This is a genomic window from Klebsiella sp. HMSC16A12, from assembly GCF_001808265.1.
In the GTDB taxonomy this organism is placed as follows: Bacteria; Pseudomonadota; Gammaproteobacteria; order Enterobacterales; family Enterobacteriaceae; genus Klebsiella; species Klebsiella pneumoniae.
Genome location: NZ_KV792607.1, coordinates 1 through 51,134, shown reverse-complemented (window position 1 = coordinate 51,134; position 51,134 = coordinate 1). Strand labels below are relative to the sequence as shown.

General features: G+C 53.9%; 50 protein-coding genes, 1 tRNA gene and 1 rRNA gene. 34 read left to right on the top strand and 18 right to left on the bottom strand.

The genetic code is table 11. From position 1 onward, the window contains the following. Positions 1-38 precede the first annotated feature (38 nt). Together HMPREF3140_RS12155 and rrf are read left to right on the top strand one after the other, a co-directional pair. A tRNA-Thr gene (locus HMPREF3140_RS12155) sits at positions 39-114 on the top strand. Between the two features lie 38 nt (positions 115-152). Beyond that, positions 153-268 (top strand): 5S ribosomal RNA (rrf, locus tag HMPREF3140_RS12150). Between the two features lie 408 nt (positions 269-676). Here the strand turns inward: rrf and HMPREF3140_RS12145 are convergent. The 3 genes from HMPREF3140_RS12145 to HMPREF3140_RS12135 form a co-directional block, all read right to left on the bottom strand. Then, positions 677-898, bottom strand: a complete 222-nt coding sequence (locus HMPREF3140_RS12145; protein WP_002919103.1) for a putative periplasmic lipoprotein — start codon at positions 896-898, stop codon at positions 677-679. 292 nt (positions 899-1,190) lie between these two features. Then, positions 1,191-4,301, bottom strand: a complete 3,111-nt coding sequence (locus HMPREF3140_RS12140) for an efflux RND transporter permease subunit (RefSeq protein ID WP_004144975.1) — start codon at positions 4,299-4,301, stop codon at positions 1,191-1,193. 12 nt (positions 4,302-4,313) lie between these two features. Next, a complete protein-coding gene (locus HMPREF3140_RS12135; RefSeq protein WP_004144974.1) occupies positions 4,314-5,453 on the bottom strand; it encodes an efflux RND transporter periplasmic adaptor subunit in 1,140 nt (379 codons plus the stop codon). Between the two features lie 378 nt (positions 5,454-5,831). On the opposite strand from HMPREF3140_RS12135, the gene envR reads away from it, so the two are divergent. From envR to HMPREF3140_RS27365, 4 genes are all read left to right on the top strand, one after another. Further along, entirely contained in the window at positions 5,832-6,485 is a 654-nt protein-coding gene (gene envR / locus HMPREF3140_RS12130; RefSeq protein WP_004185881.1) for an acrEF/envCD operon transcriptional regulator, read from the top strand. A 273-nt stretch (positions 6,486-6,758) separates the two neighbouring features. Continuing rightward, positions 6,759-7,979 carry a tyrosine-type recombinase/integrase gene (locus HMPREF3140_RS12125; protein WP_063406990.1) on the top strand — a complete coding sequence of 407 codons (1,221 nt, stop codon included), beginning with the start codon at positions 6,759-6,761 and terminating at the stop codon, positions 7,977-7,979. Beyond that, entirely contained in the window at positions 7,976-8,713 is a 738-nt protein-coding gene (locus HMPREF3140_RS12120) for a hypothetical protein (RefSeq protein WP_058649563.1), read from the top strand. The genes HMPREF3140_RS12125 and HMPREF3140_RS12120 overlap by 4 nt, the downstream gene beginning before the upstream one ends. A 94-nt stretch (positions 8,714-8,807) precedes the next feature. Continuing rightward, positions 8,808-9,029: a helix-turn-helix transcriptional regulator gene (locus HMPREF3140_RS27365; RefSeq protein WP_071609858.1), complete on the top strand. Its 222-nt coding sequence runs from the start codon at positions 8,808-8,810 to the stop codon at positions 9,027-9,029. A 414-nt stretch (positions 9,030-9,443) separates the two neighbouring features. On the opposite strand, the gene HMPREF3140_RS29270 is transcribed toward HMPREF3140_RS27365, so the two are convergent. Beyond that, on the bottom strand, positions 9,444-9,623 hold the full coding sequence (locus HMPREF3140_RS29270) for a hypothetical protein (protein WP_058649564.1): 180 nt from the start codon (positions 9,621-9,623) through the stop codon (positions 9,444-9,446). 19 nt (positions 9,624-9,642) lie between these two features. Here HMPREF3140_RS29270 and HMPREF3140_RS12110 point away from each other — a divergent pair, with 19 nt between their 5' ends. The 9 genes from HMPREF3140_RS12110 to HMPREF3140_RS12065 all read left to right on the top strand — a co-directional run bounded on the left by HMPREF3140_RS12110 (position 9,643) and on the right by HMPREF3140_RS12065 (position 17,637). Then, positions 9,643-10,026, top strand: a complete 384-nt coding sequence (locus HMPREF3140_RS12110; RefSeq protein WP_316241758.1) for a host cell division inhibitor Icd-like protein — start codon at positions 9,643-9,645, stop codon at positions 10,024-10,026. Further along, positions 10,019-10,243 (top strand): aminotransferase, encoded by a 225-nt coding sequence (locus HMPREF3140_RS12105; RefSeq protein WP_070552996.1) that lies wholly within the window; start codon positions 10,019-10,021, stop codon positions 10,241-10,243. Before HMPREF3140_RS12110 ends, HMPREF3140_RS12105 begins: the two co-directional genes overlap by 8 nt. After that, positions 10,240-10,608 (top strand): hypothetical protein, encoded by a 369-nt coding sequence (locus HMPREF3140_RS12100; protein WP_064147042.1) that lies wholly within the window; start codon positions 10,240-10,242, stop codon positions 10,606-10,608. Before HMPREF3140_RS12105 ends, HMPREF3140_RS12100 begins: the two co-directional genes overlap by 4 nt. Beyond that, positions 10,605-12,728: a DUF927 domain-containing protein gene (locus HMPREF3140_RS12095; protein ID WP_064147041.1), complete on the top strand. Its 2,124-nt coding sequence runs from the start codon at positions 10,605-10,607 to the stop codon at positions 12,726-12,728. Before HMPREF3140_RS12100 ends, HMPREF3140_RS12095 begins: the two co-directional genes overlap by 4 nt. A gap of 478 nt (positions 12,729-13,206) precedes the next feature. Further along, on the top strand, positions 13,207-13,401 hold the full coding sequence (locus HMPREF3140_RS12090) for a hypothetical protein (RefSeq protein ID WP_044067013.1): 195 nt from the start codon (positions 13,207-13,209) through the stop codon (positions 13,399-13,401). Beyond that, positions 13,398-15,311: a ClpP-like prohead protease/major capsid protein fusion protein gene (locus HMPREF3140_RS12085; RefSeq protein ID WP_070552995.1), complete on the top strand. Its 1,914-nt coding sequence runs from the start codon at positions 13,398-13,400 to the stop codon at positions 15,309-15,311. Before HMPREF3140_RS12090 ends, HMPREF3140_RS12085 begins: the two co-directional genes overlap by 4 nt. Positions 15,312-15,702: 391 nt before the next feature. After that, a complete protein-coding gene (locus tag HMPREF3140_RS12080; protein ID WP_049139210.1) occupies positions 15,703-16,299 on the top strand; it encodes a tail assembly protein in 597 nt (198 codons plus the stop codon). After that, on the top strand, positions 16,296-16,646 hold the full coding sequence (locus tag HMPREF3140_RS12075) for a phage tail assembly chaperone (RefSeq protein ID WP_048268258.1): 351 nt from the start codon (positions 16,296-16,298) through the stop codon (positions 16,644-16,646). Before HMPREF3140_RS12080 ends, HMPREF3140_RS12075 begins: the two co-directional genes overlap by 4 nt. Positions 16,647-16,947: 301 nt before the next feature. Further along, positions 16,948-17,637: a hypothetical protein gene (locus HMPREF3140_RS12065; protein WP_049139209.1), complete on the top strand. Its 690-nt coding sequence runs from the start codon at positions 16,948-16,950 to the stop codon at positions 17,635-17,637. Between the two features lie 200 nt (positions 17,638-17,837). On the opposite strand, the gene fis is transcribed toward HMPREF3140_RS12065, so the two are convergent. The 10 genes from fis to msrP all read right to left on the bottom strand — a co-directional run bounded on the left by fis (position 17,838) and on the right by msrP (position 26,304). After that, the gene (fis, locus tag HMPREF3140_RS12060; protein WP_000462905.1) at positions 17,838-18,134 is read right to left on the bottom strand and encodes a DNA-binding transcriptional regulator Fis; all 297 of its coding nucleotides are present in this window, start codon (positions 18,132-18,134) and stop codon (positions 17,838-17,840) included. Between the two features lie 24 nt (positions 18,135-18,158). Continuing rightward, positions 18,159-19,124, bottom strand: a complete 966-nt coding sequence (dusB, locus tag HMPREF3140_RS12055; RefSeq protein ID WP_004144972.1) for a tRNA dihydrouridine synthase DusB — start codon at positions 19,122-19,124, stop codon at positions 18,159-18,161. A gap of 357 nt (positions 19,125-19,481) precedes the next feature. Beyond that, on the bottom strand, positions 19,482-20,363 hold the full coding sequence (gene prmA, locus HMPREF3140_RS12050; protein ID WP_002918745.1) for a 50S ribosomal protein L11 methyltransferase: 882 nt from the start codon (positions 20,361-20,363) through the stop codon (positions 19,482-19,484). An 11-nt stretch (positions 20,364-20,374) separates the two neighbouring features. Beyond that, entirely contained in the window at positions 20,375-21,826 is a 1,452-nt protein-coding gene (gene panF, locus HMPREF3140_RS12045; protein ID WP_004181435.1) for a sodium/pantothenate symporter, read from the bottom strand. Beyond that, positions 21,816-22,058 carry a YhdT family protein gene (locus HMPREF3140_RS12040; RefSeq protein WP_002918740.1) on the bottom strand — a complete coding sequence of 81 codons (243 nt, stop codon included), beginning with the start codon at positions 22,056-22,058 and terminating at the stop codon, positions 21,816-21,818. Before HMPREF3140_RS12040 ends, panF begins: the two co-directional genes overlap by 11 nt. A gap of 110 nt (positions 22,059-22,168) precedes the next feature. After that, the gene (gene accC / locus HMPREF3140_RS12035) at positions 22,169-23,518 is read right to left on the bottom strand and encodes an acetyl-CoA carboxylase biotin carboxylase subunit (protein ID WP_004174096.1); all 1,350 of its coding nucleotides are present in this window, start codon (positions 23,516-23,518) and stop codon (positions 22,169-22,171) included. 10 nt (positions 23,519-23,528) lie between these two features. Further along, positions 23,529-23,996, bottom strand: coding sequence for an acetyl-CoA carboxylase biotin carboxyl carrier protein (accB, locus tag HMPREF3140_RS12030; protein WP_002918736.1), 468 nt, complete (start codon positions 23,994-23,996; stop codon positions 23,529-23,531). 22 nt (positions 23,997-24,018) lie between these two features. Beyond that, on the bottom strand, positions 24,019-24,471 hold the full coding sequence (aroQ, locus tag HMPREF3140_RS12025; protein WP_004174104.1) for a type II 3-dehydroquinate dehydratase: 453 nt from the start codon (positions 24,469-24,471) through the stop codon (positions 24,019-24,021). 223 nt (positions 24,472-24,694) lie between these two features. Continuing rightward, complete coding sequence (gene msrQ / locus HMPREF3140_RS12020; protein WP_004185869.1) at positions 24,695-25,303, bottom strand: protein-methionine-sulfoxide reductase heme-binding subunit MsrQ; 609 nt, start codon at positions 25,301-25,303, stop codon at positions 24,695-24,697. Further along, the gene (gene msrP, locus HMPREF3140_RS12015; RefSeq protein WP_032412486.1) at positions 25,303-26,304 is read right to left on the bottom strand and encodes a protein-methionine-sulfoxide reductase catalytic subunit MsrP; all 1,002 of its coding nucleotides are present in this window, start codon (positions 26,302-26,304) and stop codon (positions 25,303-25,305) included. The genes msrQ and msrP overlap by 1 nt, the downstream gene beginning before the upstream one ends. A 228-nt stretch (positions 26,305-26,532) precedes the next feature. Here msrP and HMPREF3140_RS12010 point away from each other — a divergent pair, with 228 nt between their 5' ends. The 9 genes from HMPREF3140_RS12010 to tldD all read left to right on the top strand — a co-directional run bounded on the left by HMPREF3140_RS12010 (position 26,533) and on the right by tldD (position 39,074). Next, a complete protein-coding gene (locus HMPREF3140_RS12010; protein WP_002918687.1) occupies positions 26,533-26,724 on the top strand; it encodes a hypothetical protein in 192 nt (63 codons plus the stop codon). Between the two features lie 79 nt (positions 26,725-26,803). Continuing rightward, on the top strand, positions 26,804-28,744 hold the full coding sequence (gene csrD, locus HMPREF3140_RS12005) for an RNase E specificity factor CsrD (RefSeq protein ID WP_002918686.1): 1,941 nt from the start codon (positions 26,804-26,806) through the stop codon (positions 28,742-28,744). A 305-nt stretch (positions 28,745-29,049) separates the two neighbouring features. Continuing rightward, complete coding sequence (gene mreB, locus HMPREF3140_RS12000) at positions 29,050-30,093, top strand: rod shape-determining protein MreB (RefSeq protein WP_002918653.1); 1,044 nt, start codon at positions 29,050-29,052, stop codon at positions 30,091-30,093. Between the two features lie 70 nt (positions 30,094-30,163). Beyond that, on the top strand, positions 30,164-31,156 hold the full coding sequence (gene mreC, locus HMPREF3140_RS11995; protein WP_004149974.1) for a rod shape-determining protein MreC: 993 nt from the start codon (positions 30,164-30,166) through the stop codon (positions 31,154-31,156). After that, the gene (gene mreD, locus HMPREF3140_RS11990; RefSeq protein WP_002918648.1) at positions 31,156-31,644 is read left to right on the top strand and encodes a rod shape-determining protein MreD; all 489 of its coding nucleotides are present in this window, start codon (positions 31,156-31,158) and stop codon (positions 31,642-31,644) included. Before mreC ends, mreD begins: the two co-directional genes overlap by 1 nt. A 7-nt stretch (positions 31,645-31,651) precedes the next feature. Beyond that, positions 31,652-32,233, top strand: a complete 582-nt coding sequence (locus HMPREF3140_RS11985) for a Maf family protein (RefSeq protein WP_002918646.1) — start codon at positions 31,652-31,654, stop codon at positions 32,231-32,233. A gap of 2 nt (positions 32,234-32,235) precedes the next feature. Then, positions 32,236-33,705, top strand: coding sequence for a ribonuclease G (gene rng / locus HMPREF3140_RS11980; RefSeq protein ID WP_002918644.1), 1,470 nt, complete (start codon positions 32,236-32,238; stop codon positions 33,703-33,705). A 37-nt stretch (positions 33,706-33,742) separates the two neighbouring features. Further along, complete coding sequence (yhdP, locus tag HMPREF3140_RS11975) at positions 33,743-37,540, top strand: AsmA2 domain-containing protein YhdP (protein WP_004174111.1); 3,798 nt, start codon at positions 33,743-33,745, stop codon at positions 37,538-37,540. A gap of 88 nt (positions 37,541-37,628) precedes the next feature. Beyond that, a complete protein-coding gene (tldD, locus tag HMPREF3140_RS11970) occupies positions 37,629-39,074 on the top strand; it encodes a metalloprotease TldD (protein WP_023317316.1) in 1,446 nt (481 codons plus the stop codon). A 35-nt stretch (positions 39,075-39,109) separates the two neighbouring features. Here the strand turns inward: tldD and aaeR are convergent, their stop codons facing one another. After that, the gene (gene aaeR / locus HMPREF3140_RS11965; RefSeq protein WP_002918641.1) at positions 39,110-40,039 is read right to left on the bottom strand and encodes an HTH-type transcriptional activator AaeR; all 930 of its coding nucleotides are present in this window, start codon (positions 40,037-40,039) and stop codon (positions 39,110-39,112) included. A 131-nt stretch (positions 40,040-40,170) separates the two neighbouring features. On the opposite strand from aaeR, the gene aaeX reads away from it, so the two are divergent. The 4 genes from aaeX (at position 40,171) to HMPREF3140_RS11945 (ending at position 43,642) form a co-directional block, all read left to right on the top strand. Then, positions 40,171-40,374, top strand: a complete 204-nt coding sequence (gene aaeX, locus HMPREF3140_RS11960; protein ID WP_002918640.1) for a p-hydroxybenzoic acid efflux pump operon protein AaeX — start codon at positions 40,171-40,173, stop codon at positions 40,372-40,374. A gap of 7 nt (positions 40,375-40,381) precedes the next feature. Continuing rightward, entirely contained in the window at positions 40,382-41,314 is a 933-nt protein-coding gene (gene aaeA, locus HMPREF3140_RS11955; RefSeq protein ID WP_002918639.1) for a p-hydroxybenzoic acid efflux pump subunit AaeA, read from the top strand. A gap of 5 nt (positions 41,315-41,319) precedes the next feature. After that, entirely contained in the window at positions 41,320-43,287 is a 1,968-nt protein-coding gene (gene aaeB / locus HMPREF3140_RS11950) for a p-hydroxybenzoic acid efflux pump subunit AaeB (protein ID WP_032412484.1), read from the top strand. A gap of 79 nt (positions 43,288-43,366) precedes the next feature. Next, complete coding sequence (locus tag HMPREF3140_RS11945; protein WP_002918629.1) at positions 43,367-43,642, top strand: barstar family protein; 276 nt, start codon at positions 43,367-43,369, stop codon at positions 43,640-43,642. A gap of 50 nt (positions 43,643-43,692) precedes the next feature. On the opposite strand, the gene yhcN-B is transcribed toward HMPREF3140_RS11945, so the two are convergent. From yhcN-B to argR, 3 genes are all read right to left on the bottom strand, one after another. After that, complete coding sequence (yhcN-B, locus tag HMPREF3140_RS11940; protein ID WP_002918627.1) at positions 43,693-43,959, bottom strand: DUF1471 family stress response protein YhcN-B; 267 nt, start codon at positions 43,957-43,959, stop codon at positions 43,693-43,695. Positions 43,960-44,057: 98 nt separating this feature from the next. Next, on the bottom strand, positions 44,058-44,321 hold the full coding sequence (gene yhcN, locus HMPREF3140_RS11935; protein ID WP_002918626.1) for a peroxide/acid stress response protein YhcN: 264 nt from the start codon (positions 44,319-44,321) through the stop codon (positions 44,058-44,060). A gap of 375 nt (positions 44,322-44,696) precedes the next feature. After that, positions 44,697-45,167: a transcriptional regulator ArgR gene (gene argR, locus HMPREF3140_RS11930; RefSeq protein WP_002918625.1), complete on the bottom strand. Its 471-nt coding sequence runs from the start codon at positions 45,165-45,167 to the stop codon at positions 44,697-44,699. 414 nt (positions 45,168-45,581) lie between these two features. Here argR and mdh point away from each other — a divergent pair, with 414 nt between their 5' ends. From mdh to ttdB, 6 genes are all read left to right on the top strand, one after another. Then, positions 45,582-46,520, top strand: coding sequence for a malate dehydrogenase (mdh, locus tag HMPREF3140_RS11925; RefSeq protein WP_002918570.1), 939 nt, complete (start codon positions 45,582-45,584; stop codon positions 46,518-46,520). Between the two features lie 130 nt (positions 46,521-46,650). Beyond that, on the top strand, positions 46,651-47,280 hold the full coding sequence (locus HMPREF3140_RS11920) for a GntR family transcriptional regulator (protein WP_004181430.1): 630 nt from the start codon (positions 46,651-46,653) through the stop codon (positions 47,278-47,280). Next, positions 47,267-47,932, top strand: coding sequence for a GntR family transcriptional regulator (locus HMPREF3140_RS11915; protein ID WP_004181429.1), 666 nt, complete (start codon positions 47,267-47,269; stop codon positions 47,930-47,932). Before HMPREF3140_RS11920 ends, HMPREF3140_RS11915 begins: the two co-directional genes overlap by 14 nt. A gap of 211 nt (positions 47,933-48,143) precedes the next feature. Continuing rightward, entirely contained in the window at positions 48,144-49,412 is a 1,269-nt protein-coding gene (locus tag HMPREF3140_RS11910) for an SLC13 family permease (RefSeq protein WP_004181428.1), read from the top strand. Positions 49,413-49,444: 32 nt separating this feature from the next. Beyond that, positions 49,445-50,344: a L(+)-tartrate dehydratase subunit alpha gene (ttdA, locus tag HMPREF3140_RS11905; RefSeq protein ID WP_004181427.1), complete on the top strand. Its 900-nt coding sequence runs from the start codon at positions 49,445-49,447 to the stop codon at positions 50,342-50,344. After that, positions 50,344-50,961: a L(+)-tartrate dehydratase subunit beta gene (gene ttdB / locus HMPREF3140_RS11900; RefSeq protein ID WP_004188410.1), complete on the top strand. Its 618-nt coding sequence runs from the start codon at positions 50,344-50,346 to the stop codon at positions 50,959-50,961. Before ttdA ends, ttdB begins: the two co-directional genes overlap by 1 nt. Positions 50,962-51,134 lie beyond the last annotated feature (173 nt).

Here is a 51,134-nt window from a genome sequence, read left to right as displayed (position 1 = left end):
TGTGAGAGTAGGGAACTGCCAGGCATCAAATTTAGCGTGCTGATATGGCTCAGTTGGTAGAGCGCACCCTTGGTAAGGGTGAGGTCCCCAGTTCGACTCTGGGTATCAGCACCACTTTTTAGGTTAAAGTTCGGCACGTTGTAAAGAATTTGCCTGGCGACAATAGCGCGGCGGTCCCACCTGACCCCATGCCGAACTCAGAAGTGAAACGCCGTAGCGCCGATGGTAGTGTGGGGTCTCCCCATGTGAGAGTAGGGAATCGCCAGGCATCAAATAAAGCAAAAGGCCCAGTCGAAAGACTGGGCCTTTTGCTTTTGTGTTATCTGTTGTTTGCCGATGAGCTTCTTTGCTGCCCAGGGAGAATCTAACTGGCATCGATATGAACATTGCGCAGCAACGGTCCGGAGAGAGGGACAGGACGTTCGCCATCATTGCTCACCATCAGAGTAAAGGCCCGCTCTTCGACCGGGCCTTTGGTGTTTGTTGGTTCTGAACCCTGAATCTGAAAAGTTTGTCGATAGCGATGGACGACTCATTGCCAGCGGTCTCTGGCAACAACAACGGCTAAGAAAGCTGGCGAACTATCGTCAGGAAGAGCCTGAATGATCGCTTACTTTGGGGAATGGAGTGGAGCAGATACAGGGGATATACCTGTATCTGCGGTTGGGGAAGCGATCTAGCGGGTCAGAGCAACGATCCCTAACGTGAGGCCGGCTACCGCGGCCGCACCCCCGGCGATTGCGCCTGCGGTTTCCCAGTTGTCTTCTGTTGTGCCTTTCATACAGGTATTGGTATGGACTAAGCGGCCTTGCGAGTCATAAACCGGTACGCAGGGAGAGTCATGGGCACAGCCTGCCAGCAGAGAGGCCAGCAGCGCCACGATTAAATACTTTTTCATGATATTACCTCTGGATAATCCGCTGGGTTGTACTGAAAGCCAGTGCAGAACGGAATGGCTTATTTTATCACCGCGGATTGTCCGGGCCGGAGGCCGAAATCATCTCAATATATGAGCCGCGTAAATATCGTGAAGATAAGCCCGGGAATATGCAGAAAAGATGGAGAGAAAGATTGTGATTCAGCGATGCTGCGTGCGATGGCGGTTGCCAGACTGTGGCGCGTTTAGCTGGCTGCCAATATTGCATGCGAAAAAAAGCGCCCGCAAGGGGCGCCTTCAAGACATAGCCGAATTATTCAGCGTGCCGGGTAAAGCGTCGTCTAACGACCACGAAGAACACCGGAACAAAGAAGATCGCCAGCAGCGTCGCGGTCAGCATCCCGCCCATCACGCCGGTGCCAACCGCATTCTGCGCCCCGCTGCCGGCACCATGGCTAATCACCAGCGGCATGACCCCGAGAATAAAGGCCAGAGAGGTCATCAGAATAGGCCGCAGGCGCATCCGCGATGCCTCCAGCGTGGCCTCAATGATCCCTTTCCCTTCTTTCTCCATCAGATCCTTGGCGAACTCGACGATCAGGATCGCATTCTTGGCCGACAAACCGATCGTGGTCAAGAGTCCGACCTGGAAGTAAACGTCATTATTTAGCCCACGCAGCGTGGCGGCTAACAGCGCGCCAATGACCCCCAGCGGAACCACTAACATGACTGAGAAGGGGATCGACCAGCTCTCATACAGCGCCGCCAGACACAGGAATACGACGATCAGCGAGATGGCATAGAGCGCAGGCGCCTGGTTGCCGGAGAGCCGTTCCTGGTAAGACATCCCGGTCCAGTCATAACCGATGCCGCTCGGCAGTTTACTGGCCAGCGTTTCCATCAGCGCCATGGCTTCCCCGGTACTTTTGCCTGGCGAAGCTTCACCGAGGATCTCCATAGATGGCAACCCATTGTAGCGCTCCAGGCGCGGCGAGCCATATATCCAGCGTGAAGTGACAAAGGCGGAGAACGGCACCATTTCGCCGTTGGCGCTACGAACATACATGTTGTTAATGTCGCTCGGCAGCATACGGAAGTGGGCATCAGCCTGAACGTACACTTTTTTCACGCGGCCGCGGTCAATAAAGTCATTGACGTAGTATCCGCCCAGCGCGGCTGATATCGTTTCATTGATATCGGAGAGCGATACGCCCAGCGCCTGCGCTTTTTCCTGATCGACATCCAGTTTGAACTGAGGGGTATCTTCCAGCCCATTAGGGCGTACCCGAACCAGCTGATCCGGATGCTGTTTCACCATGCCCAGCAGTTGATTGCGCGCCTGGGTCAGAGCGGTATGACCGAGTCCGCCCTGGTCGATCAGTTCAAAGTCGAAGCCGGTGGCGGTACCCAGCTCAATAATGGCTGGCATGTTGAACGGGAAAACCATGGCGTCTTTGATCTGGCTAAAGGCTACGGTGGCCCGCTTGATGATGGACTCCACGCTGTTTTCATCGCCGCTGCGCGCTTCCCAGGGCTTCAGGCTGACAAACGCCATACCGGAGTTTTGTCCCTGGCCGCTGAAGCTGAAGCCGTTAACGGTAAAGACGCTTTCGACGTTGGCCTTCTCGTTATGCAGGTAGTAGTCGGTCACCGTATCCAGGACCTTCTGCGTGCGCTCTTGGGTAGCACCGGACGGCAGCTGGATCATGGTCAGGAAGACGCCCTGGTCTTCGTCGGGCAGAAAGGACGTGGGCAAGCGCATGAACAGCACGGCCATCCCCACGACGATCAGCAGGTAGATCACCAGATAACGGCCAGTTCCACGTAAAATACCGCTGACGCTGTTGGTATAGTGGTTAACGCTCTGGTCGAAGCGGGCGTTAAACCAGCCGAAAAATCCTTTTTTCTCATGGTGTTCAGCTGAGGCTGGCTTCAACAACGTGGCGCAGAGCGCCGGAGTCAGTACCAGCGCAACCAGCACGGAGAGCGCCATGGCGGAGACGATGGTGATTGAAAACTGACGATAAATCGCGCCGGTTGAGCCGCCGAAAAAGGCCATCGGGACAAATACTGCGGAGAGCACCATGGCGATACCCACCAGCGCTCCCTGGATCTGCGACATAGATTTTTCCGTCGCTTCTTTTGGCGAGAGCTTCTCCTCAACCATCACACGTTCGACGTTTTCCACTACTACGATAGCGTCATCGACCAGCAGACCTATCGCCAACACCATGCCAAACATTGTCAGCGTGTTGATGGAGTAGCCAAACATCGACAATACCGCGAAGGTTCCCAACAGCACCACGGGTACGGCAATGGTTGGAATGAGCGTTGCGCGCATGTTCTGCAGGAACAGATACATGACAAGAAAGACGAGAATAATTGCTTCAAAAAGCGTTTTGACCACTTCGTGAATGGAGATTTTGACGAAAGGGGTCGTATCATACGGATAAACCACCTTCATCCCCTGAGGGAAGTAGGGCTGCAGCTCGGCCAGCTTCGCTTTAATCGCGGTGGCGGTATCCAGGGCGTTGGCGCCGGTCGCAAGCTTAATACCCAGACCAGAGGCAGGTTTACCGTTAATTCTGGCGACAACGTTATAGTTCTCTCCCCCCAGCTCAATGCGGGCGACGTCTTTCAGATGGACGACAGAGCCATCGGCGTTGACCCGCAGCGTGACCTTGCCAAACTCCTGCGGATCTTTGAGCCGCGTCTGAGCGATGATTGACGCGTTCAACTGCTGGCCTTTCAGCGCTGGCGTACCGCCGAGCTGACCCGCGGCGATCTGATCGTTCTGGACCTGCAGCGCATTGATGACGTCCACCGGCGTCAGGTTGTATTTATTCAGCAGGTTGCCATCCAGCCAGACGCGCATAGCGTACTGCGCGCCGAACAGCTGCACATCGCCCACGCCGTTGAGGCGGCTAATAGGATCTTTGACATTGGAGGCAACATAGTCAGAAATATCGTCCTGGGTGGTGGTCGGGTTATCAGAGATAAAGCCGGCGACCAACAGGAAGCTGCTACTGGATTTCTCGACGCTAATCCCTTGCTGCTGTACTTCCTGGGGCAGCAGCGGCGTGGCCAGCTGCAGTTTGTTTTGCACCTGTACCTGGGCAATATCGGGATCGGTACCCGATTTAAAGGTGAGCGTAATGGTTACCGAACCGGCAGAGTCGCTGGTCGACGACATATACATCAGATTGTCGATGCCGTTCATGTTCTGCTCGATAACCTGGGTGACCGTATCCTGCACGGTCTGGGCATCTGCACCGGGGTAGGTGGCGGAGATCGCTACCGCAGGAGGGGCGATTGTCGGGTACTGAGCTATCGGCAGCTGCAGAATGGCCAGGCCGCCGGCAATCATCATAATGATGGCCAGCACCCAGGCGAAGACCGGTCGATGAATAAAAAACTTAGACATGGCTGGGTATCCTTATTGCACGGCCGGCGCCGTACGCTCCGCTTCCGCTTTGACAGTGACGCCTGGACGGACTTTCTGTAAGCCGCTGACAATCACTTTATCGCCCGGTTTCAGCCCACTGGTGATAAGCCACTTATCGCCAACGGCCTGAGTCGCGACCACTTCCCGGGTTTCAACCTGGTTTTTGTCATTCACCAGCATCACGGAGGCATCACCACGCGGCGTGCGGGTCACCCCTTGCTGCGGTACCAGGATAGCCTGCGGATCGACGCCTTCGTCTATGCGGGCGCGGACGAACATCCCTGGCAGCAGGACATGCTGCGGGTTAGGGAAGATAGCGCGCAGAGTAATTGAGCCCGTACTTTCATCAACAGTGACGTCAGAAAACTGCAGTGAACCTTTGAGCGGATAGGCCTGGCCGTTCTCCATGACCAGCTCAACGCTTTTAGTATCACCGCCGCGCTGCAGGCTTTCCTGCTTAAGGCGCATGAAGTCATTACTGGACTCCGTCACGTCAACATAGATGGGATCGAGCTGCTGGACGGTAGCCAGGGCATCCGACTGGCCGTTGGTGACCAGCGCCCCTTCGGTGACGCTCGATTTACCGATGCGCCCGCTAATGGGGGAGGTTACTTTGGTGTAGGCCAGGTTGATACGGGCCGTTTCTACGGCAGCTTTGGTGGCGATGACATCGGCATCGGCCTGGCGGGCGGTGGCCACTGCCTGATCGTATTCCTGCTGGCTGATATATTTAGTACCCAGCAGTGGAACGTAGCGTTTCACCGTCAAATGGGCGATAGCGGCCGCGGCTTCGGCTTTGGCCTCATCGCCTTTGGCGCTGTTCCACGCCGCCTGGTAGGTCGCCGGATCGATCTGATAGAGCGACTGGCCTGCTTCGACATCACTTCCTTCAACAAAGTTACGCTTCAGGATGATACCGCTCACCTGGGGGCGGACTTCCGCTACGCGAAAAGCAGAGGTTCGGCCCGGCAGTTCGGTGGTGACTGATAGCGGCGCGCTGTTCACGACATGGACCGTCACCTGCGGCGCCTGCGCATGGGGTTGCTGGTTGTCAGAATTATCGCAACCGGTTAGCAATAAGGCCGAGATAATTAAACCGGATAAAAGTGTCACTCTGGCGTGAGTCGTCATGGCGGTTCCTTATAGATTACGTACCCAATCAGGCGGCGAATCTGTGAAAGAAAGAGGGAATCAAAAAGCAGTTTGCCATCCTACAAATAAACGACGTTGGATGTAAGAGATACTTATTTTTAAGCAATCAGCAAGGCACGCAAAAACAAAAAAATGGTCACTGTAGTATTGCGATTTATCGCAATTGTAAAAGTTGATAAATAGACATTATTTCAGTGAATGTATTTTCCGGTGATATTCACTTGAATAATTAATTCTCTTTTCGCATCAGGATTAACTTGTCTGCATTTTTGCTAAATAATACTTCATGGCAAATGCTAGATTAATTCTAATTAAGAATATCCTATATTATCTGCTTATCGGGAAGTGGGGCCTTGTATGGCAAGAAAAACAAAAGAAGAGGCGCAGCGCACGCGGCAGCTCCTGATTGAGTCCGCAATCCAGCAGTTCGCCCTGCGCGGAGTAACCAACACCACCCTGACGGATATCGCCGATGCGGCGGGAGTGACTCGCGGCGCGGTGTACTGGCATTTTGCCAGTAAGACGGAGCTGTTTAATGAAATGTGGCAGCAGCAGCCGCCGCTTAGAGATTTGATTCAGCCCAGTCAGGCCATAGAGTACGAACAGGAGCCGTTAAATGCTTTACGCGAGCGGTTTATTGCAGGCCTGCGCTATATTGCTGCGAATCCTCGACAGCGCGCTCTGATGCAAATTCTTTATCAGCGCTGTGAGTTTTCCAGTGATATGCTTTCGGAATACGAAATTCGCCAACGTATTGGTTTTAATTATTCACTCATTGGCGGCATCCTGCAGTGCTGCGTGCGTAACAATATATTGCCAGCCGAAACAAACATTGAGATGATATTAATTGTTTTACACAGTGCTTTTTCCGGGCTGATTAAAAACTGGCTGCTCGATCCGCAACGCTTCGATCTTTATCAGCAGGCGCCTGCGCTGGTGGATAATATAATGGCGGTGGTCTGTGCTGCGCGTTTATCGGGAGGGCCTGCGCTACGGCTGGTAAATCAGTAATGAGTTCTGTTGGCGCAGATAATAAAAAGGCGCTTCCCCATGCCGAAGAGCGCCTTTTATATCAAGCAAGCAACTGACTAGTATCAGTTCATGCCGTATGTTAATAACCATTGTTTATTGCCGTTCGTGCTTGTTTGTCTAAACTATTCTAATTGCATGATTTAACAGCATTTATAGCTCTTTATTGTTTGTGCTTGTTCGTCCTCGTTTGCGGGCTTACACTCTCCCGTGTATCACTCGGTGTATCACTCGTTTTATATGAACTGAGGTTTTATGGCTGGCACAAACAAACTCAGCGACAAAAAATTAAGGGCGCTCTTAGGGGCTGCCAGAAGCAAAGAGGAAATGCTAGCGGATGGCGAGGGATTAAGCGTGCGGCTTTTACGTTCTGGTGCTATCAGCTGGATATTTGCTTATCGCTTGGGCGGACGTGGTTCGAAACTGGAGCGGTTAACGTTGGGTAGCTACCCGGATATGTCGCTGAAGATGGCCAGAGAAAAGCGCGAGGAGTGCCGATCATGGTTGGCTGAAGGGAAAAACCCTAAATTCCAGCTTGATATTAAGACGGAGGAAATACTCCGGCCTGTTACCGTTCGCGATGCAATGACGTATTGGTTTAATGAATATGCCATTCATCACCGGGTTAACTGGGAAAGGCATCAGGCGCAGGTAGAAAAACATATTTACCCGTATATAGGCGATCTGCCTCTCTCCCTGTGTGAAACCCGTCATTGGCTCGAATGCTTTGATCGTGCGAAACGTGAAACCCCCTACGCAGCTGGCTACGTTTTCCAGATGTGTAAACAGGCCCTCAAATTCTGCCGTGTGCGGCGCTATGCCATTAGCAATGCTCTCGACGACCTGACTATTCAGGACGTAGGCAAAAAGCAGGAGAAGGGCGACAGGGTGCACGATATGGGAGAGCTTACCCAAATCTGGTCATCAACGACCGGGAAAATGTATAAGCCGTATTACGCCTCGCTGCTGAGGCTGCTGGTGGTGTTTGGCTGCCGATCTCAGGAGGTCAGGCTATCCACCTGGAAAGAGTGGGATTTGAAAGACTGGATCTGGATAGTACCGAAGGAACACAGCAAAGGCGGTGAAAAAATTATTCGTCCGATCCCTGAAGGTATTAGGCCGTTTGTCGAGGATCTATACAAAGAGCATTCCCATTCTGGGCTATTGCTCGGCGAGGTAAAAAAGCCAGAAGCCGTCAGCCAGTGGGGCCGGGGAATTTATAAAAGGCTGGGCCAAACGGAACCATGGACGCTACACGATTTACGCCGAACCTTTGCCACCACGCTTAACGATATGGGAATTGCTCCGCATGTTGTCGAGCAACTTCTGGGACATGTGCTGGGCGGTGTAATGGCAATTTACAATCGGAGCCAGTATTTACCGGAAAAACTGGACGCATTAAATAAATGGATGGAGCGCCTCGAACTTATCTCTGGTGAACATTCTAATGTTACTATTTTGAAGGTTGCAAAATGATAGATAAAAATAACCTACCACAAAGATTATATTACACACTTCCTGATGCAGCTAAAGTCTTGGGGTGCGAAGTTCGGGATATAATTCATTATGCGGCAATTCATGCCTTGCAACTTTCTGTGTACATAAAACTTCATCATTGTGAGACCGATTCATGGTTTCATCTTAATATGCCTTCAAGCAAAGTAGATGACATTGATATGTTTTCCATGCTAAGGGGCGATGGCTGGGAGATTGACTTCGTAGAGTTTAAAAGCAAATCTGAAAACTTCTTTGCTGATGGCTATTATGCTAAGGCTGTAAGCGGATTTTTTTATGTTGATGGTTACAACCTAATTCCTCTTGAATTCAATGAGTCTGACGAAATCTCTCTGGTTGGCGTCTCTACTTTACCGAGCTTCATCGATGGACAGTGTATTGATGTTAATTTTATGATGAATCATTTAAAAGTGAATAGTAATTATTTATGTGTTAGGAAAAATGACATGGATTTTATAAATAAAAATGTCTCCATGCCATCTAAAGATTTAAATAGTGAATCAAGGAAAACCACAGCAAAAAAATCAGAACTTATATTCTATCTTTTAAAGATGATTCCAGAGTTATCTTGCGTGGATTTAGAGAGAGAAAAAATCACAAAGATAGCTTCGATGATAGAAGAAATTGCAGCTAAGAAAGGTATTGATTTACCGTCTACTCACTGGCAAACGTGGAGCAAATACCTTGAGAGATAATGTGATATCACTCGGTAGTTATGTGATATCACACACCCTGCGTTAATCATTATGCAATATGCCCACGAACTGTAATAAACGAGGGCATACATAAATGAACAATCCTGAACCACTGCAAGACCAATCCGATCGTATTATTCGTGAGGATGAATGCCGCCGTCTAACAGGCATTTGCCGTACAACCCGTTATCAGAAGGAAATAAAGGGAGAATTCCCTGCACGCCGTCAGCTTGGTGGGCGTTCCGTCGGGTGGCTGCTGTCAGAGGTCAATAGCTGGTTGAACAACCAACCTAAAGCCCAGCTGAAATCGGCATAAGGGGCGGGATATGGCACATAAAACAAAGGCGGCCATGCCGGGCCGCCAATGCAATAACACTAAACATATTCAGGATACCAGGCTTGCTGCTGGTGGTCAAAGCTTAGGCGCTCCTGACATTACAAGAACTGCGCCATTGGCGCGGTTAGGGGGTATGTCCAATAATGGCTACACCCCCTTTGGGCCTACGAACTTTTCCGTATACCTGCAGGGTACGGCGATGGCGTATACCCCATTTCATTATTTATTACAGCCTTTCATCAGATCACCTGGATTTTTTGAACAGTCTGGAATTAACAGAGAGTCAAAAATCCCTAGTTTGTATAACAATAACAACAACAAGATCCCGATAATAATCCGTCCAACAGTTGTGCTCAGTAATTCTCTCATGAATAGCTGTCCCTTATTATTTGTTCAGTCCTTTGACTCGATACCGCGCTGCTGTAACTCTTTGCGGATTATTCGCTTGATCCAAGCTGCCAGCGACTCATCACCATCTTGCTGCTGGGCCTGTTCCATTAGCACACGTAACTCAGGATCTAGCCTGAACTGGAATGGTGGATTACCACGTCTTTCATTTTTGTGTGTTGACACGTCAATTACACCCGATGTAATGTGTTTATGTGTAATGACACGTTACACACATGTATTACAAATAGCAACGCCCCGGAGTGCGGGAACACTGCCGAGGCGTCTGACCAAACCGTTATATGAGGTAACGATCATGGCTGAATTACAGCATACCCAAACTCACCCAAAATTTACATGGCTCTTTCTGGCAACCCCTAAGAGCCATCCAGACTGTTCGCCTGTAGTTCTGCGTTTTGATACTGATACTGAGGAGAATGCCCGCGCCGCTTTCCCCGGCTGGGAAATGGTATTCGCCGCCAAAATTAGGGCAGAAGCTCCATGCCGGGTCGCGTTCTTTGATTACAACACCCGTCGCGGTTGGGCTTTTGATAGCGCCTCAGACAGAGAGGTAGTTGGTCATGATTAATACATACCGCACTAAAAGCGATCTTCTGACATTGGCTCAAGAGATCGCCGCGCTTCTGTCATGTGCTTCTTATTTGGCAACGATCAGAGGGGATGAGGAGCGTATCCATGTAATGAGTTTAACTGGTCTTGCTTATCGGCTTGCTGATGAACTGGCAAGTGAGCTGGATATCTCGGATCTCGACCAGATTAAGTCTTGCAAGGATGGCTCCCAATGATCAGCAACGTGAAATTTAATGAGCTGGCTGGTCGCGTTGAACAGCTGGTGGGCAAGGTGGAAGAACTGGAAAACCGTATCAAGGCGCTGGCAGATAGTCAGTGTGGCGAGATACCTCCGGGCATGTCTCCGGTTTCCACGCTGGCGGCCGAGTTCGGCATAAGCACTAAGAAAGCTGAGGAACTGGCGAAAAACACCGGCGTATTGTTGGTTAAGCATAAAGGCGGCGGTTATCTGGCCCATGACGAGAAATTCAGGGAGGCGGCGCGGCTGATACTGCGCAAGGCAACCCGGCGTCGCGGTTCGGCCTACTGGTTCCATCCGTTGATCGGCAAATTCCAGATGAGCGGGGGGATCCCGAAATGAAGAACGCTCCGAACCTTAAACATCTGCCAAAGGAAAAATTTACTGAGGCAATCATTTTTGCCGGGACTGATGCCTATGCTCATGCAAAGGGATGGGAAGAAGGTATGGGTAAACAAATTGCCGAAGATACAACGCCCCCTATCTATCTTGGGCCAAAGCAACTGGCAGAGCTGGATAACCTGCAAATTGTTGATAAAGGGCGCCGTAGCGCCCGTGTGTATCTGGCCGGAAACATCGAGCCGATACTGATTAACGTCATTGGTGAGAAGCTGGCGCGGGCCGGAGTACAGGACGCCAGACTGTATAAGGGCATTCCTGACAGGAACCCGGAGGACTGGCGAGACTATCTGAACCGGTTACGGGAGGAAGCCAAAGCTGAGGAAAGCAATATTTGCCAGTTGCCAGTAACTAAGCGAGCACCAAAAAAAGAAACGGGCGATGAACTTAAGCCGCGTGTCGAAAGCCGTGATGATGGCGTTTTCTGGATCACTCCGAAGGTCGATAAAGAAACCGGAGAGATTATTAACCCTGAAACGTGGCTGTGTTCCCGGATCGAGGTGGTGGGTTCAGGTAGCGATGGCGCAGAGCGCTATCTGGTGTTGAGGTGGCGCTCTCCACGTGGCCACGAAGATATTACGCGGGCGATCCCTTGTGCTGACATTGGAGAGCGTGACGGGTGGCGGTCGTTAAAGGCTGGCGGGGTAAACGTCACGACCAAAAACACATTCCGGGCGATTCTGGCTGACTGGCTGCAACAAAGTGGCACCGGGCAGGAATGGCGAATCAGCCACACGTCAGGCTGGCACTATGGCGCTTATGTTATGCCTGATGGCGAGGTCATAGGTGAGCCTGAAACGCCGATACTGTTTAACGGGCGTAGTGCCGCTGCCGGGGGATATGACGTTACAGGGACGGCGGAAAGCTGGCGTAATAGCGTTGCGCGTCTTGCGTGTGGTAATCCGTCAATGATGCTGGGCGTGTCGGCATCAATGGCAGCGCCGCTTATCGGGCTGGTGGGCGCTGACGGGTTCGGGGTTCACCTTTTTGAGCAGTCCAGTGCAGGTAAGACAACAACGGCGAATATCGCCAGTAGTGTATGGGGCGTTCCTGATGCGTTGCGCCTCACCTGGTACGGGACGGCATTAGGCATTGCAAACGAGGCAGAAGCCCACAATGACGGCTTATTACCGCTGGATGAGATAGGCCAGGGGAGCAATGCCCGCGACGTTGCTACGTCTGCATATACGCTGTTTAACGGAGCCGGAAAGCTGCAGGGGGCCAAAGAGGGTGGAAACCGGGAGTTAAAACGCTGGCGCACTGTGGCGATCAGTACCGGGGAAATGGACATAGAAACGTTTCTTTCCGCTGGTGGACTCAGGGTAAAGGCCGGGCAGCTTGTGCGGCTTTTGAATATCCCGATGGAGAAAGCAACCGTATTCAACGGGCAACCCAACGGTAAAGCCCACGCCGACGCGCTGAAAGAGGCATGGCTTGATAATCACGGAGCGGCGGGGCGTGAATGGGTTAAATGGCTGGCAACCCACCAGCAGGAGGCAAAACAGGCGGTCAGGGATGCGCAGGAACGATGGCGCGGCCTTATTCCGGCTGACTATGGGGAACAGGTTCACAGGGTCGCAGAACGCTTTGCAATACTGGAGGCCGCGCTTGTGTTGTCCTGCCATATAACCGGGTGGAGTGAACAGGCCAGCCGTGACGCTATCCAGCACAGCTTTAATGCCTGGGTGAAAGAGTTCGGCACCGGGAACAAAGAGCACCAACAAATCATCGAGCAGTGCGAAGCGTTTTTGAATACCTACGGATTTAGCCGTTACCTTCCATACCCGGAAAGCGACGCTCGCGATCTGCCGATTAAAGAGCTTGCGGGGTACAGAACGGGAAGTCAGTCCAGTGATGAAGTATTTAAGTTCTACACCTTCCCCGCGGCATTTGAGCAGGAGATAGCCAGAGGCTTTAACCATACGCAATTTGCCAGGGCTTTAGCCAGTGCCGGGATGCTTGAGACCGGGGATAAAGGGAGGCACAAGAAGAAAGCACTACGCAAGATGGGCGGCAAGCAGCATGTGTTTTATGTGCTGATGTTCTCACCTGATGATGAGTAATTTTTTATACACGTGAGGTAAAAATTAGTGGGTTACGTGGGTTATACAGTGGATAAGTGCATTAAGGTAATGATTTTAAAGGAACATCGTAACCCACTCGTAACCCACTTTACCCCGTTTATAACCCACTGACAGGGCAAAATAACCCACCAGCGAAATCGTAACCCACTTTAAAAACGGCTTAGTGGGTTATTTCATGGGGTTAGTGGGTTACGTTTTTGTGTTGATTAAATGTTAACTCGTTGAATGTATGAAATAAAAAATACTTAGCAAGCGAAGATAACCCAATAACCCACGTAACCCACCACGTTTTGTATCTATACGCATAAAAAAATTGAGTAAATCTTGCTGCCGGGTAAACCCGGTTTTTTTATGCCTCAATCTAATTAATCTGTTTTTCTGATTAAAATGATTTTACTTACCACTTTTATTGATCAATGATTGCGAATGTACCATCAATCACGATAAGGGTAAGAAGATGGCAGAACGGAACAATAAGCAGCACGATAAAGGCGGTACGGTTCATATCGATGCTGAAACTATGAAGAAGATCGAAGAGTACCAGGCATTCATCCGCAAGAATCACCCGGAAATGCCTGTCCCCACTAAAGGCCAGATTGTGCGTAGCAGCGTGAACTACTGGCATCACCATACGCTGGGGGCATGGCTATGAAAGGCTGGTACACCATTAAAGCATCCAACGACGCCACCAGCGCCAATATCAGTATTTACGAAGAGATCGGCGGCTGGGGTATCACTGCCCAGCAGTTCTCTGAGGATCTGAAAGCCCTGGGCGATATTTCCCATATCAGCCTTCACATCCACTCACCCGGCGGTGACGTGTTCGATGGCATCGCTATCTACAACCTTCTGAATAAACACCCGGCAAAAGTCACAGTGCATATCGATGGCCTGGCTGCCTCTATGGCCTCAGTCATTGCGATGGCCGGTGACCGCATCGTTATGCCGGAAAACGCACTCATGATGATCCACAAGCCGTGGGGAATCTCCGGTGGTAATGCCAACGATATGCGCGACTATGCCGAGCTGCTGGATAAAGTTGAAAACGTCCTGATCCCGGCTTACGCCCGCAAAACTGGCAAGTCTGCTGAAGTGCTGGCGGCCATGCTGGAGGATGAGACCTGGATGGATGGTCGTGAATGTGTAGCGCAGGGATTCGCCGATGAGTTGTTACCGGCGGTCAGCGCAATGGCCTGTATTGAATCGAAACGAATTGAGGATTTTGAGCATATGCCAAAAGAGATTAAAGGGATGATCACCGGCCCGAAAGGTTCCACCAGTAGTGCGGTGCCGGAACAGAACCGTATCAACGGGATTAAAGACCTGTTTGCTATGTTCGGCGGTAAGCATGATTCACTGAAAATTCAGTGCCTGGAAGATGTGGACTGCACGCCGGAAAAAGCGAAAGACATGCTGCTGACTGCCCTGGGCAAGAGTGCGACCCCATCGAACAAAAGCACTTATTCACACATTTACGCTGGTAACGGCAACATCACCGGCGACGCTATCCGCCAGGGGCTTTATTCCCGTCTGGGTCACGAACGCGCCGAACGCGGGAACCCTTATGCCATGATGAGCCTCTTTGATATGGCTCAGGCATCGCTGGTGGATCGTGGCATTAGTATCAGCGGCTTTGGCAACCGCTCGCAAATTGTGAATCTGGCCTTTACGCACAGTACCAGCGACTTTTCCCATATCCTTGCTGGTGGCGCTGAGAAATCTGTTCTTACAGGCTGGCAGAACAGCGGTGAAACTTTCCAGCAGTGGACGAAAACCGGCTCGCTATCCAACTTCCATGAAGCCAAGCGCGTTGGGCTGAACGGCTTTTCTGAGCTGGAAAAGGTGCCAGAGGGGGCTGAATACAAATATGTCACTACCAGTGACAGCGGCGTACCTATCGCGCTTGCGACGTATGGCAATATCTTCTCCATTACCCGCCAGGCCATCATCAATGACGATTTGAGCCAACTGACGACCGTTCCTCAGGCTATGGGCCGTGCTGCTGCGCGTACTGTAGGGAATCTGGTCTATCTGAACCTGACTGCGAACAGCAAGTTTACAGACGGTAAGCCGCTATTCCATGCCGACCATAAAAACCTCATCGCTAAAGGGATGGATACTGACGGACTTAATGAAGCCCGTAAGGCTATGCGCCTGCAGGAAGACGCGAACGGCGATCCGATCAATGTCATTCCTGCCTATATTCTCGTTCCTGCGGCGCTGGAAGGGGCAGCCAATCGCGCGGTGCTCTCATCTTCCTCGCTGTTCCCGGTGGATCAGGACGGCACACTGAACCAGAACCCAGGCATCATTAACGTGGTTAAAGATATGGCTCAGGTTGTGGTTGAGCCGCGACTGGATAAGTCAGACAACAAGCAGTGGTATGTTGCGGCGGCACAGGGTACAGACACTATCGAGGTGGCTTATCTCGACGGGATGGATACGCCATATCTTGAGCAGCAGGAGGGCTTCACCGTTGATGGTATCGCCTGGAAGGTGCGCATCGATGCAGGTGTGGCTGCGCTGGACTACCGCGGGCTGGTCAAATCGAGTGGGGCATAAGAGCAGAGGGGCGGCCACGGCTGCCCATTTCTCGTGGGTCCTCCGGGCGGGGCGACCTTCCACGGGGCGGCGCGCTCGCGGGAAACGGCTGGTTTTTGAATTCCATAGTCATCATCATCATTTGCTAACTGATTGATTTTAAATACATGAAAATCTTAAAAAGTGGCAATGATGATGGTTTGTATGTTTTTTGTTCATCATCATCGGGGGAGAATGATGAAAACAATACGGCTGACAATTACTGAACTGGCCGACGTCACCGGGATTCACCGGCAAACGGTATCAAAGCGCTTACAGGATATTCCACCTGAGTCGGGCAGTAGCTGTAAGAGAAAGTATTACGACCTGAAATTAGCATTGGCGGCAATTTACTCTAACGGAGAAATACAGAATGCAAAGTAAAGAAGTGATGACCCGTATTGAGCTTAGTGGTGTACTGGCTAAAACGTTCGGCCGTGCTCACCACCGAGTAATCAGAACGACTCAGGAAGCTGGCGTAGCATTAGCGGCGACAATTCCGGGATTTGAGCGCTTCATGATTAATAGCAAAGACAAGGGACTGACCTTTGCTGTTTTCAGGGGGAAGACAAATATTGGCGCCGATGATTTGGGTTATCCGGTAACGGGTGAGGTCATTCGCATTGTCCCGGTTATTGCTGGCAGCAAAAAAGCTGGTTTGTTCCAGACAATAATGGGGGCCGTGCTCGTTGCCGCAGGGGCTATTGCAACCTTTGTTTTTGATCAGCCATGGGGTGTTAACCTGATGGTTGCTGGTGGCTCTATGATGGCTGGCGGTGTTATCCAGATGCTTTCCCCTCAGCCCGGAGGCTTAGCCCGTAAAGAGTCCCCCGACAATAAAGCCAGCTACGCCTTTGGCGGTGTCACTAATACAGCCTCGCAGGGCTACCCGGTAGGGCTTCTATACGGCAAACGCCGAATTGGTGGCGCAATTATTTCTGCTGGTATTTATGTGGAGGATGAGCTTTGACAAATCAGGCGAGGCTCTGGCCGGAAGGTGAGGTATTTACCCGTGAAGTGTTGATACCGACAAAGGACGGTGCTTTACCCATTGAGGTGACTTATGTTGTCCCTCCGTTCGAGGTCGTCGTTGCTCTGTGGCAGAACAAGGAACATGAAAAAACGTATCCGCTTTTTCGTCAGTTTATTCAGGGCTGGAGCCTGGAACAAAATCTCACTGATAACGTGCTTAAAGCCTTTTTGAGAGCTTACCCGGGAACCGCAAATAAAATTATGCATGGCTGGCAGGAACATATGCAAAGCGCACTAACGGAAAATGCGCATCTTTTTGCTGTGCAGAGCCAGACCCTTAACTGAGGCAGAGGGACGAATGTTAAAACATGAAACTCTGATAGCTGCAATTGAGGCCGCTGCGGAGCTGCGTGGATTTAGTCTTAATGGGCAGGAACGGCTGGTTGTCCGCACCTGTATTGATACTGCAATGGCAGATAAAGCACGACACAATAGGCGGATGGCGGCCAGTACTTTCCACTGGCAGAAACCTATTTTGCTAAGATAGGGTATTCATATTAGATAAAAAAAGTTCAGAAACGCCTTGTGGAATTCTTTGATTTTAACCATACATATGTAGGGGATTTCACTCAGAAGGGTAATATCGATGGCCGGACAATTAGATGATGCAGCAAAACAGATTTTAGGCACATTGTTAGCTGATTTCAGTGATCGAGGATTGACCGCACAGGACTTAAAAAAGGGGTATGAAGGACCGAATATTGAAGCCCTTGCTACTGCTGTATGTAGTGTGGCTGATTTTACCTCTGTTGATTTTGAGGTTGCATTCGGTGATTTAGAAAAAGCTAAAATGATAAAAACAGGCCCAATGGCGATGTATGATAACGACAGAAGAAATAGTGCCGTTTTCATAATGGGATCCTATAGCAAGCGTGAATTCGTTTATTTAACAGAAGCGGGGTATAAGGAATCGCGTAAAATTCCAAATCGCCCACAACGTGTTCAGCGTATAGTCAATAATCTGACCATTACAGGCGGTCATTTCAGCAATACGCAACTAGGGCAAGGAGAAGCTGTTTCTCAGACCCAAGCCATCACAACTAGTTCTGATACCGAAATAGTTGCAAAGCTGATCTCCATCCTTGAAAGCCAGGGCCAAGTAGTTAACAACGATCAACGTTCAGACATTGAAGCAGCTGTCGCAGCTGCTAATGAAGGAGATGGTAAAGAAGCCAAATCTTTGCTGGCTAAGGTTTGCGGTCCAGTCTGGGAATCAGTACAACCGGTTATGTGGCCGATTGTGGGTGAGCTGGTCAAGAAAAGCCTTGGACTTTGATATTGATAATATTCTTCATGAGGCCGCGTTAGCGGCCTTTTTCATGTCTGCTGTGCAAACAGTAAAAAACGTAGTGTTTGTGCATTAATGTTCATCGTTGTTCACGCGTACGTGTATCACTAGGTATATCACAAGCAATAAAAAAGGCGCTTCCCCATGCCGAAGAGCGCCTTTTTAATCAACAAGTTAACTGATTAGTATCAGTTCATGCCGTATTTTTTCAGTTTTTTACGCAGCGTACCGCGGTTGATGCCCATCATCAGAGCAGCGCGGGTCTGGTTACCACGGGTGTATTGCATCACCATGTCCAACAGGGGCTGTTCAACTTCAGCCAGTACCAGCTCATACAGGTCATTCACATCCTGACCGTTCAGTTGAGCAAAATAGTTCTTCAGTGCCTGTTTAACCGAGTCACGCAGGGGCTTTTGAGTTACCTGATCCTGAGAGTTAACGGTAGAAACGGTCAGTACGTCAGAATTTACGCGTTGTTCGAACATAGTTCTGTCAGCTCTTTATTTCTATTACGCAAAATTTTCGAAGTATGCCTCCAACGCCTCCAGCTGTTCGCTGGCATCCTCAATGGCGTTGAATGTGCGCCGAAACTGGTCATCTGGAGCATGTTCCTGAAGATACCAGGAGACGTGTTTACGCGCGATTCGGTACCCTTTTGCCTGACCATAAAAGTCATGCAACTCCCGAACGTGCGCACAAAGCAAGCGCTTCACCTCTGCCAGCGGCAGCGGGGGCAGCAGCTCTCCAGTGTCCAGATAATGCTGGATTTCCCGAAAGATCCAGGGTCTTCCCTGAGCTGCACGGCCTATCATCAGGGCATCAGCCCCTGTATAGTCGAGCACAGCTCTGGCTTTAAGCGGGTCAGTAATGTCGCCATTCGCGATAATCGGAATGGAAACTTTCTGCTTAACTGCCCGAATACTGTCGTACTCAGCGTCTCCGTTAAACAAACAGGCGCGGGTGCGTCCGTGAATAGTCAGAGCCTGAATGCCACACTCTTCGGCCAGTTGGGCAATCTCTACGCAGTTACGGTGTTCCGGTTCCCAACCGGTGCGAATCTTGAGAGTCACAGGAACGTCCACCGCGTTAACGACCGCCGTCAGGATCGACTTCACCTGGTCGGGGTACTGCAAGAGGGCTGAACCTGCAAGCTTGCGATTCACCTTTTTCGCCGGGCATCCCATATTGATATCAATAATCTGGGCGCCGCTTTCCACGTTAATCCGCGCGGCGGCAGCCATCTCTTCCGGCACGCTACCGGCGATTTGCACGGTACGAATACCGGGCTCATCGATATGCACCATCCGTAAACGGGACTTGTCGCTCTCCCACACCTGTGGGTTAGAAGACATCATCTCGGAAACGGTTAAACCCGCTCCCATCTCGTAGCACAGCGTCCGGAATGGTCTGTCAGTAATGCCAGCCATGGGCGCTGCGATCAGGCGATTTCTGAGCTGGTGGTGTCCGATGCGCATGAGTTAAGAAATGACCATACTGTGACTGCAAGGCGGCGTATATTACGCATTTTTTGCACGAGATGAAAGGCCAAACTTTGAGCAATCCTCTGTTGCAGATCAATGAATCCGGGACTAGCGTAAAAGGGATGAATAAATACTTATATTAATCATTGATTTAATGGATGATGGATAATTTGTGTCCATTTATAAAATCATAAAACTTCTCGATTTTTCTTGGATAAACTGGCCGCATGGCGATATAAAACGCTGTTTTTGTAGCCAAAAAAGTGCTCTGTAGTGCGATCTGCCTCTCATTTCCTGGCATTATTTGGTGGCTACTGGAAACAAAAATGCGGCCCGTAGGCCGCATCGCGCTTAGTTTTTCCGGCCGGTAATCCGGCACCACTCTTCCTTCTCGACCACCGGGTCAAGAGCGAAGAGATCGGCATAGGCTTCACAGACGCTCTCCGCCTGGCTGGCAAGGATGCCGGAAAGCCCCAGCAAACCGCCTGAAACGGGCAGGACGCTGATTAATGGCGCCAGCTCACGCAGCGGGCCTGCCAGGATATTCGCGACCACCACGTCGGCTTTCATCGACTCCGGTTGGTCCTGAGGAAGATAGAGCTCCAGGCGTTCAGAAACGCCGTTACGCTGCGCGTTATCACGACTGGCCTGAATAGCCTGCGGGTCGATATCAATCCCGATTGCTTTTGCCGCCCCCAGCTTCAGTGCGGCAATCGCCAGGATGCCGGAGCCGCAGCCGAAATCAATCACCGTTTTTCCGTTGAGGTCGAGCCCATCCAGCCACTGCAGGCACAGGGATGTCGTCGGATGCGTACCGGTGCCAAAGGCCAGACCCGGATCGAGCATCACGTTGACGGCATTTTCATCCGGAACATCGCGCCAGCTTGGGCAGATCCATAGCCGCTCCCCGAAGCGCATGGGGTGGAAGTTATCCATCCATTCCCGTTCCCAGTCTTTATCTTCCAGCTGCTCGATCTTATGCGCGAACCCGGCGCCCAGCAGCGGATGCTGCTCCAGTTGGGCAACGACCGCTTTCATATCGGTTTCAGCATCGAACAGGCCGATTACGTCGGTATCCCCCCACAGGCGGGTTTCCCCGGGCAATGGCTCAAATACCGGCGTATCGTGTGTATCCTGGAAGGTGATCGAGACCGATCCGGCCTCCATCAGCGCATCGCTAAGATCTTCAGCGTTCGCGCCGGTGGTATTTAGTTTCAGTTGGATCCATGGCATAGCAAAACTCTTTATTTATCAGTAGTCAAAATGGGGGGCTGTGGGGCGGGACGACCGAAACGGTTCCCCGCCACAAACGCCAGCAAACTCAGCAGCAGCGCGGGAACGATCGGGTGAAAGCCCAGAAACTGCACTTTCAGCGTGGCAAGTACGGCATACAGGACGCCGCCTACGATCATCGCGCTCAGCGCGCCAGCCGCGTTGGCGCGTTCCCAGTAAAGGCCCAGCACCAGCGGCCACAGGAAGACGGCTTCCAGGCCGCCGAAAGCCAGCAGGTTCAGCCAGATTATCATCTCCGGCGGCCGCCAGGCCGCGAGCAGCAACAAGACCCCCAGCAGGAGCGTGATGCCGGCGGACATGCGTTTAAGCCGCTTTTCGTTAGTCGCCTGATCCGGCCGCCAGTTCAGGTACAGATCTTTGATGATCGTAGCGGAACTTTGCAGAAGTTGGGCATTGATCGTCGACATAATCGCCGCCATCGGCGCGGCAAGGAAGATCCCGGCGGCAAAGGGCGGAAGCACTTTAACCATCAGCGTCGGGATCACCAGATCCGGCACGGTTAAATCGGGGATCACCGCCCGGCCTAATGCCCCAGCCAGATGCATGCCAAACATCAGGATCGCCACCACGATGGTGCCGATAATGATGCCGCGATGCACGGCTTTGCTGTCTTTGTAGGAGATACAGCGCACTGCGGTATGTGGCAGACCAATAACGCCGAAGCAGACCAGTACCCAAAACGAGGCCATAAAGGTTGGCGAGAGGATATCCTCCGCGCCCTGCGGGGACACCAGCTTGACGTCGATCGACTGCAGCGTCTCTACCGCATGGCCAACCCCCCCGGCGGCGTGGATCACGCCCACCAGCAGCACGATCGTGCCGATCAGCATTACCATGCCCTGCATCGTGTCGTTGAGCACGCTGGCGCGAAAGCCGCCATAGGCGGTATACAGCGCGATGCTGACCCCGAAGATCAGCAGGCCGGTATCGTAAGGAATACCGGCAGCCGTCTCCAGCAGGCGGGCGCCGCCGATAAACTGGACGGTCATGGCGCCGACAAAGGCCACCAGCAGACTCAGGCTGGCCAGCCAGACCAGCAGGCGACTCTGATAGCGCGCAAACAGCATGTCATTGAGGGTGACAGCATTATAGCGACGCGCAAGGATGGCGAATTTTTTCCCCAGCACGCCCAGCGACAGCCAGATGGCGGGGAGCTGGATCATCGCCAGCAGCACCCAGCCCAGGCCGTATTTATAGGCGGCGCCGGGTCCGCCGATAAATGAGCTGGCGCTGATATAGGTGGCGGTTAGCGTCATGGCCAGCACGAAGCCGCCCATCGAGCGGCTGCCGAGAAAGTACTCATTAAGAAAGCTACCTGAGGCGCGTTTTCTCATGGCGTAGAGGGATAAACCGAACACCACCACCAGGTAGGCGATCAGGGGAATAATGACCTCAAACTGCATCATCGTCCTCCAGAGAAATATCGCGGAAAATCAGTTTGACCATCGCCCAGCACAGCAGAATGAACAGCAGCGGTACCAGCAGGCAGGCCATTTCAAACCAGTGTGGCAGGCCGGTAAAGCCAATAGCCACCCCCGGCAGATAGGCGGCGGCCAGCCAGGCGGCAAGGTAGAGAAGGGTCAGCCACAGCGCCCAGCGCGCTTCTTTGTGGGCCTGAACAAAGCGTTTGTCCATTTTTTGTCCCTTGAGGATGAAGAAAGCGGGGATTGTACCGCATGGTATAGATGAGGAGAGAGAAAAAGAAAAAAGGCCGGTTTACCCGGCCTTTTGCTGAGAGAGCAGAATTATTTTTCCTGCAAGCCGAGTTTTTTCTCCAGATAGTGGATATTGGTGCCACCATGCTGGAAATTCTCGTCGCTCATAATGCGCATCTGCAGATCGACGTTGGTTTTGATGCCATCGATGATCAGCTCCTGCAGCGCATTCTTCATGCGGGCAATCGCCACGTCACGGCTTTCGCCGTAGCAGATCAGTTTACCGATCATGGAGTCATAGTACGGCGGTACGGTGTAACCGGCGTAAATATGTGACTCCCAGCGCACGCCAAAGCCACCCGGCGCGTGGAAACGGGTGATTTTGCCCGGGCTCGGCAGGAAGGTGTTCGGGTCTTCGGCGTTGATACGGCATTCCACCGCATGGCCGCGAACCACCACTTCATCCTGCTTGATGGACAGCGGCTGGCCGGCTGCGATACGCAGCTGCTCTTTGATCAGGTCAACGCCGGTGATCATTTCAGTTACCGGATGCTCTACCTGGATACGGGTGTTCATTTCAATGAAGTAGAACTCGCCGTTTTCGAACAGGAACTCAAAGGTACCCGCCCCGCGGTAGCCGATATCCACACAGGCTTTCGCGCAACGCTCGCCGATGTAGCGACGCAGTTCCGGGGTGATGCCCGGCGCCGGCGCTTCTTCGACCACTTTCTGATGACGGCGCTGCATGGAGCAGTCACGTTCAGCCAGATAGATCGCGTTACCCTGACCATCCGCCAGCACCTGAATTTCAATGTGGCGTGGGTTTTCCAGGTATTTCTCCATGTAGACCATGTCGTTGTTGAAAGCCGCTTTGGCTTCCGCTTTGGTCATGGAGATGGACTGTGCCAGTTCAGCGTCGCTACGTACAACGCGCATACCGCGACCGCCGCCGCCGCCGGAGGCTTTGATGATAACCGGGTAGCCGATGCGTTTAGCATGGGCGCGGTTAGCGTCCATGTCGTCGGTCAGCGGGCCGTCAGAACCCGGAACGGTCGGGACGCCGGCTTTCTTCATGGCGGTGATCGCGGACACTTTGTCGCCCATCAGGCGGATAGTGTCGGCTTTCGGGCCGATGAAGATAAAGCCGGAACGCTCAACCTGCTCAGCAAAATTAGCGTTCTCAGAGAGGAAGCCATAACCCGGGTGAATCGCTACCGCGCCAGTGATCTCAGCGGCGCTGATAATGGCCGGAATGTTCAGATAGCTTTTTACGGACGGAGCCGGACCGATGCAGACCGTCTCATCCGCTAACAATACGTGTTTTAGATCGCGATCCGCAGTGGAGTGCACAGCGACAGTCTTGATGCCCAGTTCTTTACAGGCACGCAGGATGCGCAGTGCGATCTCGCCACGGTTAGCGATGACAATTTTATCCAGCATGTTCGCCTCGTTACTCGATAACTACCAGCGGCTCGTCGAATTCTACTGGTTGGCCGCTTTCGATCAGAATGGCTTTCACCACGCCGGCTTTGTCGGCTTCGATCTGGTTCATCATTTTCATCGCTTCGACGATGCACAGGGTGTCGCCCACGTTAACTTTCTGGCCAACTTCCACAAACGCTTTCGCGTCCGGGCTCGGCGTACGATAGAAAGTACCAACCATCGGGGAACGTACGATGTGACCACTGATTTCCGCTTTCGCCGGCGCTTCAGCCGCAGCAGCTGGTGCGGCAGTCGCGGCGGCAGGCGCCTGAGGCTGCATCATCGGCGCAGCATAAGCCTGCTGCATAACCGGATAGCTTGCGGCCGGTGCAGAGCGGCTGATGCGAACAGACTCTTCGCCTTCAGAAATTTCCAGTTCGGAGATACCTGATTCTTCAACCAGCTCGATCAGTTTTTTAATCTTACGAATATCCATGAGTGGGTTCCGTACTCTTTGTTTAGTGTGATTGTGACAGGCGTTTTACCGCCGTCTGTAAAGCGTATGAATAACCATCCGCCCCCAGCCCGCAAATGACGCCAGCGGCGACATCTGACAGATACGAGTGCTGGCGGAAGGGTTCGCGTGCATGCACATTGCTCAGGTGAATCTCGATAAACGGGATGTTCACGGCGAGCAAAGCGTCACGGATTGCTACGCTGGTATGCGTGAACGCGGCCGGATTAATCAGGATATAGTCCACGTTGTCTTTAGCCTGATGAATTCGGTCGATTAACGCATGCTCCGCGTTGGACTGCAGGTGATCCAGACTCACATTCAGCGCCGCCGCTTCAGATGTTAAACGGTTAACAATTTCAGCCAGCGTGAGAGGGCCATACTTCTCAGGCTCGCGGGTACCGAGCATGTTAATGTTTGGACCATTCAAAAGCAAAATGTGAAACTTCACTGCCATTGTGTGGCGATCTCCTGCCATTTTCGGGTAAAAAACAACATATACCTTCAATGCGCCCTTGTCACCTTTTCAGGGTCAGAAAACCCCGTCAGGAAAACCAAAGTCGCACATTATAACGATTTCGTAGCAATTGGCAGCTAAATACTGGTCTTATCAGGGAAGATTATCAACCGCTATCTGAAAAAGAGTCGCGGTTGATAAAGGATCTGCGGGAAACTGCACATTACCGGATTGCGCGCCACCACTGGCGGAACTTCTTGTAACGCCATGTCAATAGCCCCGCTGCCAGCAGGGCATATATAACGGGCTGCGGCGAGACGATCTTCACTGACCACAGGTAGTGTATCGGCGCGAGGATCGCCACCAGATAGACGAAGTTGTGTAAAAGTTGCCAGCGACGCCCCAGTTTTCGCTGCATCGCTTGCGTGGAGGTCACCGCCAGCGCCAGCAGAATCGCCCAGCTGATCATGCCCAATGTCAGATAGGGGCGGGTGATAATCTCCGAGCCCAGCAGCGCCAGATTGTTAATGCCCAGCTCCAGTAGGGTATAGCTGGTCAGGTGCAGCGTCGCCCAGGCAAAACACCATAAACCTAACAGCCGACGAACGCGAATCAATAATGGCTGCTTCGCATAGCGCGCCAGCGGAGAGACCAGCAGCGTCGCCAGCAGAAACTTAAGCGCCATTCTGCCGGTAAAGTGCTGGATATCCTTGGCTGGATCGGCGCTAAAGTAGCCCTGGTGCCCGGCCCAGAATAACCAGACCAGCGGCAAAAACCCCGCAAGGTGAAGTAAAACCTTCAGCCAGACGATCTGTTTGACGGTGAAACGCACTAGAAGTTCTCCCGCAGATTCATGCCGCGATACAGCGACGCCACTTCGTCGGCATAGCCATTAAACAGCAACGTCGGTTGACGCTTCACATCGAGCACGCCGCCGGCGCCGATAAACCGCTCGCTAGCCTGTGACCAGCGGGGGTGATCGACGTGCGGATTGACGTTGGCGAAGAAGCCGTATTCGTCCGGCGCCGCCAGGTTCCAGGTGGTTGGCGGCCGCTCGCGGGTCAGCTCGATACTAACAATGGATTTTATGCCTTTAAAACCGTACTTCCACGGCACGGTCAGGCGGACCGGCGCGCCGTTTTGCGGCGGCAGCGCTTTGCCATACACCCCGACGGTGAGTAGCGTCAGCGGGTGCATCGCTTCATCCAGCCGTAGCCCCTCCACGTAAGGGTAAGCGAGCCCCCCGCCGATAAACCGGTCTTTCTGGCCGGGCATTTGATCCGGAGCATAGAGGGTTTTGAAGGCCACATAGCGCGCGCTGCTGGTGGGCTCCACCAGCGCCAGCAGTTTATGCAGCGGGAAGCCGACCCAGGGGACCACCATCGACCAGGCTTCCACACAGCGCATACGATAAATGCGCTCTTCCAGCGGGAAGCGTTTGGTCAGATCGTCATGGTCAAGGGTCAGAGGTTTCGCCACTTCGCCACCGATGGTGAGCGTCCAAGGATCGGTGCGCAGGCTACCCGCGTTCGCCGCCGGATCGGCTTTATCGAGGCCGAATTCATAAAAATTATTGTAACCGGCGACCTTATCTTCCGGGGTAAGCGTCAGATTAGCCTGCCACTCGGCGGGTTTAGCAAACGCCAGGGCCTTGCCCGCTGGCGCTGGTGGGCGGTCGTGGCCTTTAAACCAGTCCAGCAGGTCGGCCTGCGCGGCGGCGGGAAGGGAAAGCGCGGTCGCGCTGATGCCCAGCATTTTCAGCATCTGGCGCCGCTTGAGCATAAAAACGGATTCGGCCGTGACGTCGGCTTCCGTCAGTTTTTTTCTTTTCATGGTGTCCTCCGTCATGCGTTTTCCTAAGCATGACGGAGACGGCGATGAATGGCGAATATGTCACGAAAAATTGCACATTAGGATGAGGAGCCGCCGCCGAAGCAGAGGCGCGGTCGTCCAGGAATCATCGGAAAGTGGCGCAAGACGTTTCCTTTGCCGCGCATGACCCGGCATCTTTAGCAGGGAAAAGAGGGCGGTAAGCTGGCCAGACGGTAAACCGGTAATAATTTGCGTCGCTGGCGCGGGTTTGCCATCCTGCGTCTAAAATTAAAGCGCTTCTGGCGCAGGCCGCAGGCGGGCGACGATTGGCAAATTTTTTCTGCAAACTATACTCGCTATCGGCATACTTTTACCGATAATACGCATTCCATTGCCAGACTCGCCATCTTTGATAGTATGCGTCGCGCTTTAAAAGGTTAATGCTTGCGGCATGGCGCGCGCCGGCACGGGAGCCTGATGGTTCATCGGGTAGTCATTCACTCGCGGAGTTAACACAGGGATGCGATTAACGACGAAGTTCTCAGCCTTTATTACGCTGCTAACTAGCCTGACCATCTTTGTCACGCTGATTGGCGCTTCGCTGAGTTTTTATAACGGCATTGAGAACAAGGTCGAAAACCGCGTTCAGGCGGTGGCGACCATGCTGGATAACCGGCTCATCACCACCTCTTTCGATAAGCTTGAACCGCAGTTGGATGAGCTGATGACGCCGATCGAGATCGTGCATATCGATTTCATGCTCAACGGCAAACCGCTCTACAGCCATTCCCGACCCGATAGCTATCGCCCGCTCGGCAGCCATGAGCAATTCCGTGAGATCACGGTTCAGTCGCTTAAACATCCTGGTATTACGCTGCATCTGGTCTACGTTGACCCGATGGTGAACTATTTCCGTTCGCTGTCGATCACTGCCCCGCTGTCGATCTCCATTGGCTTCATGGTGGTAATTATTTTCTTCGCCGTCCGCTGGATCCGCCGCCAGCTGGCCGGCCAGGAGCTGCTGGAGCTGCGTTCCACGCGTATCCTGAGCGGCGAGCGCGGGCCGCAGGTGCGCGGGTCGGTCTATGAATGGCCGGCCAGCACCAGTAGCGCGCTGGATATGCTGCTGTCGGAGCTGCAGTTCGCCAGCGATCAGCGCAGCCGGATGGATACGCTTATTCGCTCCTACGCGGCGCAGGATTCGAAAACCGGACTGAATAACCGCCTGTTTTTTGACAATCAGCTGGCCACGCTGCTGGAAGACCAGGAGAAGGTGGGAGCCTACGGCATCGTGATGATGATCCGTCTGCCGGAGTTTGATCTGCTACGGGACAACTGGGGACGGGCGGCGGCCGAAGAACATTACTTTACGCTTATCAACCTGCTCTCTACCTTTATTATGCGTTACCCCGGCGCGCTGTTGGCGCGCTATCACCGTAGCGACTTCGCCGTGCTGCTGCCGCACCGTACGTTGAAAGAGGCGGATAGTATCGCCGGCCTGTTGCTGAAGGCGATGGATGCGCTGCCTCCAACGCGTATCCTCGATCGCGACGATATGATGCATATCGGCATCTGTTCTTTCCGCAGCGGGCAATCGGCGGCGCAGGTGATGGAACATGCGGAAGCGGCGACGCGCAACGCGGTGCTGCAGGGCAGCAACAGCTGGTCGGTCTATGATGACACCCTTCCGGAGAAAGGTCGTGGCAACGTTCGCTGGCGAACGCTGATCGAACAGATGCTGAGCCGCGGCGGGCCGCGGTTGTACCAAAAACCTGCTGTCACCCGCGACGGGCGGGTACATCATCGTGAACTGATGTCGCGGATGTACGACGGTAAAGAAGAGGTGATTGCAGCGGAATACATGCCGATGGTGCTGCAGTTTGGCCTGGCGGAGGAGTATGACCGCCTGCAGGTAACGCGCCTGCTGCCGTTTTTAGGCTTCTGGCCCGAGGAGAATCTGGCGCTCCAGCTGTCGGTGGAGTCGCTGATCCGTCCGCGTTTCCAGCGCTGGCTGCGCGATGCCTTGATGCAGTGTGAAAAATCGCAGCGTCAGCGGATTATTTTTGAACTTGCAGAGGCAGATGTTTGTCAATATATCGGCCGTCTGCAGCCGGTTATGCGATTGGTTAACGCTCTGGGCGTTCGGGTGGCAGTGGTTCAGGCGGGGTTAACCCTGGTTGGAACCAGCTGGATCAAGCAGCTGGATGCGGAGCTGATCAAACTGCATCCGGGTCTGGCGCGCAACATCGAAAAGCGCAGCGAGAACCAACTGCTGGTGCAAAGCCTGGTGGAAGCCTGTAAAGGCATGCCTATGCAAGTTTTTGCGACGGGCGTACGTAGCCGCAGCGAGTGGTTGGTACTGTCCCAATGCGGTGTCACGGGCGGGCAGGGGGAATTTTTTGCCGCCTCACAGCCACTTGACACAAATGTGAAAAAATATTCGCAAAGATACTCGGTTTGATCTGCCGTTTAGCGTGATTTCACGTAGAATAACGCGCGCCATCGTGAAGGGGGTGTGCTTGTCTACCTGCCGGATCATCGCAATGTAAATGCCAGTGACCCTCCTTTGACAGGTTACAAATTCAGGCGTGGAGCGCTGCTGAAGATTTCAGCAATGAACGGAGTCGGGAAAATTTGTAACAAAGGAAATGAACTGCACTAATTTTCACCGCAGCAGGTGATTTTTGCGCCTTGTCGCTGCTGCGTGTGGTTGGTAAAGTAAGCGGATTTTGTTTTCCGCCCCAGCTTTCAGGATTATCCCTTAGTATGTTAAAAAAATTTCGTGGCATGTTTTCCAATGACCTGTCCATTGACCTGGGTACCGCGAATACCCTTATTTACGTAAAAGGACAAGGCATCGTATTGAATGAGCCTTCCGTGGTGGCCATTCGTCAGGATCGTGCCGGATCGCCGAAAAGCGTCGCCGCCGTGGGTCATGAAGCGAAGCAGATGCTCGGCCGTACCCCGGGTAATATCGCGGCGATTCGCCCGATGAAGGACGGCGTTATCGCTGACTTCTTCGTGACGGAAAAGATGCTGCAGCACTTTATCAAACAAGTGCACAGCAACAGCTTTATGCGCCCGAGCCCGCGCGTGCTGGTGTGTGTACCGGTTGGCGCAACCCAGGTCGAACGTCGCGCTATTCGTGAATCCGCGCAGGGCGCAGGCGCCCGTGAAGTCTTCCTGATCGAAGAGCCGATGGCGGCAGCGATTGGCGCAGGCTTACCGGTTTCTGAAGCGACCGGCTCCATGGTGGTGGATATCGGTGGCGGTACCACTGAGGTGGCGGTTATCTCCCTGAACGGCGTGGTCTATTCCTCTTCTGTACGTATCGGCGGTGACCGCTTCGACGAAGCCGTTATCAATTACGTGCGTCGTAACTACGGCTCCCTGATCGGTGAAGCGACCGCTGAACGTATCAAGCATGAAATCGGTTCGGCTTACCCGGGCGATGAAGTGCGCGAAATTGAAGTGCGCGGTCGTAACCTGGCGGAAGGCGTGCCACGCGGCTTCACCCTGAACTCAAACGAAATTCTTGAAGCGCTGCAGGAGCCTCTGACCGGCATCGTGAGTGCGGTCATGGTTGCCCTTGAGCAGTGCCCGCCGGAACTGGCGTCTGATATCTCTGAACGCGGGATGGTTCTCACCGGCGGTGGTGCGCTGCTGCGCAACCTGGACCGTCTGTTAATGGAAGAAACCGGTATTCCAGTCGTGGTTGCTGAAGATCCGCTGACCTGCGTAGCGCGTGGCGGCGGCAAGGCGCTGGAGATGATCGACATGCACGGCGGCGACCTGTTTAGCGAAGAGTAGTCAGCCTGAAGGTCCGGGGCGGCATACGAGCTGCCCCTGGTCTTTACTGACACGAGAATACGCATAGCCTATGAAGCCAATTTTTAGCCGTGGCCCCTCGCTACAGATTCGCCTTATTCTGGCGGTGCTGGTGGCGCTTGGCGTGATTATCGCCGACAGCCGCCTGGGTACGTTCAGTCAAATCAGAACGTACATGGATACAGCCGTCAGCCCTTTCTACTTTGTCTCTAATGGTCCCCGGGAACTGCTCGACAGCGTATCGCAGACGCTAGCTACCCGCGACCAGCTCGAACTGGAAAACCGTGCGCTGCGCCAGGAGCTGTTGCTGAAAAACAGCGATCTGCTGATGCTGGGCCAGTACAAGCAGGAGAACGCGCGCCTGCGTGAACTGCTTGGCTCGCCGCTGCGCCAGGACGAGCAAAAAATGGTGACGCAGGTCATCTCAACGGTCAACGACCCTTACAGCGATCAGGTGGTTATTGACAAAGGCAGCGTGAACGGCGTCTATGAAGGCCAGCCGGTTATCAGCGATAAAGGCGTCGTGGGGCAGGTCGTGGCCGTGGCGAAAATGACCAGCCGGGTGCTGCTGATCTGCGATGCCACTCATGCGCTGCCGATCCAGGTTCTGCGTAACGACATTCGCGTCATTGCCGCCGGTAACGGCTGCACGGACGATCTCCAGCTTGAGCATCTGCCGGCAAATACCGATATTCGCGTCGGCGACGTGCTGGTGACCTCCGGTCTCGGCGGTCGTTTCCCTGAAGGGTATCCGGTCGGGGTAGTCTCCTCGGTGAAACTGGACACCCAGCGCGCCTATACCGTGATTCAGGCGCGTCCGACGGCCGGGCTGCAGCGCTTGCGCTATCTGTTGCTGCTGTGGGGCGCCGATCGTAATGGCGCTAACCCGATGACCCCGGAAGAGGTTCATCGGGTGGCTAACGAACGTCTGATGCAGATGATGCCGCAGGTACTGCCTGCGCCGGATGCGATGGGGCCGCAGATGCCGGCGCCCGCCACCGGGTTGACGCCGCCTCAGCCGTCGCAGCCTGCAGGGGGGCAATAGTGGCAAGTTACCGTAGCCAGGGACGCTGGGTTATCTGGCTCTCGTTTCTTATCGCGCTATTGCTGCAAATTATGCCCTGGCCGGCGGACATCAGCGTTTTCCGGCCCAACTGGGTATTATTGATCCTGCTGTACTGGATCCTCGCGTTGCCGCACCGGGTAAACGTGGGGACGGGTTTCGTGATGGGGGCTATTCTTGATCTCATCAGCGGTTCAACGCTCGGCGTTCGCGCGCTGTCTTTAAGCATCGTCGCCTATCTGGTCGCGCTGAAGTATCAACTGTTCCGTAACCTGGCGCTGTGGCAGCAGGCGCTGGTGGTAATGCTGTTATCCCTGGCCGTGGATATCATTGTTTTCTGGGCAGAGTTTTTAGTGATCAACGTCTCTTTCCGTCCGGAAGTATTCTGGAGTAGTGTAGTAAACGGCATCCTCTGGCCATGGCTCTTCCTGCTGATGCGTAAAGTGCGTCAGCAATTTGCAGTGCAATAAGGTTGATATGACAACTCTGTATCTCGCTTCTGGTTCCCCGCGTCGGCAGGAACTGCTGACTCAGCTTGGTCTCGCTTTCGAGCGTCTGGTTCCTGGTATCGAGGAGCAGCGCCAGCCGCAGGAGAGCGCCCAGCACTATGTCGTCCGCCTGGCGCGCGAAAAAGCGCAGGCCGGGGTGGCGATGGCCACCCGCGATTTGCCGGTGCTGGGAGCGGATACGATTGTCATTTTGAACGGCGAAGTGCTGGAAAAACCGCGCGACGCCGAACACGCTGCAGCGATGCTGCGTTTGCTTTCCGGCCACACCCATCAGGTCATGACCGCGGTGGCGCTGGCGGATAAGCAGCAAACGTTGGACTGTCTGGTGGTCACGGAAGTGACCTTCCGGCGGCTCAGCGAGCAGGATATCGCCGATTATGTGGCCAGCGGCGAGCCTTTAGATAAAGCAGGTGCATACGGTATTCAAGGGTTGGGTGGTTGCTTCGTCAGGAAGATTAATGGCAGCTATCACGCCGTAGTCGGCTTACCGCTGGTGGAAACGTATGAGTTGCTCAGTAACTTTAACTCACTGCGTAAAGGAAAGGGATAAAGATGACGGCTGAATTATTAGTTAACGTAACGCCATCCGAAACGCGCGTTGCGTATATTGATGGCGGTATTCTGCAGGAAATCCATATTGAGCGTGAAGCGCGACGCGGAATAGTAGGCAATATCTACAAAGGTCGTGTTAGCCGAGTGCTGCCGGGAATGCAGGCGGCTTTTGTAGATATTGGTCTGGATAAGGCGGCGTTCCTTCACGCCTCCGATATCATGCCGCATACCGAGTGCGTCGCCGGTGAGGAGCAAAAGCAGTTTACCGTGCGCGATATTTCGGAGCTGGTGCGCCAGGGCCAGGACCTGATGGTCCAGGTGGTTAAAGATCCGCTGGGTACCAAAGGCGCGCGTCTGACCACCGATATTACCCTGCCTTCCCGCTATCTGGTCTTTATGCCAGGCGCCTCCCACGTGGGGGTCTCTCAGCGGATTGAAAGCGAAGCCGAGCGCGAGCGCCTAAAAAAGGTCGTCGCAGAATATTGCGATGAGCAGGGCGGGTTTATCATTCGCACCGCTGCGGAAGGCGTTCACGAGCAGGAGATGGCCGCCGATGCCGCTTATCTTAAGCGCGTATGGACCAAGGTGATGGAGCGCAAAAAGCGCAACCAGACCCGCTATCAGCTGTATGGCGAGCTGGCTCTGGCCCAGCGCGTGCTGCGTGATTTTGCCGATGCGCAACTGGATCGCATTCGCGTCGACTCGCGCCTGACCTATGAGGCGTTGCTCGAATTCACCGCCGAATATATCCCGGAAATGACCAGCAAGCTGGAACACTACAGCGGCCGTCAGCCGATATTCGATCTCTTTGACGTTGAGAACGAAATTCAGCGCGCGCTGGAGCGTAAAGTCGAGCTCAAATCGGGGGGCTATCTGATCATCGACCAGACCGAGGCGATGACCACCATCGATATCAACACCGGGGCCTTTGTCGGGCACCGCAATCTTGACGATACGATCTTCAATACCAACATCGAAGCCACCCAGGCGATAGCCCGCCAGCTACGTTTGCGTAATCTCGGCGGCATTATCATCATTGATTTCATAGACATGAACAATGAAGATCACCGTCGACGGGTGTTGCACTCTTTAGAGCAGGCGCTGAGTAAAGATCGGGTGAAGACCAGCATTAACGGCTTCTCCCAGCTGGGCCTGGTGGAGATGACCCGTAAACGCACCCGTGAAAGCGTGGAGCATGTGCTGTGCAACGAGTGCCCAACCTGCCACGGACGTGGAACGGTAAAGTCGGTGGAAACGGTGTGCTATGAGATTATGCGTGAGATCGTCCGCGTACATCATGCTTATGATTCCGATCGCTTCCTGGTCTATGCTTCCCCTGCGGTGGCGGAAACCCTGAAAGGGGAAGAGTCGCATGCGCTGGCGGAAGTGGAAATCTTTGTCGGCAAGCAGGTGAAGGTACAAATTGAGCCGCTCTATAATCAAGAGCAGTTCGATGTGGTTATGATGTAAGACACCGCGTCATTGTGCGGCTGACAAGGAGAGAGGCGTGAGGCGACTGCCCGGGATTTTATTGCTCACCGTGGCAACATTGATTGTTATCGTCGCGCTGCTGGTGAGTGGCTTGCGTCTCGTGTTGCCACAGCTCGACGCCTGGCGTCCGCAGCTGCTGGAGAAGATCTCCACCCTCACCGGTACGCCGGTGGACGCCTCGCAGATCACCGCCAGCTGGCAGACTTTTGGTCCGACGTTAGACGCCCGCGATATCCATGTCGGGCTGAAAGATGGCGGCACAATGGCGGTCAAGCGCGTAACCCTGGCGCTGGATGTCTGGCAGAGCCTGCTGCATATGCGCTGGCAGTTCCGCGACCTCACCTTCTGGCAGCTGCAGGTCCATACCAATACCCCTATTCAGACCAATGACGGTGGCGAAAGCCTGAAAACCGACCGCATCAGCGATCTCTTTTTACGTCAGTTCGATCACTTTACTCTGCGCGACAGCCATCTGAGCTTCCTGACCCTTTCCGGTCAGCGGGCGGAGCTGGCGGTTCCGCAACTGACATGGCTTAACGGCAGGAACCGTCATCGCGCCGAGGGGCAGCTCAGCCTCTCCAGCCTCACCGGCCAGCATGGCGTCATGCAGGTGCGGATGGATCTTCGCGATGAGGATGGCCTGCTGAATAAAGGCCGGGTCTGGCTACAGGCGGATGATATCGACGTCAAACCGTGGCTGGGACGCTGGATGCAGGACAATATCGCCCTGAAAAGCGCCCGCTTCAGCCTCGAAGGCTGGATGACCATTGAAAAAGGCGATGTGGCCAGCGGCGACGTATGGCTGAAAAAAGGGGGCGCCAGCTGGCAGGGCGATAACGAAGTCCATCATTTGTCGGTGGATAACCTGACGGCGCATCTCTCCCATGATAAGCAAAGCTGGGCCTTTTATATTCCCGATACGCGGATCGCTATCGATGATAAACCCTGGCCAAGCGGAGCCCTGGCGATGGCATGGATCCCGGCGCAGGACGTTGGTGGCGACGATCGTCAGCGTAGCGATGAGTTACGTATTCGCGCCAGCAATTTGGCCCTCAGCGGCCTGAGCGGGTTACAGCCGTTTGCTGATAAGCTGGCGCCTTCTCTGGGCGAACTCTGGCGTACCACGCAGCCTGGCGGCAAAATCAATTTGCTGGCTCTCGATATCCCCCTGCAGGCGACGGAGAAAACGCGTTTTCAGGCGCAGTGGAGCGATCTGGCGTGGAAGCAGTGGAAACTCCTGCCTGGGGCAGAGCACTTCTCCGGCAGTCTGAATGGCAGCGTTGAGCACGGGGAATTACGCGCCCATATGGCGAAGGCGCTGATGCCGTATGCCGGCGTCTTCCGCGCGCCGCTGGAGATAGCCGCTGGCGAAGCCACGCTCAGTTGGGTGAAAAACGACAAAGGGTTTATGCTTGATGGCCGCGATATAGACGTGCAGGCGACAGGCGTACGCGCCCGCGGCGGCTTCCGCTATCTGCAACCGCAGGGGGACGATCCCTGGCTGGGCATTCTGGCGGGCATCAGCACCAATGACGGTGGCCAGGCATGGCGTTATTTCCCGGAAAATCTGATGGGCAAAGCGCTGGTGGACTATCTGAGCGGCGCGATTAAAGCGGGGCAAGCCAGCGATGCGACGCTGGTGTATGGCGGCAATCCGCATCTATTCCCTTATCCGCATAATGAAGGCCAATTCCAGGTTTATGTTCCGCTGAAGAACGCCACTTTTGCCTTCCAACCGGACTGGCCGGCGCTAACCGGGCTGAACATCGACCTCAATTTTATCAACAACGGCCTGTGGATGCGGGCGGATAAAGCGATGCTTGGCAACGTGACCGCCAGCAATCTCGATGCCGCGATCCCGGACTATGCGCAGGAAAAACTGCTGATTGATGCCGATATCAAAGGCCCGGGCAAAGAGGTTGGACCTTACTTTAATACTACGCCGCTGAAAGAGTCGCTCGGGGCAGCGCTGGATTCCCTGCAGCTGGATGGGGATGTGAGCGCTCGCTTACATCTTAATATCCCCCTCGACGGCGAGATGACCACCGCGAAAGGCGATGTGCGCCTGCAGAATAATAGCCTGTTTATCAAACCGTTAGATACTACGCTGCAGAACCTGAGCGGTAATTTCAGCTTTGTGAATGGCGATCTCAATAGTCAAACGTTGAGCGCGACCTGGTTTAATCAGCCGCTGAACCTCAATTTTTCCACCCGCGAAGGTGAAAAAGCGTTTCTGGTGGATGTCGGGATGAATGCCAACTGGCAGCCGTCGCGCACCGGGCTGCTGCCGAAAGCCGTGAGTGAGGCGTTGAGCGGTAGCGTCCCGTGGGATGGCAAGGTCGCCATCGAACTGCCGTACCATGGCAATGCCAGCTATAAGGTCGATATCAACGGCGATCTGAAGAATGTGAGCAGTCGCTTACCTTCGCCAGTCAGTAAGCCCGCCGGCGAACCCCTTCCGGTCAAAATTAACGTCGCCGGCGGCCTGAGCAGCTTCGACCTGACCGGCTCCATCGGGGCGAAGAATCATATTAACAGCCGCTGGTTGCTCAATCATAAGCTGACGCTGGATAGAGCGATCCTTACCACTGACAGCAAAGGGCACTCTCCGCTGCCCGATCAGCCCGGTATCGAGCTCAACCTGCCGCCGATGGATGGCGCGCAGTGGCTGGCGCTCTTCGAGAACGGCGCGGCAAATGAAGTGAGCAGCAGCGTGCTCTTTCCACCGCGCATTGTGCTGCGTACGCCGTCGCTGGCCCTCGCGGGGCAACAGTGGAACAACGTCAGTCTGATGTCCCAGCCGGTCGCCGGCGGCTCGCAGGTTGAGGCGCAGGGGCGTGAGATCAATGCCATATTGACGATGCGCGACAATGCTCCGTGGCTGGCAAATGTGCGTTATCTCTATTTCAATCCGGCCAGCGCCAGCGGCCAGAACGCAACAGAGAATGTGGCCCCCCAGACGGCGACGCGGCTGGATTTCCATGGCTGGCCCGATCTGCAGCTACGCTGCGCGGAATGCTGGCTGTGGGGACAAAAATATGGCCGCATCGATGGGGATGTGGCGATCAAAGGGGATACCTTAACGCTCTCCAACGGCCTGGTGGATACCGGGTTTGGCCGGCTGACGACCAACGGCGTGTGGGTGAACGCCCCTTCAGGGGTTCGAACCTCGCTGAAAGGCAGACTGCACGGCAATAAGACGGATGCATTTGCGGATTTCTTTGGCGTCTCCACGCCGGTGAAGGATTCGCCGTTTGATATCGACTACGATCTGCACTGGCGCGCGCCGCCCTGGTCACCCGATGTCGCGTCGCTCAATGGCATCATTAAAAGCCACCTGGGCAAGGGGCAGTTTACCGACCTGAGTACCGGGCACGCTGGCCAGCTGCTGCGTCTGCTGAGTGTGGATGCCCTGCTGCGTAAACTGCGTTTCGATTTCAGCGATACCTTCAGCGAAGGCTTTTACTTCGATTCGATTAACAGTACGGCATGGATTAAGGATGGCGTACTGCATACCGATGATACGCTGGTGGATGGCCTTGAAGCGGATATTGCTATGAAAGGGTCGGTCGATCTGGTGCGTCGCCAGCTGGATCTGCAGGCGGTGGTGGCGCCGGAGATCTCCGCGACCGTCGGCGTGGCGGCGGCCTTTGCCGTCAACCCCATCGTCGGCGCGGCGGTATTTGCCGCCAGCAAAGTGCTGGGTCCGCTGTGGAATAAAGTTTCGATTCTGCGCTATCGCATCACTGGCCCGATTGACCAGCCGCAGATCAATGAAGTGCTGCGCCAGGCGCGCAGCAATAAAAAGCAATGATTTGACGATTGCCGGGAATTGCCGCAATCTCAATAGATAGCCTTCTGTATTTCCGCCTGTCAGGCGGCAACAAACGAGTAGCATAACGATGAGTCTGAACCTGGTAAGTGAACAATTACTGTCGGCAAATGGCCTGAATCATCAGGACCTGTTTGCCATTCTTGGTCAACTGACCGAGCGCCGCCTCGATTACGGCGATCTCTATTTTCAGTCGAGCTATCACGAATCCTGGGTTCTGGAAGACAGCATCATTAAAGATGGGTCGTACAATATCGACCAGGGCGTAGGCGTGCGCGCCGTCAGCGGCGAAAAAACGGGCTTTGCCTACGCCGATCAGATCAGCAAACTGGCGCTGGAGCAGAGCGCCCAGGCGGCGCGGACCATTGTGCGCGACTCCGGCAATGGCAAAGTGCAGACCCTCGGCGCCGTAGAGCATCGTGCCCTGTACACCAGCATCGACCCGCTGCAGAGTATGACCCGGGAAGAGAAGCTGGATATTCTGCGCCGGGTAGACAAAGTCGCCCGGGCGGCGGACCAGCGGGTGCAGGAGGTTTCAGCCAGCCTGAGCGGGGTGTATGAGCTCATCCTGGTCGCCGCCACCGATGGCACTCTGGCCGCCGACGTTCGTCCGCTGGTTCGTCTTTCCGTCAGCGTGCTGGTGGAAGAGGATGGCAAGCGTGAGCGCGGCAGCAGCGGCGGTGGCGGGCGTTTTGGTTATGACTATTTCCTCGCCTCCCAGGAGGGCGACGTGCGGGCTGATGCCTGGGCGAAAGAAGCGGTGCGCATGGCGCTGGTCAACCTCTCGGCGGTCGCCGCCCCTGCGGGGATGCTGCCGGTGGTGCTCGGCGCCGGCTGGCCTGGCGTCCTGCTGCATGAAGCGGTCGGCCATGGGCTGGAAGGCGATTTCAACCGGCGTGGCACCTCGGTCTTTAGCGGCCATATGGGGGAATTAGTCGCCTCTGAGCTGTGCACCGTAGTGGATGACGGCACCATCGCCGATCGCCGTGGCTCGGTGGCCATTGATGACGAAGGGACGCCGGGGCAATACAACGTGCTAATCGAAAACGGCATTCTGAAAGGCTATATGCAGGATAAACTCAACGCGCGCCTGATGGGCGTCGCACCGACCGGCAATGGCCGACGTGAGTCGTATGCCCATCTGCCGATGCCGCGTATGACCAACACCTATATGCTGGCGGGCCAGTCGACGCCACAGGAGATTATCGAATCGGTCGACTACGGTATCTTTGCGCCTAACTTCGGCGGCGGGCAGGTGGATATCACCTCCGGTAAATTCGTCTTCTCCACTTCCGAGGCCTATCTGATCGAAAAAGGGAAGGTCACGAAGGCGGTGAAAGGGGCCACGCTGATTGGCTCCGGCATTGAGACCATGCAGCAGATTTCGATGGTGGGCAACGACCTGCGCCTGGATAACGGCGTCGGCGTCTGTGGCAAAGAGGGCCAGAGCGTGCCGGTGGGCGTCGGCCAGCCGACCCTGAAGGTCGATAACCTTACCGTCGGCGGCACCGCCTGATCCTGACCTGGTTCCCGGCGCTGCCGGGAACCGCTTCACCGGGCGATCCCGCGCCCGTGCATGCCCTGATAGATCTTCGCCACGTCGACAAAATACTCCGTCAGATAGTTGATACAGACCTGCACTTTCAGCGGCAGTTTATCCTTTTCCGTATACAGGGCGTAGACCGGTCGCGGATCGGACTGATAGCTGGGCAGCAGGATCTCAAGCTCACCGCGGTTGATCTCTTCGATCGCCCACATTAAGGGTACATAGGCGATACCCACCCCGGCGGTCAGCCAGCGCACCAGCGTCATAGGGTCGTTGGTCACGAAGCGCCCCTGCGGGGTGAGGCGGGTCGAGATCCCTTCCGGCGCGATAATGACAAACTCATTGTCCGGCCGCACGCTATATTCCAGCCAGGCATGTCCGGCAAGGTCGGCCGGTTTCTCTGGATTGCCAGCCTGCGCCAGATAGCTTTTAGCGGCGCATAATACCATCGGCATTGAGCCCAGGCGGCGGGAAAAAAGGCTGGAATCCTGCAGGGCGCCCACGCGGATCACCACGTCAAGGCCGTCGGCGATCAGGTCTGGCGCAGGTATGCCGGTGACCAGATTAACAGAGAGCCCGGGGTATTCTTTGAGCATTTTCGCCGTTATGCGCGCCAGAACATTCTGTGCCATAGTTGAAGAGCAGCCGATGCGCAGCGTCCCGATGGGGGTATTGTTAAATGCGTATAATTGCTCATGGACATCCTGCGCTTCAAACAGCATCCTACGGCAGCCCTGGTAATAGATTTTACCTGCTTCAGTTAAGCCAAGGCTGCGGGTGCTGCGGTTGAGTAGCTTTACCTGCAGCTCATCTTCCAGTTTGGCGACGGTCTGACTGATCGAGGAAACGCTCATCTGAAGCTGGCGGGCCGCTGCGGTGAATGAACCTAATTCGACCACTTTGGCGAAAACGGACATGCGTTTTAATCGTTCCATTATTCACTCTGGCTTAAAAGTGATTTAGATCACACATTGTAGATAATGCGGCAATCGTTACGTTAATATATTGTTAGCTACATAATAAACGCATCTGCTCACTACCTGTACGCTTCTTATTCAAGGTCATCATGAGTCTGTTTCCTGTCATCGTGATTTTCGGCTTATCGTTTCCGCCGATCTTCTTCGAGTTGCTTTTGTCGCTGGCTATCTTTTGGCTGGTGCACCGACTGCTGGTTCCGACCGGCATTTACGATTTTGTCTGGCACCCAGCACTGTTTAATACGGCGCTCTATTGCTGCCTTTTTTATTTGATATCGCGCTTGTTCGTTTGAGGTTGATGTGAAAACACTAACAAGAAATATCCTCCGTACTGCCATTACCGTGATACTGGTCATTCTGGCCTTCGTGGCGATTTTCCGCGCCTGGGTTTATTACACCGCCTCGCCGTGGACGCGTGATGCGCGCTTTAGCGCCGACATTGTGGCGATTGCCCCCGACGTCTCCGGGCTGATTTCTCAGGTAAACGTCAAGGATAACCAACTGGTTAAGAAAGACCAGGTATTGTTCGTTATTGACCAACCTCGTTACCAAAAAGCGCTGGCGCAGGCGGAAGCTGATGTCGCCTATTATCAGACGTTAGCTCAGGAAAAACGCGTCGAAGCCGGTCGGCGTAATAAGCTTGGCGTACAGGCGATGTCGCGGGAAGAGATTGATCAGGCGAACAACGTACTGCAAACCGTTGAACATCAGCTGGCGAAAGCGGTGGCTAGTCGCGACCTGGCCAGGCTAGATCTGGAGCGGACGGTCATTCGCGCCCCTGCGGATGGCTGGGTGACTAACCTTAACGTCTACACTGGGGAATTTATCACCCGTGGCTCCACGGCGGTGGCGCTGGTGAAAGAGAATACGTTTTACGTCATGGCCTATCTGGAAGAGACCAAACTGGAGGGCGTCCGTCCAGGCTATCGTGCGGAGATTACCCCGCTGGGCAGCAGCAAAACCATTAAAGGGACGGTGGACAGTATCGCTGCGGGGGTGACCAACGCCAGCAGCAGCAGCGACTCGAAAGGGATGGCCTCGGTCGACTCCAACCTTGAGTGGGTGCGTCTGGCGCAGCGTGTGCCGGTGCGTATTCGCCTCGATCACCAGCAGGGGAATCTGTGGCCATCGGGCACCACGGCGACGGTAGTGATCACCGGTCAAGAAGATCGTGATACCAGCCAGGCCAACTTCTTCCAGAAACTGGCTATGCGCCTGCGCGAATTTGGTTAATCGCTATGGGGACATATACCATTGCTCCCCGGCATCTCCGCTTTGCCATTAAGCTTGCATGCGCGGTGGTGCTGGCGCTGTTTGTCGGTTTCCATTTTCAGCTCGAAACGCCGCGCTGGGCGGTACTGACGGCAGCGATCGTCGCCGCCGGGCCGGCCTTTGCTGCTGGCGGCGAACCGTACTCCGGCGCGATCCGCTATCGCGGTATGTTGCGTATTGCCGGGACCTTTATTGGCTGTATTGCGGCGCTGGTTATCATCATCCTGATGATCCGCGCGCCTCTGCTGATGATGCTGGTCTGCTGTCTGTGGGCCGGGTTTTGTACCTGGGTTTCGTCGCTGGTCAAGGTCGAAAACTCCTATGCCTGGGGGCTGGCCGGGTACACCGCGCTGATTATCATTATTACCATCCATACCAATCCGATGCTGGCGCCGCAGTTTGCTGTCGAACGCTGCAGCGAAATTGTCATCGGTATTGTCAGCGCCATCGTCGCCGATCTCCTGTTTTCGCCGCGTTCGATTAAAAAAGAGATCGACCTCGAGCTCGATAATCTGCTGATTGCACAGTATAAGCTGATGCAGTTATGCGTCGCGCACGGTGATAAAGAGGAAGTGGATCAAGCCTGGGGAGCGCTGGTACGCCGCACTACGGCGCTGGAAGGTATGCGTAGTAACCTGATTATGGAATCCTCACGCTGGGCAAAGGCCAATCAGCGCCTGAAGGCGATCAACACCCTTTCGCTAACCCTTATCACCCAGGCTTGCGAAACCTATCTGATTCAGAACTCACGCCCGGAAATGGTCACGGACGACTATCGCGAGCTGTTCGCCGAGCCGGTTGAGACGGTGCAGGATGTTCACCAGCAGCTGAAGCGCATGCGCCGCTTCCTGACCTGGAAAGGCGAGCATAATACCCCGGTCACGATTTATAGCTGGGTGGGCGCCGCCACGCGTTACCTGCTGCTTAAGCGCGGCGTGGTGGGGAATACTAAAATCAGCCGTATCGAGGATGGCGTGTTGCGCGGCGAAACGGTGGTTAAAGTGGAGTCCGCCGAACGTCATCACGCGATGGTGAACTTCTGGCGCACCTCTGTCTCCTGTATTCTCGGAACGCTATTCTGGCTGTGGACGGGCTGGACCTCAGGCAGCGGCGCGATGGTAATGATCGCCGTGGTTACCGCGCTGGCGATGCGCCTGCCGAATCCCCGAATGGTGGCGATAGACTTCCTCTATGGCACCCTGGCGGCGTTACCGTTGGGCACCTTGTACTTCCTGGTGATCATGCCGGCGACGCAGCAGAGCATGCTGTTGCTTTGCATCAGCCTGGCGGCGATGGCGTTCTTTATCGGGATCGAAGTGCAGAAAAGGCGTCTCGGATCGCTGGGGGCGCTGGCGAGCACCATCAACATTCTGGTGCTGGATAATCCGATGCAGTTCCAGTTCAGCCAGTTCCTCGATAGCGCGCTGGGGCAGATCGTCGGCTGTTTCCTCGCTCTGATGGTTATTCTTATTGTCAGGGATAACTCCCGGGCCAGAACCGGTCGGGTGCTGCTGAACCAGTTTGTCTCCGCGGCGGTCTCTTCGCTGACCACCAACTCGGCGCGTCGCAAAGAGAATCATCTGCCCGCGCTCTATCAGCAGCTGTTTTTATTACTCAATAAATTCCCAGGTGACGTCGCCCGTTTCCGTCTGGCGTTGACGTTAATCATCGCCCATCAGCGCTTGCGCGATGCGCCCGTGCCGGTGAATGACGATCTCTCCGCCTTCCATCGTCAGCTGCGACGAACCGCGGACCATGTGATCTCCGCCGGCAGCGATGATAAGCGTCGGCGCTATTTTACCCAGTTGCTGGCGGAGCTTGATGTCTATCAGGAGAAGCTGCGAGTCTGGGAGGCCTCGCCGCAGGTTACCGAGCCGGTACGGCGACTGGTTGAGATGTTGCATAAGTACCAGCATGTGCTGACCAGCAGCTAACCCATAAACCGACGCCCAGGCGTCGGTTTTTTTATCGCTATACTTAACGGCGACAGAAAGAGAAGCGGGAGGGGCTGTCATGACCACCTATACGTTTGATTTTGACGAAATCGCCGAACAACAGGATTTCTACCGGGAGTTTTCCCGAACCTTCGAGCTGGCTCAGGATAAGGTCAACAACCTGGATTCGCTATGGGACGCAGTGACCGGTGGCCTGCTACCGCTGCCGCTGGATATTGAGTTCATCCATTTAAATGACAAGCAGCGCCGGCGCTTTGGCGCATTGATTTTATTGTTTGATGAAGCAGAGGAAGAGCTGGAGGGGGAGTTGCGTTTTAATGCCCGACAAGCATAAAAAAGCCCCCGGCAGGCGGGGGCAAGTCGTCGAAATAAGACGACGAGGGTTTATTTGTACAGCTCAGCGGTGGCGTGCCAGCTATCGCCGGTACGTGCTTCAATAATACGGTAGCTGCTGGCGCCTTCTTTCTCGGCTTTAGCCGCCAGTTCCTGACGCATGTCCATTGGCGCACTACCTACCTGGGATACGGAGATGGTGCCCATGGATTGCAGATTTTGGGCTTGCTCTGCGTTCACTTGCTGGACAGCCGCGCTGGCACCGAAAGAGAGAAGGGAAGCCAGGCCAAGGGATGCGATGATCATTGCGCGTTTCATAATCTTTACTCCAGTCTTTGTTTTGCCGCGGCGGGGCGATGTATGTCGCCGGGCCGCGGTAGAGAATTTTTGTCAGGTTAATCGTTGACGTCTAAAACTTATTTATACAGCTCAGCAGTGGCATGCCAGTGGTCGCCAGTGCGGGCTTCAATAATGCGGTAAGAAGAAGCCCCTTCTTCCTGCGCTTTTTTGTTCAGCATTTCATGCATATCCATCGGGGAAGATGCTACCGCGCCGACGGAAACCGTGCCGATGGCCTCGCGGCCCTGGGCCTGCTCGCTGTTGATAATATCAGCGGCGAAAGCGCCAAACGACACGACGGACAGGATGCTGATAGCAGCTACAGTGGTTTTGATTTTCATGATGTTCACCTCGTCGAATCTTTTTGTTGGGGGTCTTTGTTTCGTGACCCTCATCACAAAACCAAGTATACACTAATCACCAAAAATATTAATACCATGCTAATTGTTTTGTGCGTTAATAGTTACAATAGATTGCGCTTTTTATAACGGATAAGAATTAAAAATGACACGTTAGCGACAGCGATAAGATTTATTTCTAATAAATTCATAAAGGTATACGAATTTGATCTTTTGTGCGTTTTACGATTTTCGCGTTAGTAAAAGAACGTATAGACGGCGTAAATGACACTAAGTGTTAAATAGTTGTTGTGCCGGAAGGGGGGAGAGGCAAAAGAAAAGGGAGTCGCCCTCTGACGGTAGCCAGAGGGGAATTACTCAGAGTTCCTGCTCAAACAGAACCAGAATGGCGTCGTGCAGATCTTTCACCGTAAAACCGCGCGCAGGCGTGGTAAAGATGGTGTCATCCCCGGCGATACTGCCAAGAATGCCTTCCGCTTTGCCCAGCGAGTCGAGAAGACGGGCGATCAGCTGCGCGGCGCCGGGGCTGGTATGAATCACCACTACGGCATCGTTATAGTCGATATCCAGCACCAAATTCTTCAGCGGGCTGGAGGTGGTCGGTACCCCAAGCTCGGCAGGCAAGCAATAGACCATTTCCATTTTGGCGTTACGGGTACGCACCGCGCCAAATTTGGTGAGCATGCGGGAAACCTTCGATTGGTTGATATTCTCGAAGCCCTCTTCCTGCAGCGCCTGGACGATCTCTCCCTGCGAGCTGAATTTCTCTTCTTTAAGCAGCGCTTTAAACGCTTTAACCAGTTCTTCTTGTTTTGCCGAACTTCGCATAAGTCACCCAGATTATGGTGGTAAAATCAACATCATTATGCATAACCATGAATTTTTATGCAAATAATCCGCGAAAGGATAGGTCAATAATGTTATGAAGGGGGCATATTTTAGCAAAAAAACCGTATAAGGAACATGTTCTCATCACAACGCTTAAAGCCATGTAAAAGTAAATGAAATGTTATTGAGTTGGTGTTGTTTTGCGCAACTGGCTGGGTGTATTGTAACCAATAGTCGATCCGGTACTTCGCTTTGCTGGATGGTCAGTCAGGAAGCATAAAGTGCGCCGCTGTTCTATTGCTACGCACAATAATGCATTCTTCAGCCATAATCATTGTAATTGTTCATCTTGTGAATTAAGGTCCAGGCGACGGAATAACGAAAGACTAAATTAACCATAATAAGGAGTTTAGGATGAAAGTTGCAGTCCTTGGCGCTGCCGGTGGTATCGGCCAGGCGCTTGCCCTACTACTTAAGACCCAACTGCCTTCAGGTTCAGAGCTCTCGTTGTACGACATCGCTCCGGTTACGCCGGGCGTGGCGGTAGATCTAAGTCATATCCCCACAGATGTAAAAATTAAAGGATTTTCCGGTGAAGACGCTACTCCGGCGCTGGAAGGCGCGGATGTAGTGCTGATCTCCGCGGGCGTGGCGCGTAAGCCCGGCATGGATCGTTCCGACCTGTTTAATGTGAATGCGGGTATCGTGAAGAACCTCGTGCAGCAGATTGCCAAAACCTGCCCGCAGGCCTGCATCGGCATTATCACCAACCCGGTGAATACCACCGTGGCTATCGCCGCCGAAGTACTGAAAAAAGCCGGCGTGTACGATAAAAACAAACTGTTCGGCGTTACCACGCTGGACATCATCCGTTCCAATACCTTTGTGGCTGAGCTGAAAGGTAAATCGGCAACCGAGGTGGAAGTCCCGGTCATTGGTGGTCACTCCGGGGTCACCATTCTGCCTTTACTGTCGCAGATCCCCGGCGTCAGCTTTAGCGATCAGGAAATTGCCGACCTGACTAAACGTATTCAGAACGCCGGTACTGAAGTCGTGGAAGCGAAAGCGGGCGGCGGGTCGGCGACCTTGTCGATGGGCCAGGCGGCTGCCCGTTTTGGTCTCTCTCTGGTTCGCGCCATGCAGGGGGAAAAAGGCGTGGTGGAGTGCGCCTACGTGGAAGGCGACGGCCACTATGCGCGTTTCTTCTCCCAGCCGCTACTGCTGGGGAAAAACGGCGTGGAAGAGCGACAGTCTATCGGCAAACTCAGCGCCTTTGAACAGCAGGCGCTGGAGGGCATGCTGGACACCCTGAAGAAAGATATCGCGCTCGGCGAAGACTTCGTCAACAAGTAATCTCGCCCTAACAGAAGAGCCGGAACCGCAGTTCCGGCTTTTTATTACCTCACTTTTCGCCCCAATGCGCCTGCTGCCGGGCAAATCTGCTAAAATCCCCGCGTTTTAAGCCACCAGCCATGAGGACAGCGTGAAAAAGATTGAAAGAAAGCCGACCCGGGACCAAATCGCGCAGATGATTCGCTACCAGATCCTTTCCGGTGCGATGAAGGCTGGGGATGAGCTGACGCAAGAGAGCATCGCGGAACAGCTGGGACTTTCACGTATGCCGGTTAGGGAAGCGCTGCAATCTCTTGAGCAGGAAGGGTTTCTGGTGCGCTTGCCTAACCGGCATATGCAGGTCTCCACCTTGGCCGTGGAGGATGTGAGCCATATTTTTCGCGTTATTGCGGTGATGGCCGCCGAACTCTTTGCCCTTGTGCCGGCGAATCAGGGGGAAGTGCTGCGCGCACGCGCGCAGGAGCTGGCGCGTCCGGGAGAGAATACGCGCGAACTGGCGTTCCATCAGCTGCTGATTTCCTATCTTGATAATCGCTACCTGGCGAAGGCGTATCAGCAATTTTTGGACGGTTATATTTCTTATGTCATTCTTTATCTGAAAGAGAATGGCCAGGAATCGGCTCTGATACTGAGCGAACTGGCCAACGCCATCGGCAATGGCGAAGGCGGAAAAATTGCCCAGACAACGCAGCGTTATTTCCTTATGCTTGCGGAAATTATGCGTCAACATATGAAGGATTGGGAAAGTGCAGAAGCCTAAATTAGGGAAAATTAAGCTTCTTTCCGCGAAGGAGCAGGTGGCGGCGGTGTTGCGTAAAGCGATCCTGTCGCGGGATTTAGTGGAAGGGCAGGAGATTACCCTTGAAGGGATTGCCCGACTGGTTGGCGTTTCCAGCATGCCGGTACGCGAAGCGTTTCAAATTTTAGCCGCCGACGGTCTGATTCAAGTGCGGCCGAATAAAGGCGCGGTGGTGCTGGGGATTAATGAGCAGACCATCCGCGAACATTATGAAATTCGCGCCGTACTGGAAAGTGAAGCCGTGGCGAAAGCTTCTCGTCCAGGGACCGATATTTCACGCATCGCCCAGGTTCACTATGCCGCAGAGAAGGCGCTGGCAGACAATAATTCTGCTGAATATTCCGACCTGAACCAGGCTTTCCATATGGAGATCTGGAGCGCGGCGGGCAATGAAAAAATGAAGATGCTACTCTGCAACATGTGGAACGGCCTGTCGATGGGACATAAAGTCACCGAAGAAGAGTATGCCGTTATCTCAATTCGCGAACATAAAGCGATTTTACAAGCGCTTGAGCAACATAACGAAGCACTGGCCCGCCAGCGAATGCATGAACATATTATTCGCTCGATGGAAAATATGCTCACTCGATACCTGCCCGATACCACCACCTGAAGGGCTCCTCCGCCAGCGACAGGCTGGCTTTTCTTACATTTATCTGCGCTATTAGTTACTTTTCGTGACGATCTGCACAGGATCTTGATGCAGATCTCATTGCGCGATCATTCCGCAAAAACGCATTGACTTACTTTTTGCATGGGAATAATTTCTCCTTCGTCAATATTGGATACAATATCATATATCATTGATAGGAAAAATTATAAGTATGGAACCTATTACCATCACCCTATGTTTGCTGGTGTTCGCTATCATCATGTTTGTCTGGGAGAAAGTGCCACTGGCAGTGACTTCCATGGTGGTTTGTGTGGCGTTAGTGCTCACCGGTGTATTGGATCTCAAGCAGGCGTTTGCCGGTTTTATCGACAGCAACGTCATTCTTTTTGTCGCCATGTTCATCGTTGGCGGGGCGTTATTTGAAACCGGGATGGCAAACAAAGTCGGTGGCGTGATCACCCACTTCGCCAAAACGGAGAAGCAGCTGATCTTCATCATTATGGTGGTGGTTGGCGTAATGTCCGGTTTTCTCTCCAATACCGGTACGGCAGCCGTTTTGATCCCGGTCGTTATCGGTGTAGCCGCCAAATCGGGATTCACCCGTTCGCGTCTGCTGATGCCGCTGGTGTTTGCTGCCGCGCTTGGCGGCAACCTGTCGCTGATTGGCGCCCCCGGTAACTTGATCGCGCAATCGGCCTTGCAGAATATCGGCAGCGGCTTCGGTTTCTTTGAGTATGCGAAAGTGGGCCTGCCGATGCTGGTCTGCGGCATCCTCTATTTCCTAACCATCGGCTATAAGTTTCTGCCTAATAACTCGAACAGTAGTGAGGTGGGCAGCATTGGCGAACAGCGGGATTACAGCCACGTTCCGCGCTGGAAGCAGATCCTGTCCCTGGTGGTGCTGATCGCCACGATCCTCGGCATGATTTTCGAAAAACAGACCGGTATTAGTCTGACTGTAGCCGGCTGCATTGGTGCCCTGGTGCTGGTCATCACCGGCGTGTTGACGGAAAAACAGGCTTATAAAGCCATTGATTCGCAAACTATTTTTATCTTCGGCGGCACCCTGGCGCTGGCTAAAGCGCTGGAAATGACCGGTGCGGGTAAGCTGGTTGCCGATCAGGTTATCGGCCTGCTGGGTAATAACTCCTCACCGTTTATGCTGCTGGTAGTGGTCTTTGCCCTCTCCGTGGTGATGACCAACTTTATGTCTAATACCGCCACCGTCGCGTTGCTGGTGCCGGTGAGTTTGTCGATTGCCGCCGGTATGGGCGCCGATCCGCGTGCGGTACTGATGGCGACGGTAATCGGTAGCTCCTGCGCCTATGCGACGCCGATCGGGATGCCTGCCAACATGATGGTGCTGTCGGCCGGGGGCTATAAGTTCGTCGATTACGCCAAATCCGGCATTCCTCTAATTATCGTTTCTACCATTGTCAGCCTGATCCTGCTGCCAATCCTTTTCCCTTTTCATCCGTAATTTACGGACGCTGTTCTGACTAAGGAGCCTTTATGAGCAAAAGTGAACAGATATCCCGCATGACCGACATTATGGCCAGGTTCGTGGGATATACCGGCAAAGTATTGCCTGATGACGTCACGGCAAAGCTGCAAGATCTGCATAAGAAAGAGACCAGTCAACTGGCCGATGTGATCTTCACCACCATGATTGAAAACCAACGTCTGGCGAAAGAACTGGATCGTCCTTCCTGCCAGGACACCGGCGTGATCCAGTTTCTAGTGGAGTGCGGCGCCAACTTCCCGCTGATCGGCGAGCTGGAAGCGCTGCTGCGCGAATCGGTAATCAAAGCTACCATCGACTCCCCGCTGCGTCATAACAGCGTGGAGACCTTTGATGAATACAACACCGGCAAAAACGTCGGCAAAGGGACGCCGACGGTATTCTGGGAGATCGTTCCGAATTCCGACCAGTGCAGCATCTACACCTATATGGCTGGCGGCGGCTGCTCGCTGCCGGGTAAAGCGATGGTATTGATGCCGGGCGCTGGCTATGAAGGGGTGACTCGCTTCGTGCTGGATGTGATGACCAGCTATGGCCTGAATGCCTGCCCGCCGCTGCTGGTTGGCGTTGGGGTGGCGACGTCTGTAGAAACCGCGGCGCTGCTGTCGAAGAAAGCGTTGATGCGTCCGATTGGTTCGCACAATGACAACGAACGTGCGGCATTGCTGGAAAAAATGCTCGAAGATGGCATCAACAAAATTGGCCTTGGCCCGCAGGGAATGTCCGGCAATACCTCCGTGATGGGCGTCAATATCGAAAATACCGCACGCCACCCTTCCACTATTGGCGTGGCGGTCAACGTCGGCTGCTGGTCGCACCGTAAAGGGCATATCGTTTTCGATAAAGACCTGAACTACACCATTACGTCTCACACAGGAGTGGCATTCTGATGACTAAAAAAATACTCACTACGCCCATTAAAGATGAAGATTTAGCGGATATTAAAGCGGGCGATATTATTTATCTCAACGGCCATATTGTGACCTGCCGTGATGTGGCTCATCGTCGCTTAATTGAGGGCGGACGTGAATTACCGGTAAACGTTGCTGGTGGCGCGATATTACATGCCGGGCCCATTGTGCGCCCGATTAAAGGTACGGAAGATAAATTTGAAATGGTCTCCGTTGGGCCAACCACCAGTATGCGCATGGAAAAATTTGAAAAAGAATTTATTGCTAAGACCGGTGTGAAATTAATCGTCGGCAAAGGCGGTATGGGCAAAGGAACCGAAGAGGGCTGTATGGAACATAAAGCCTTGCACTGTGTGTTCCCTGCCGGCTGCGCGGTAGTCGCCGCGGTCTGTGTGGAAGAGATTGAAGATGCGCAATGGCGTGATTTAGGCATGCCAGAAACGTTATGGGTTTGCCGGGTGAAAGAGTTCGGGCCGTTAATTGTATCGATCGATACTCACGGCAATAACCTGTTTGAGCAGAATAAAGTGATCTTTAATCAGCGCAAAGAAATTGTCGCCGATGAAATCTGCAAACACGTGAGCTTTATTAAATAACCCCGATTGAATATATCGCGCAGTAATGGCAGCGGCAGCTGACTGCTAAACCGAGGCTTCTGACCAGGCGGTCCGGGGAAATCCACTCTGCTGACGTGGGCTACCGTAAGCCATTATTGCGCTCCCCCCAAAGGCCATTTTATGACTGACAATGCCATCCTGTTAGGCGAAGG

Coding starts and splice junctions, on each gene's coding strand:
- yhcN-B (WP_002918627.1), bottom strand. CDS start 43,959: ATGAAACGCGCAATGATCATCGCATCCCTTGGCCTGGCTTCCCTTCTC.
- aroQ (WP_004174104.1), bottom strand. CDS start 24,471: ATGGCAGTGAAGTTTCACATTTTGCTTTTGAATGGTCCAAACATTAAC.
- yhcN (WP_002918626.1), bottom strand. CDS start 44,321: ATGAAAATCAAAACCACTGTAGCTGCTATCAGCATCCTGTCCGTCGTG.
- mreB (WP_002918653.1), top strand. CDS start 29,050: ATGTTAAAAAAATTTCGTGGCATGTTTTCCAATGACCTGTCCATTGAC.
- HMPREF3140_RS12090 (WP_044067013.1), top strand. CDS start 13,207: ATGGCAGAACGGAACAATAAGCAGCACGATAAAGGCGGTACGGTTCAT.
- aaeR (WP_002918641.1), bottom strand. CDS start 40,039: ATGGAACGATTAAAACGCATGTCCGTTTTCGCCAAAGTGGTCGAATTA.
- msrP (WP_032412486.1), bottom strand. CDS start 26,304: ATGAAAAGAAAAAAACTGACGGAAGCCGACGTCACGGCCGAATCCGTT.
- HMPREF3140_RS12140 (WP_004144975.1), bottom strand. CDS start 4,301: ATGTCTAAGTTTTTTATTCATCGACCGGTCTTCGCCTGGGTGCTGGCC.
- aaeB (WP_032412484.1), top strand. CDS start 41,320: ATGGGGACATATACCATTGCTCCCCGGCATCTCCGCTTTGCCATTAAG.
- HMPREF3140_RS11910 (WP_004181428.1), top strand. CDS start 48,144: ATGGAACCTATTACCATCACCCTATGTTTGCTGGTGTTCGCTATCATC.
- aaeX (WP_002918640.1), top strand. CDS start 40,171: ATGAGTCTGTTTCCTGTCATCGTGATTTTCGGCTTATCGTTTCCGCCG.
- HMPREF3140_RS12145 (WP_002919103.1), bottom strand. CDS start 898: ATGAAAAAGTATTTAATCGTGGCGCTGCTGGCCTCTCTGCTGGCAGGC.
- HMPREF3140_RS12095 (WP_064147041.1), top strand. CDS start 10,605: ATGAAGAACGCTCCGAACCTTAAACATCTGCCAAAGGAAAAATTTACT.
- csrD (WP_002918686.1), top strand. CDS start 26,804: ATGCGATTAACGACGAAGTTCTCAGCCTTTATTACGCTGCTAACTAGC.
- mdh (WP_002918570.1), top strand. CDS start 45,582: ATGAAAGTTGCAGTCCTTGGCGCTGCCGGTGGTATCGGCCAGGCGCTT.
- argR (WP_002918625.1), bottom strand. CDS start 45,167: ATGCGAAGTTCGGCAAAACAAGAAGAACTGGTTAAAGCGTTTAAAGCG.
- accB (WP_002918736.1), bottom strand. CDS start 23,996: ATGGATATTCGTAAGATTAAAAAACTGATCGAGCTGGTTGAAGAATCA.
- HMPREF3140_RS12135 (WP_004144974.1), bottom strand. CDS start 5,453: ATGACGACTCACGCCAGAGTGACACTTTTATCCGGTTTAATTATCTCG.
- HMPREF3140_RS12110 (WP_316241758.1), top strand. CDS start 9,643: ATGTGTTTATGTGTAATGACACGTTACACACATGTATTACAAATAGCA.
- tldD (WP_023317316.1), top strand. CDS start 37,629: ATGAGTCTGAACCTGGTAAGTGAACAATTACTGTCGGCAAATGGCCTG.
- HMPREF3140_RS11985 (WP_002918646.1), top strand. CDS start 31,652: ATGACAACTCTGTATCTCGCTTCTGGTTCCCCGCGTCGGCAGGAACTG.
- HMPREF3140_RS12100 (WP_064147042.1), top strand. CDS start 10,240: ATGATCAGCAACGTGAAATTTAATGAGCTGGCTGGTCGCGTTGAACAG.
- rng (WP_002918644.1), top strand. CDS start 32,236: ATGACGGCTGAATTATTAGTTAACGTAACGCCATCCGAAACGCGCGTT.
- accC (WP_004174096.1), bottom strand. CDS start 23,518: ATGCTGGATAAAATTGTCATCGCTAACCGTGGCGAGATCGCACTGCGC.
- mreC (WP_004149974.1), top strand. CDS start 30,164: ATGAAGCCAATTTTTAGCCGTGGCCCCTCGCTACAGATTCGCCTTATT.
- HMPREF3140_RS12120 (WP_058649563.1), top strand. CDS start 7,976: ATGATAGATAAAAATAACCTACCACAAAGATTATATTACACACTTCCT.
- dusB (WP_004144972.1), bottom strand. CDS start 19,124: ATGCGCATCGGACACCACCAGCTCAGAAATCGCCTGATCGCAGCGCCC.
- HMPREF3140_RS12065 (WP_049139209.1), top strand. CDS start 16,948: ATGGCCGGACAATTAGATGATGCAGCAAAACAGATTTTAGGCACATTG.
- envR (WP_004185881.1), top strand. CDS start 5,832: ATGGCAAGAAAAACAAAAGAAGAGGCGCAGCGCACGCGGCAGCTCCTG.
- HMPREF3140_RS11945 (WP_002918629.1), top strand. CDS start 43,367: ATGACCACCTATACGTTTGATTTTGACGAAATCGCCGAACAACAGGAT.
- HMPREF3140_RS12040 (WP_002918740.1), bottom strand. CDS start 22,058: ATGGACAAACGCTTTGTTCAGGCCCACAAAGAAGCGCGCTGGGCGCTG.
- prmA (WP_002918745.1), bottom strand. CDS start 20,363: ATGCCATGGATCCAACTGAAACTAAATACCACCGGCGCGAACGCTGAA.
- ttdA (WP_004181427.1), top strand. CDS start 49,445: ATGAGCAAAAGTGAACAGATATCCCGCATGACCGACATTATGGCCAGG.
- HMPREF3140_RS12080 (WP_049139210.1), top strand. CDS start 15,703: ATGCAAAGTAAAGAAGTGATGACCCGTATTGAGCTTAGTGGTGTACTG.
- panF (WP_004181435.1), bottom strand. CDS start 21,826: ATGCAGTTTGAGGTCATTATTCCCCTGATCGCCTACCTGGTGGTGGTG.
- HMPREF3140_RS12085 (WP_070552995.1), top strand. CDS start 13,398: ATGAAAGGCTGGTACACCATTAAAGCATCCAACGACGCCACCAGCGCC.
- HMPREF3140_RS12105 (WP_070552996.1), top strand. CDS start 10,019: ATGATTAATACATACCGCACTAAAAGCGATCTTCTGACATTGGCTCAA.
- ttdB (WP_004188410.1), top strand. CDS start 50,344: ATGACTAAAAAAATACTCACTACGCCCATTAAAGATGAAGATTTAGCG.
- HMPREF3140_RS27365 (WP_071609858.1), top strand. CDS start 8,808: ATGAACAATCCTGAACCACTGCAAGACCAATCCGATCGTATTATTCGT.
- fis (WP_000462905.1), bottom strand. CDS start 18,134: ATGTTCGAACAACGCGTAAATTCTGACGTACTGACCGTTTCTACCGTT.
- HMPREF3140_RS12125 (WP_063406990.1), top strand. CDS start 6,759: ATGGCTGGCACAAACAAACTCAGCGACAAAAAATTAAGGGCGCTCTTA.